Annotated in this window: 57 protein-coding genes and 1 pseudogene (1 of these 58 cut by a window edge); 33 read left to right on the forward strand and 25 right to left on the reverse strand. The window is 63.1% G+C overall.

Translation table 11 applies throughout. The features are described 5' to 3' along the window. The 3 genes from AC2VNO_RS12970 to AC2VNO_RS12980 all read right to left on the reverse strand — a co-directional run. A partial coding sequence (locus AC2VNO_RS12970) for a TRAP transporter large permease subunit (RefSeq protein ID WP_486934502.1) occupies positions 1–797 on the reverse strand: 797 nt, incomplete at its 3' end. Between the two features lie 2 nt (positions 798–799). Then, on the reverse strand, positions 800–1,324 hold the full coding sequence (locus AC2VNO_RS12975) for a TRAP transporter small permease subunit (RefSeq protein WP_486934503.1): 525 nt from the start codon (positions 1,322–1,324) through the stop codon (positions 800–802). Between the two features lie 124 nt (positions 1,325–1,448). Beyond that, positions 1,449–2,558 carry a TRAP transporter substrate-binding protein gene (locus AC2VNO_RS12980; protein ID WP_486934504.1) on the reverse strand — a complete coding sequence of 370 codons (1,110 nt, stop codon included), beginning with the start codon at positions 2,556–2,558 and terminating at the stop codon, positions 1,449–1,451. A gap of 492 nt (positions 2,559–3,050) precedes the next feature. On the opposite strand from AC2VNO_RS12980, the gene AC2VNO_RS12985 reads away from it, so the two are divergent. Continuing rightward, positions 3,051–3,206, forward strand: coding sequence for a hypothetical protein (locus tag AC2VNO_RS12985; protein ID WP_486934505.1), 156 nt, complete (start codon positions 3,051–3,053; stop codon positions 3,204–3,206). Between the two features lie 3 nt (positions 3,207–3,209). Here AC2VNO_RS12985 and AC2VNO_RS12990 read toward each other — a convergent pair whose 3' ends face one another. Together AC2VNO_RS12990 and AC2VNO_RS12995 are read right to left on the reverse strand one after the other, a co-directional pair. After that, positions 3,210–7,547: a DEAD/DEAH box helicase gene (locus tag AC2VNO_RS12990; protein ID WP_486934506.1), complete on the reverse strand. Its 4,338-nt coding sequence runs from the start codon at positions 7,545–7,547 to the stop codon at positions 3,210–3,212. An 80-nt stretch (positions 7,548–7,627) separates the two neighbouring features. Then, entirely contained in the window at positions 7,628–8,536 is a 909-nt protein-coding gene (locus tag AC2VNO_RS12995; RefSeq protein ID WP_486934507.1) for a LysR family transcriptional regulator, read from the reverse strand. Between the two features lie 106 nt (positions 8,537–8,642). Here AC2VNO_RS12995 and trpB point away from each other — a divergent pair, with 106 nt between their 5' ends. Both trpB and trpA read left to right on the forward strand, forming a co-directional pair. Continuing rightward, a complete protein-coding gene (gene trpB, locus AC2VNO_RS13000; protein WP_486934508.1) occupies positions 8,643–9,848 on the forward strand; it encodes a tryptophan synthase subunit beta in 1,206 nt (401 codons plus the stop codon). A 20-nt stretch (positions 9,849–9,868) separates the two neighbouring features. Continuing rightward, entirely contained in the window at positions 9,869–10,690 is an 822-nt protein-coding gene (gene trpA, locus AC2VNO_RS13005; protein ID WP_486934509.1) for a tryptophan synthase subunit alpha, read from the forward strand. A gap of 54 nt (positions 10,691–10,744) precedes the next feature. On the opposite strand, the gene AC2VNO_RS13010 is transcribed toward trpA, so the two are convergent. Together AC2VNO_RS13010 and AC2VNO_RS13015 are read right to left on the reverse strand one after the other, a co-directional pair. Further along, positions 10,745–11,371 carry a LysE family translocator gene (locus tag AC2VNO_RS13010; protein ID WP_486934510.1) on the reverse strand — a complete coding sequence of 209 codons (627 nt, stop codon included), beginning with the start codon at positions 11,369–11,371 and terminating at the stop codon, positions 10,745–10,747. A 130-nt stretch (positions 11,372–11,501) separates the two neighbouring features. Then, positions 11,502–12,398, reverse strand: coding sequence for a LysR substrate-binding domain-containing protein (locus AC2VNO_RS13015; RefSeq protein ID WP_486934511.1), 897 nt, complete (start codon positions 12,396–12,398; stop codon positions 11,502–11,504). A gap of 160 nt (positions 12,399–12,558) precedes the next feature. Between AC2VNO_RS13015 and AC2VNO_RS13020 the strand changes: the two genes are divergently transcribed. From AC2VNO_RS13020 to AC2VNO_RS13040, 5 genes are all read left to right on the forward strand, one after another. Continuing rightward, positions 12,559–13,254, forward strand: a complete 696-nt coding sequence (locus AC2VNO_RS13020) for an FMN-dependent NADH-azoreductase (protein ID WP_486934512.1) — start codon at positions 12,559–12,561, stop codon at positions 13,252–13,254. 135 nt (positions 13,255–13,389) lie between these two features. Continuing rightward, complete coding sequence (locus AC2VNO_RS13025; protein WP_486934513.1) at positions 13,390–14,343, forward strand: OmpA family protein; 954 nt, start codon at positions 13,390–13,392, stop codon at positions 14,341–14,343. 97 nt (positions 14,344–14,440) lie between these two features. Next, positions 14,441–15,385 carry a LysR family transcriptional regulator gene (locus AC2VNO_RS13030; RefSeq protein WP_486934514.1) on the forward strand — a complete coding sequence of 315 codons (945 nt, stop codon included), beginning with the start codon at positions 14,441–14,443 and terminating at the stop codon, positions 15,383–15,385. Positions 15,386–15,608: 223 nt separating this feature from the next. Then, entirely contained in the window at positions 15,609–16,187 is a 579-nt protein-coding gene (locus tag AC2VNO_RS13035) for an NADPH-dependent FMN reductase (RefSeq protein ID WP_486934515.1), read from the forward strand. A gap of 47 nt (positions 16,188–16,234) precedes the next feature. Continuing rightward, positions 16,235–17,482, forward strand: coding sequence for an MFS transporter (locus AC2VNO_RS13040; RefSeq protein WP_486934516.1), 1,248 nt, complete (start codon positions 16,235–16,237; stop codon positions 17,480–17,482). A 125-nt stretch (positions 17,483–17,607) separates the two neighbouring features. On the opposite strand, the gene AC2VNO_RS13045 is transcribed toward AC2VNO_RS13040, so the two are convergent. Further along, positions 17,608–18,675 (reverse strand): threonine aldolase family protein, encoded by a 1,068-nt coding sequence (locus tag AC2VNO_RS13045; protein WP_486934517.1) that lies wholly within the window; start codon positions 18,673–18,675, stop codon positions 17,608–17,610. Positions 18,676–18,789: 114 nt separating this feature from the next. Continuing rightward, a complete protein-coding gene (locus tag AC2VNO_RS13050; protein ID WP_486934518.1) occupies positions 18,790–19,530 on the reverse strand; it encodes an SDR family NAD(P)-dependent oxidoreductase in 741 nt (246 codons plus the stop codon). Between the two features lie 104 nt (positions 19,531–19,634). Here AC2VNO_RS13050 and AC2VNO_RS13055 point away from each other — a divergent pair, with 104 nt between their 5' ends. Next, a complete protein-coding gene (locus tag AC2VNO_RS13055) occupies positions 19,635–20,249 on the forward strand; it encodes a TetR/AcrR family transcriptional regulator (protein ID WP_486934519.1) in 615 nt (204 codons plus the stop codon). On the opposite strand, the gene AC2VNO_RS13060 is transcribed toward AC2VNO_RS13055, so the two are convergent. Then, on the reverse strand, positions 20,242–21,828 hold the full coding sequence (locus AC2VNO_RS13060) for an MFS transporter (RefSeq protein ID WP_486934520.1): 1,587 nt from the start codon (positions 21,826–21,828) through the stop codon (positions 20,242–20,244). The genes AC2VNO_RS13055 and AC2VNO_RS13060 overlap by 8 nt on opposite strands. Before the next feature lie 108 nt (positions 21,829–21,936). Between AC2VNO_RS13060 and AC2VNO_RS13065 the strand changes: the two genes are divergently transcribed. Beyond that, complete coding sequence (locus AC2VNO_RS13065; protein ID WP_486934521.1) at positions 21,937–22,740, forward strand: helix-turn-helix transcriptional regulator; 804 nt, start codon at positions 21,937–21,939, stop codon at positions 22,738–22,740. Here the strand turns inward: AC2VNO_RS13065 and AC2VNO_RS13070 are convergent. Together AC2VNO_RS13070 and AC2VNO_RS13075 are read right to left on the reverse strand one after the other, a co-directional pair. Then, on the reverse strand, positions 22,710–23,114 hold the full coding sequence (locus AC2VNO_RS13070) for a VOC family protein (protein ID WP_486934522.1): 405 nt from the start codon (positions 23,112–23,114) through the stop codon (positions 22,710–22,712). The genes AC2VNO_RS13065 and AC2VNO_RS13070 overlap by 31 nt on opposite strands. A 4-nt stretch (positions 23,115–23,118) precedes the next feature. Further along, the gene (locus AC2VNO_RS13075; RefSeq protein WP_486934523.1) at positions 23,119–24,309 is read right to left on the reverse strand and encodes an MFS transporter; all 1,191 of its coding nucleotides are present in this window, start codon (positions 24,307–24,309) and stop codon (positions 23,119–23,121) included. A gap of 67 nt (positions 24,310–24,376) precedes the next feature. Here AC2VNO_RS13075 and AC2VNO_RS13080 point away from each other — a divergent pair, with 67 nt between their 5' ends. Continuing rightward, positions 24,377–24,919: an Lrp/AsnC family transcriptional regulator gene (locus tag AC2VNO_RS13080; protein WP_486934524.1), complete on the forward strand. Its 543-nt coding sequence runs from the start codon at positions 24,377–24,379 to the stop codon at positions 24,917–24,919. A 7-nt stretch (positions 24,920–24,926) separates the two neighbouring features. On the opposite strand, the gene ada is transcribed toward AC2VNO_RS13080, so the two are convergent. Then, positions 24,927–26,030, reverse strand: a complete 1,104-nt coding sequence (gene ada, locus AC2VNO_RS13085; RefSeq protein ID WP_486934525.1) for a bifunctional DNA-binding transcriptional regulator/O6-methylguanine-DNA methyltransferase Ada — start codon at positions 26,028–26,030, stop codon at positions 24,927–24,929. 261 nt (positions 26,031–26,291) lie between these two features. Between ada and AC2VNO_RS13090 the strand changes: the two genes are divergently transcribed. Next, complete coding sequence (locus AC2VNO_RS13090) at positions 26,292–26,711, forward strand: VOC family protein (protein WP_486934526.1); 420 nt, start codon at positions 26,292–26,294, stop codon at positions 26,709–26,711. On the opposite strand, the gene AC2VNO_RS13095 is transcribed toward AC2VNO_RS13090, so the two are convergent. Then, the gene (locus AC2VNO_RS13095; RefSeq protein ID WP_486934527.1) at positions 26,687–27,406 is read right to left on the reverse strand and encodes an ArsR/SmtB family transcription factor; all 720 of its coding nucleotides are present in this window, start codon (positions 27,404–27,406) and stop codon (positions 26,687–26,689) included. The genes AC2VNO_RS13090 and AC2VNO_RS13095 overlap by 25 nt on opposite strands. A gap of 123 nt (positions 27,407–27,529) precedes the next feature. Between AC2VNO_RS13095 and AC2VNO_RS13100 the strand changes: the two genes are divergently transcribed. Then, complete coding sequence (locus AC2VNO_RS13100) at positions 27,530–27,883, forward strand: antibiotic biosynthesis monooxygenase family protein (RefSeq protein ID WP_486934528.1); 354 nt, start codon at positions 27,530–27,532, stop codon at positions 27,881–27,883. 45 nt (positions 27,884–27,928) lie between these two features. On the opposite strand, the gene AC2VNO_RS13105 is transcribed toward AC2VNO_RS13100, so the two are convergent. Then, a complete protein-coding gene (locus tag AC2VNO_RS13105; RefSeq protein ID WP_486934529.1) occupies positions 27,929–28,636 on the reverse strand; it encodes a glutathione S-transferase family protein in 708 nt (235 codons plus the stop codon). A 125-nt stretch (positions 28,637–28,761) separates the two neighbouring features. Between AC2VNO_RS13105 and AC2VNO_RS13110 the strand changes: the two genes are divergently transcribed. The 4 genes from AC2VNO_RS13110 (at position 28,762) to sigJ (ending at position 31,613) form a co-directional block, all read left to right on the forward strand. Then, a complete protein-coding gene (locus AC2VNO_RS13110) occupies positions 28,762–29,814 on the forward strand; it encodes a helix-turn-helix transcriptional regulator (RefSeq protein ID WP_486934530.1) in 1,053 nt (350 codons plus the stop codon). Then, positions 29,793–30,230, forward strand: coding sequence for a VOC family protein (locus tag AC2VNO_RS13115; protein ID WP_486934531.1), 438 nt, complete (start codon positions 29,793–29,795; stop codon positions 30,228–30,230). The genes AC2VNO_RS13110 and AC2VNO_RS13115 overlap by 22 nt, the downstream gene beginning before the upstream one ends. A gap of 178 nt (positions 30,231–30,408) precedes the next feature. Beyond that, positions 30,409–30,741, forward strand: coding sequence for a putative quinol monooxygenase (locus AC2VNO_RS13120; protein ID WP_486934532.1), 333 nt, complete (start codon positions 30,409–30,411; stop codon positions 30,739–30,741). Next, a complete protein-coding gene (gene sigJ / locus AC2VNO_RS13125; RefSeq protein ID WP_486934533.1) occupies positions 30,741–31,613 on the forward strand; it encodes an RNA polymerase sigma factor SigJ in 873 nt (290 codons plus the stop codon). Before AC2VNO_RS13120 ends, sigJ begins: the two co-directional genes overlap by 1 nt. Here the strand turns inward: sigJ and AC2VNO_RS13130 are convergent. Further along, positions 31,608–32,522, reverse strand: coding sequence for a LysR substrate-binding domain-containing protein (locus AC2VNO_RS13130; protein ID WP_486934534.1), 915 nt, complete (start codon positions 32,520–32,522; stop codon positions 31,608–31,610). The genes sigJ and AC2VNO_RS13130 overlap by 6 nt on opposite strands. A 140-nt stretch (positions 32,523–32,662) precedes the next feature. On the opposite strand from AC2VNO_RS13130, the gene AC2VNO_RS13135 reads away from it, so the two are divergent. The 3 genes from AC2VNO_RS13135 to AC2VNO_RS13145 all read left to right on the forward strand — a co-directional run bounded on the left by AC2VNO_RS13135 (position 32,663) and on the right by AC2VNO_RS13145 (position 34,962). Next, positions 32,663–33,382, forward strand: coding sequence for an FMN-dependent NADH-azoreductase (locus AC2VNO_RS13135; RefSeq protein ID WP_486934535.1), 720 nt, complete (start codon positions 32,663–32,665; stop codon positions 33,380–33,382). Positions 33,383–33,600: 218 nt separating this feature from the next. Then, positions 33,601–34,392 carry a class D beta-lactamase gene (gene blaOXA, locus AC2VNO_RS13140; protein WP_486934536.1) on the forward strand — a complete coding sequence of 264 codons (792 nt, stop codon included), beginning with the start codon at positions 33,601–33,603 and terminating at the stop codon, positions 34,390–34,392. A gap of 96 nt (positions 34,393–34,488) precedes the next feature. Further along, positions 34,489–34,962, forward strand: coding sequence for a RidA family protein (locus AC2VNO_RS13145; protein ID WP_486934537.1), 474 nt, complete (start codon positions 34,489–34,491; stop codon positions 34,960–34,962). Between the two features lie 98 nt (positions 34,963–35,060). Here the strand turns inward: AC2VNO_RS13145 and AC2VNO_RS13150 are convergent, their stop codons facing one another. Genes AC2VNO_RS13150 through AC2VNO_RS13165 form a run of 4 tightly spaced genes read right to left on the reverse strand, consistent with a single transcriptional unit; the run spans position 35,061 to position 38,225 of the window. After that, positions 35,061–35,831: a phosphodiesterase gene (locus tag AC2VNO_RS13150; RefSeq protein WP_486934538.1), complete on the reverse strand. Its 771-nt coding sequence runs from the start codon at positions 35,829–35,831 to the stop codon at positions 35,061–35,063. A 5-nt stretch (positions 35,832–35,836) separates the two neighbouring features. Next, entirely contained in the window at positions 35,837–36,586 is a 750-nt protein-coding gene (arsH, locus tag AC2VNO_RS13155; protein WP_486934539.1) for an arsenical resistance protein ArsH, read from the reverse strand. Then, entirely contained in the window at positions 36,583–37,746 is a 1,164-nt protein-coding gene (locus tag AC2VNO_RS13160) for an MFS transporter (protein WP_486934540.1), read from the reverse strand. Before AC2VNO_RS13160 ends, arsH begins: the two co-directional genes overlap by 4 nt. 56 nt (positions 37,747–37,802) lie before the next feature. Then, positions 37,803–38,225 carry a PadR family transcriptional regulator gene (locus tag AC2VNO_RS13165; protein ID WP_486934541.1) on the reverse strand — a complete coding sequence of 141 codons (423 nt, stop codon included), beginning with the start codon at positions 38,223–38,225 and terminating at the stop codon, positions 37,803–37,805. A gap of 119 nt (positions 38,226–38,344) precedes the next feature. Here AC2VNO_RS13165 and AC2VNO_RS13170 point away from each other — a divergent pair, with 119 nt between their 5' ends. Further along, positions 38,345–39,076 (forward strand): DUF899 domain-containing protein, encoded by a 732-nt coding sequence (locus AC2VNO_RS13170; protein WP_486934542.1) that lies wholly within the window; start codon positions 38,345–38,347, stop codon positions 39,074–39,076. Positions 39,077–39,127: 51 nt separating this feature from the next. Here AC2VNO_RS13170 and AC2VNO_RS13175 read toward each other — a convergent pair whose 3' ends face one another. Beyond that, a complete protein-coding gene (locus tag AC2VNO_RS13175) occupies positions 39,128–40,045 on the reverse strand; it encodes an AraC family transcriptional regulator (RefSeq protein ID WP_486934543.1) in 918 nt (305 codons plus the stop codon). Positions 40,046–40,164: 119 nt separating this feature from the next. Between AC2VNO_RS13175 and AC2VNO_RS13180 the strand changes: the two genes are divergently transcribed. Together AC2VNO_RS13180 and AC2VNO_RS13185 are read left to right on the forward strand one after the other, a co-directional pair. Then, positions 40,165–41,463, forward strand: a complete 1,299-nt coding sequence (locus AC2VNO_RS13180; RefSeq protein WP_486934544.1) for an NAD(P)/FAD-dependent oxidoreductase — start codon at positions 40,165–40,167, stop codon at positions 41,461–41,463. Positions 41,464–41,544: 81 nt separating this feature from the next. Then, entirely contained in the window at positions 41,545–42,012 is a 468-nt protein-coding gene (locus AC2VNO_RS13185) for a carboxymuconolactone decarboxylase family protein (RefSeq protein ID WP_486934545.1), read from the forward strand. Here AC2VNO_RS13185 and AC2VNO_RS13190 read toward each other — a convergent pair. Next, positions 42,009–42,848 (reverse strand): PhzF family phenazine biosynthesis protein, encoded by an 840-nt coding sequence (locus tag AC2VNO_RS13190; RefSeq protein ID WP_486934546.1) that lies wholly within the window; start codon positions 42,846–42,848, stop codon positions 42,009–42,011. The genes AC2VNO_RS13185 and AC2VNO_RS13190 overlap by 4 nt on opposite strands. Positions 42,849–42,955: 107 nt before the next feature. Here AC2VNO_RS13190 and AC2VNO_RS13195 point away from each other — a divergent pair, with 107 nt between their 5' ends. Both AC2VNO_RS13195 and AC2VNO_RS13200 read left to right on the forward strand, forming a co-directional pair. Then, positions 42,956–43,306, forward strand: a complete 351-nt coding sequence (locus AC2VNO_RS13195) for a VOC family protein (protein WP_486934547.1) — start codon at positions 42,956–42,958, stop codon at positions 43,304–43,306. Positions 43,307–43,588: 282 nt separating this feature from the next. Further along, entirely contained in the window at positions 43,589–45,481 is a 1,893-nt protein-coding gene (locus tag AC2VNO_RS13200) for a calcium-binding protein (protein WP_486934548.1), read from the forward strand. A gap of 40 nt (positions 45,482–45,521) precedes the next feature. Here AC2VNO_RS13200 and AC2VNO_RS13205 read toward each other — a convergent pair whose 3' ends face one another. Next, positions 45,522–46,115, reverse strand: a complete 594-nt coding sequence (locus AC2VNO_RS13205; RefSeq protein WP_486934549.1) for a TetR/AcrR family transcriptional regulator — start codon at positions 46,113–46,115, stop codon at positions 45,522–45,524. 168 nt (positions 46,116–46,283) lie between these two features. On the opposite strand from AC2VNO_RS13205, the gene AC2VNO_RS13210 reads away from it, so the two are divergent. The 3 genes and pseudogenes from AC2VNO_RS13210 to AC2VNO_RS13220 form a co-directional block, all read left to right on the forward strand. Further along, positions 46,284–46,685: a RidA family protein gene (locus AC2VNO_RS13210; protein WP_486934550.1), complete on the forward strand. Its 402-nt coding sequence runs from the start codon at positions 46,284–46,286 to the stop codon at positions 46,683–46,685. A gap of 153 nt (positions 46,686–46,838) precedes the next feature. Beyond that, positions 46,839–47,195 carry an iron chaperone gene (locus tag AC2VNO_RS13215; RefSeq protein ID WP_486934551.1) on the forward strand — a complete coding sequence of 119 codons (357 nt, stop codon included), beginning with the start codon at positions 46,839–46,841 and terminating at the stop codon, positions 47,193–47,195. A 148-nt stretch (positions 47,196–47,343) separates the two neighbouring features. Continuing rightward, positions 47,344–47,778, forward strand: a pseudogene (locus AC2VNO_RS13220) (GNAT family N-acetyltransferase); the annotation flags it as partial. A gap of 257 nt (positions 47,779–48,035) precedes the next feature. Here the strand turns inward: AC2VNO_RS13220 and AC2VNO_RS13225 are convergent. Then, positions 48,036–48,776: a dienelactone hydrolase family protein gene (locus tag AC2VNO_RS13225; RefSeq protein WP_486934552.1), complete on the reverse strand. Its 741-nt coding sequence runs from the start codon at positions 48,774–48,776 to the stop codon at positions 48,036–48,038. A gap of 170 nt (positions 48,777–48,946) precedes the next feature. Here AC2VNO_RS13225 and AC2VNO_RS13230 point away from each other — a divergent pair, with 170 nt between their 5' ends. After that, on the forward strand, positions 48,947–49,615 hold the full coding sequence (locus AC2VNO_RS13230; RefSeq protein ID WP_486934553.1) for a dihydrofolate reductase family protein: 669 nt from the start codon (positions 48,947–48,949) through the stop codon (positions 49,613–49,615). 45 nt (positions 49,616–49,660) lie between these two features. Here the strand turns inward: AC2VNO_RS13230 and AC2VNO_RS13235 are convergent, their stop codons facing one another. Further along, positions 49,661–51,028, reverse strand: coding sequence for an aminotransferase-like domain-containing protein (locus AC2VNO_RS13235; protein WP_486934554.1), 1,368 nt, complete (start codon positions 51,026–51,028; stop codon positions 49,661–49,663). 153 nt (positions 51,029–51,181) lie between these two features. On the opposite strand from AC2VNO_RS13235, the gene AC2VNO_RS13240 reads away from it, so the two are divergent. The 4 genes from AC2VNO_RS13240 to AC2VNO_RS13255 form a co-directional block, all read left to right on the forward strand. Further along, positions 51,182–51,415 carry a hypothetical protein gene (locus AC2VNO_RS13240; RefSeq protein WP_486934555.1) on the forward strand — a complete coding sequence of 78 codons (234 nt, stop codon included), beginning with the start codon at positions 51,182–51,184 and terminating at the stop codon, positions 51,413–51,415. 2 nt (positions 51,416–51,417) lie between these two features. Beyond that, a complete protein-coding gene (locus tag AC2VNO_RS13245; RefSeq protein WP_486934556.1) occupies positions 51,418–52,770 on the forward strand; it encodes a tripartite tricarboxylate transporter permease in 1,353 nt (450 codons plus the stop codon). Positions 52,771–52,821: 51 nt separating this feature from the next. Further along, the gene (locus AC2VNO_RS13250; protein ID WP_486934557.1) at positions 52,822–54,081 is read left to right on the forward strand and encodes a hydroxymethylglutaryl-CoA reductase, degradative; all 1,260 of its coding nucleotides are present in this window, start codon (positions 52,822–52,824) and stop codon (positions 54,079–54,081) included. Between the two features lie 167 nt (positions 54,082–54,248). Beyond that, a protein-coding gene (locus AC2VNO_RS13255) for a DMT family transporter (RefSeq protein ID WP_486934558.1) crosses the window boundary here: on the forward strand, positions 54,249–55,162 show its 5' portion. It continues 46 nt past the right edge of the window; 914 of the gene's 960 nt are visible here — the first part of the coding sequence; the start codon lies at positions 54,249–54,251; the stop codon falls past the right edge of the window.

Consider the following 55,162-nt stretch of genomic DNA (forward strand, 5'->3'; position numbering starts at 1 on the left):
ATGGTCAACAACAGGGCCCCAACGGCGCCCACCGATGCCGCCTCCGTCGGCGCGGCCACGCCGCCGATGATCGAACCGAGCACGGCGAAAATCAGCAACAAGGGGGGCACCACCACCTTGACGAAGTCCTTGCACAGCTCCAGCTTGCTGACGGAGGCACGCTCCTGCTCGTCGATGGCCGGCACGTCGGCGGAAAAGAAGAAGGCCAGCACCAGCAGATAGGCCAGGTACATCCCGGCCAGCAGCAGTCCCGGCACCAGGGCCGCGGCGAACAGGCTACCCACCGAGAGATTCATGATATCGGCCAGCACCAGCAGCACCAGACTGGGCGGGATGATCTGGCCCAGGGTGCCGGCCGCGCAGATGGTGCCGCAGGCCACCGTCTTCTTGTAGCCTCGCCGCACCAGGGTAGGCAGAGCCATCAGGGTCAGCGTGACGATGGCTGCACCAACGATCCCCGTTGCCGCTCCCAGCAGCACGCCCACGATGATCACCGCCAGGGCCATGCCGCCCGGTAAGCCGCCACATAGGTGGCCGATCACGTCGAGCATGCGCTCGGCTATCTTCGAGCGTTCCAGCATGACGCCCATGAAGACGAACAGCGGTATGGCGAGCAGGGTGTAGTTGGAGACGACGCCGTAGATCCGCGATGGCAGCAATTCAAACAGCCATCCATCGAAGCCGATGAAGCCGAAGACGAAGCCGACGAAGGCCACCACGAAGCCGACCGGGATGCCGGTCATCACCAGGACGAAGAAAGCCACGATCATGGCCAGTGCGTAATATTCCAGTGCCATGCTCAGGCTCTCCCGGCGTAGTGTTGAACGAGGCGCCGGCCGTTCTCGAGCGCCTGGCGAACCGACTCGGTCGCCACGAAGATGAAGCCGATCACCACCAGTGACTTGGGTATCCAGCGCCAGGGCAAACCGGAAGAGTTCGGCGAACGCTCACCGCGAATGAGGGAGGTCTCGGCGAAGGGAAAGCTGTAATAAATGATCAGCAGCGCACACGGCAGCGCAACGAGCAGCGCAGCGACGAGGTTCAACCACAGCATGCCAACCGGGCTGAAGCGACTCGACAGGATGTCCACACGCACGTGGTCGTCGAATTTCATGGCATAGGCGATGCCCATCATCGCCATGACCGACAGCAGATACCACTCCAGCTCCTGAGCCCACACCGCGCCCAGGCCGAAGGCATAGCGACTCAGCATGTTGCCGAATATCAGCGCAATCATGATGAGCATGGCCGTACAGCCGATGAAACCGGCAATGCCAGTAATGCGCTCGAGCATGCGCTCGAGCCAGGTACAGAAACGCAGCATCTCAACTCCCCCTCTGGGCGGGCACCCAGCGGACGTCAAAGGTGGGGTAAGCGCGACCCGGGTGGGTCTGGAAGGAAAGCGCTCGGCCTTGCTGACTTCGCCTCAGCCGAGCGCCAGACCAACGTCAGATCATGCCCTGACCGTAGCGGCTGATGGTGTTGGCGAAGACGGCCTCGCTGTTGGCATGCCAGCCGTCATGCTTCTTCTTGAATTCCCAGAAGCTGTCATTGATGCGCTTGACCAGCGGGTCCTTGTTGGCCTCGGTCGTGAGTATGTCGCGGGTAGCCTCGAACAGCGCCCGAATGACATCGTCGGGCAGGGTCTCGAACGTCACGCCGTGATTGTTGACCAGATCTTCCAGCGCCTCACCGTTCTGAGCCTCGATCCAGGTATGGGAGGTGATGTTGCAGGCCGCGGCCGCATTGTGAAGCACCGCCTGGAGATCGCTGGGCAAGGACTCGTAGGCGTCCTTGTTGACGATGACCTCGGTGGTGGTGGAGGGCTCGTGCCAACCCGAGGAGTAGTAGTGCTTGGCCGCGTTGTGCAGTCCCAGAGCACGATCGAGATAGGGTCCCACCCACTCCGCCGCATCGATGGCACCGCGCTCGAGCGCGGAGAATATCTCTCCGCCGGGCAGCAGGCGGGCGTTGGCGCCGATGGCGTTGTAGACGTCGCCGGCCAGCCCCGGCATACGGATGTTGAGGCCGCGGAAGTCCGCCACGCTGGTCACCGGCTCACGGAACCAGCCCACCGGCTGCGCGCCGGTACAGCCCACGGCCAGCGGGATCAGGTTGTAGGGTTCGTAGGTTTCCTTCCACAGTTCGTAGCCGCCGCCATGGGCCAGCCAGGCATTGAAGCCCTGGAAGGTCATGCCGAACGGCACGGTGGTGAAGTACTGGGCGGCAAACGACTCCCCGGCCCAGTAATAGGAGCAGGCATGGTTCAATTGAACTTGCTGGCCCCGCGAAACGGCATCGAAACCGTCGAAGGCGGGAATGAGTTCGCCTGCACCGTAGACTCGGATCTTGATACGTCCACCGGACATATCTTCGACCCGCTTGGCGAAATCCGTGGCAGAACCCGGCCCCGACTGGAAGAACGGAAAGCCCGAGGGCCAACTGGTGGTCATGCGCCAGTTGAAAGTTTCCTGGGCCTTGACGATGCTGGGTGCCATTACGGTCCCCACCGCAGCAGCACCGCCGTATTTGAGGAAGTTACGCCTGTTGACGCTCATTCTAATACCTTCTCCCGGCGTGCTCGTCTATATGCAAATATAAAAAAGCAGCGCGCTCGTTTGTTTTAATCATGAGACGTGAGCTGGTCAGAAAACTGACCTTGGGAGAATAAACCGATAAAAGGAGAAATAAATCCGAGAGGTTGCGCAAAGCCTACTACTGTTATTACTTAGTCATAGATACGGATAGGGCATCCGTAGAACTACTTAGGAACTACTTAGCGCATTAGCCGTAAGTATATTCCTGAAAATATATTTCATTAAATCCATGAAAAAAGCAACAGGCAAGGACACGATACGGCTCGACGACCGAGCGCAACGAAGCGCCAAAATCCCCCGGTGCCAGCGAAGCGTTAAAACTTAACCGCTCTTCGTAGGTCAAAGCATTTGTCGGCCAGAGAGAAAGCTGCCACTCTGAATTCGTAGGCACACTCTCGTAGGGACATCGAGCGTCCCGAGGGTCGCCCTATCCACTCATAGGAGGACATGCACATGGGCATCATCGAGTCACTGACCGTGGGCGTGGCCGCAGTGGCATTGCTGGCCTTGACTCACACCATGGCCAAGCAGCGGCGTCCCATCCGCAAGGAAGCGCGTATCGAGGAGCATGAGCGCAAGCCTGACCGGAAACGCACGCGGCGCGACTGATCGTCAGCGCATCGTGAGTGCAGCCCCCGGCACCTCGAGTGTCGGGGGTTTTTCATATCCCGGCCCCCGCCGTAACAGCTGTTGCACCTGCCACTTCTCCTCGGCGGGCAGCGTCTCCAGGAAGTGGACTTCGCCATTTTGCAGCATCGCCTCCGGCACGCCGTCGCGGTAAAGCAGGCGATTGCCTGAAACGGCCGGGAGTCGCTGCCCAGGGGCGATAATGCCCACCAGGTTGAGGGGGTCGGCACCGGCCACCACGACCCGCGTACCGTCCAGCTCGCGTCGCCGCATGGCCTTGAGGGCCCCCACTGCCTCGACCAAGGCAAACTGCTCACCGACAAACTGCTGCACGAAACGTCCGCCGCGAATCTCTCCCCGCGCCTCGAGACGGCGATAGACATACAAGAGTTCGCGCCATGGCGGCAGCGCCGGTTCGCGTTCAATCACCCGGCGAAACACCACGCCATAGCGCTCGAGCAGCACCCAGGCAATGTGCTCCAGGCTTTCCATATCGGTCTTGATGCGCCGCTTTTCGCTGGACGGTTCACGCTCGGGCGCCGGTAACCACGACCAGCGTCCGGCGGCATCCACCCCCGGCGCATGACGCCGCCGCCTTCGTCCACTCACGGCTATCGGCGGACGCTTGTGTGCCGGGACGATTAGCGCACGCAGTCCGATAAAGCTGTCGGATGTGACCAGCCCCCAGGAAGCCAGCTCGCCTAGCGCTTCCTCGACCTGGGTGCGCAGCATGCGCGTGGGACCGAGCAGGTCGGCGAAGAACATCGCCCCACCGCCCTGCAGCGCCTCGAGCACCTGGCGCGCCCCACCGGAGAGCGGCAGCGACTCGACCACCGGTGCCGGCGCGGCCTGGCGCCAGTCGCCCAGCGCCTGGCGGTCAACCAGCGCAACCGGGGTGTTGCGCAGCGGCCCGGGGCGCTGGCGTTCGTCGCCCTCGGCGATTCGAGGCGGCAGCAGGCGCAGCCAGATGAAGCGCCCGCTGGCCAGCAGCTGGTCGAGCATGTGAGGCGAGAAATCCGCTATCCGCGCCGGCAGCACGTCGCTCTCCCACGCTCCCGCGGCAACGGGAAAACCCTCCAGGCGCTCCACCGCTCCAGCCAGCGCCTCCGGGCCCTGGGACCGCTCGGCGAGGCCGTGCCAATCGAGCAGGAAGCGCAGGTAGTGCTGAATGCTCACCGGTTCGATCTCGGCCCGGCGGCGGTCGATGGCATAGCGGTGCATGCGCGCCAGCAGGCGACGCTCGCACCAGGCCACCTCGCTGCCGCCAAGAAAATTTCCTTGCAGCACGAAACCTTCGACCTCCAGGCGAGCCAGCGCCGCCATGCTGCGCTCCAGTGAGACGCCGAGGGGAACGGCCAGAGTTGCCGCGGACACCGGCCCCAGCGTTTCCAGGCGCGAGCGCATCAGTTCTAGCAATGCTTCATCGGGCGTTGCCGGCGCCTCGCCCGCCGCTTCGATGGTCGGCTCGAATGTGGCCTGGGGATGGATGAGGAGCAGCTCGCCCAAGCGCTCCGCCGCCACCCAAAGCGGTTCACCGCCGGGCGGCGTGATGACGGTAGCGCGACGAGTCGCAGCAAGCGTGGCGAACCATGAGCGCCAGCCGTCGTCGGCCTCGGCGTCGGTAACGAAGCCGCTCATGACCATGGCGTCGTGCAGCTCATCGGCATCCCGTGGCGCAGGCCAGGCCTCATCGCGTACGCGTGCCACCACTTCCGGGGCGTAGCGCGCCGAGGCGGCGGCATCGGCGACGTCGAGCATATCCCCGGTGCGCACGCTCATCGTGCGCCGCTCCTCCTGGGCGCCGTCGTCGAGGAAAGCGTAGGGCCGCGCATTGACCACTTCTTCCGAAAGTGGCGAAGGCACCGCCAGGTCGCGACCGCTGATGTCGATCTCGCCGGCTTCGAGGCGAGCCAGCAGCCACTCCAGGCCGTCGATATCCATGGCCTCGGCAAGACAGTCGTGCAGGGTCTGGGCGACCAGCGGATGGTCGGGGATCTCGCGTGCGCCGGCGAGGTTTTCGGCACAGGCGAGCTGGTCGGGAAATACCACCGAGAGCAGGTCCTCGGAATCCTGGCGCTGCAGTTGCGGCGGGCGCCGCTTGCCGTTGCGGGTGCGTGGCACGGCGAGCCCCACCGAGGCGTTCCAACGCCAACGCAGGCCGAACATCGGTGCATCGAGCAACGCCTGGATCAGCACCTCGCGCACCGTCTTGCTGTTCAGATAGGCCCACACCTCGTCGAGCGGAAAGCTGTGGGTCGGGCCCAGCGACAGCACGATGGAGTCCTCGAGTGCCGCCGCCTGCAGTTCGAAGTTGAACTTGCGACAGAAGCGCTTGCGCAGCGCCAGGCCCCAGGCGCGATTGAGCCGCGAACCGAACGGCGAATGCAGCACCAGGTGCATGTCGCCGGCCTCGTCGAAGAAGCGCTCCAGCACCAGGTGGCGCTGGGTGGGAAGCCGGCCCAGCGCCACCCGCGCCACGGCGAGATAACGCACGAGCTGGTCGGCTGCGGCGGGCGTGAGGCCATATTCGGTCTCCAGCCACTGCTGAGCGTCGCTCTCGTCGCCCTGGGCCAACTCCCGGTCGAGCCCCTCGCGCAGTCGCGAGACGGCTTGCGAGAGCTCAGCGGTGCGCGCCGGCGCCTCACCGAACCAGAACGGGATACTCGGCGGCGCGCCGCGGGCATCCTCGACGTAGAGTTTGCCGGTGGCCAGCTTCAGGATACGGTAGGCCTGGTTGCCGAGCTGGAAGATATCGCCGGCCATGCTCTCGAAGGCGAAGTCCTCGTTGACGGTACCGACCCGAATCTCTTCGGGCTGCAGGATGACGTCATAATCGAAGTGATCGGGAATCGCCCCGCCGTTGGTCAGCGCGACGAGCCGAGCATTGCGCCGCGGCCGCAGGCGGCCGTTGACCCGGTCGCGGTGCAGGTAGGCACCGCGCCGCCCACGCCGGGTGGTATAGCCATCGGCGAGCATCTGCACCACCGCCTCAAAGCTCTCCTCGCTCAGCGACCGGTAGGGCCAGGCAGCCCGCACCCGCTCGAACAAGTCGGCCTCCTCGGCCTCCCCTGCCCCGGCAACCTCGGCAACGATCTGCTGCGCCAGCACGTCGAGCGGCCCTTCGGGGATGTGCAGCCGGTCGAGTTCGCCGGCCTGTACCGCGCCCATGAGGGCAGTGCACTCCACCAGATCGTCGCGTGTCAGCGGGAACAGTCGCCCCTTGGGTACGCGCCCCACGCCATGGCCGGAGCGCCCCACTCGCTGCAGGAATGCCGACATCGAGCGCGGCGAACCGAGCTGGCAGGCCAGGTCGACGTCGCCGATATCGATCCCCAACTCCAGTGACGCGGTAGCCACCAGCGCACGCAGCTCGCCCTGCTTCAGGCGCTGCTCAGCCTCCAGGCGATGCTCGCGTGCCAGGCTGCCGTGGTGCGAAGTCACCCACTCCTCGCCCAGGCGGTCGGCCAGATGGCGCGCCACCCGCTCGCAGACGCGCCGCGTGTTGGCGAAGATCAGCGTGGTGCGATGCTCGCGCACCAGCGCCGCCAAACGGTCGTAGACCTCCTCCCATACCTCGTTGGCCATCACCGCGCTAAGCGGCGAGCCGGTCACTTCGATGGCCAGATCACGCTCGCGCACGTGGCCGGTATCGATGACGGTACAGTCGACGCCACTGGCGAGAAACGCCGCCACCGCCTCGACCGGCTTCTGTGTCGCCGACAGGCCGATGCGCTGCGGCGGGCGAGCGGTGAGCCCGGCCAGACGCTCCAGCGACAGCGCCAGGTGCGAGCCACGCTTGGTGCCGGCGACGGCATGAATCTCATCGACGATCACGGTGCGCACCGTCGAGAGCATCTGCCGACCCGACTCGGAGGTGAGCAGCACATAGAGCGATTCCGGCGTGGTCACCACAATGTGCGGTGGGCGCTTGCGCATGCGCTCGCGTTCCGATGACGTGGTATCGCCGGTACGCACCCAGGCACGGAGCTCAGGCGCCTGCTGCCCCGCAGCCGTCAACACCTCGCCGATGCCGGCAATGGGCAACTGCAGGTTGCGCTGGATGTCGTTGGAGAGCGCGCGCAGCGGCGAAACGTAGAGCACCACGGTCTCGTCGGGCAGTTCGCTCTCGAGCCCACGACGCACCAGGCCATTGATGGCGGCAAGGAATGCCGCCAGCGTCTTGCCCGAGCCGGTGGGCGCAGCGATCAGCACATGGCCACCACCGACGATGGCCGGCCAGGCGCGCGCCTGGACCTCGGTGGGCGCACCGAGATCGCGTTCGAACCATTGGCTGACGGCGGTGTGGAAGACATCGAGCGGCATGGGCGCTCCGGGATATCGCTTTCCTACAACGTAATCGAGGGTTGGGCGAAACGCGATGCCCTTCCCCGGGAAGAAGGCAATTACTGCGGCAAGAGCATGGCGTTCAATTCACGCTTGAGCCACTCGATGAGCCGAATGCTGCTCCGCTGATTGCCACTGGGTGAAAGCCACAGACATAGCCGAGCGGGTGTCTCGACGAATCCCCACGGTGCCACGAGGCGTCCCTTACACAGGTCACCCTCGACCAACAGCCGGGGCGCTATCGCCACGCCCAATCCCGCCACCGCCGCCTCCATCAGATAATAGAGATGATCGAAGCCCTGCCCCTCGGCCAGCGCCTGGTCGAGGCGTGCCGGGTCGAGCGCCTGTGCGTTTGCCCACTGCAGCCAGGCCTGTGGCCGCGAGGCGGTATGCAGCAGCTTGGCGTTGAACAGCGTTGCCGGCTGCGCCGGATCGAATTGAGTGGCCAACTGCGGGCTCGCTACCGCGCAGATATGTTCTTCGGCAAGCTCATGCACCTCTACCTCAGTGGGCCACGGCGGTGCGGAAAAAGTCAGCGTCGCGCTAATCTCATCCTGCCCAGGCGTGAACTCACCCTCCCCCGATACGACATGCAGCTTGAGTTCGGGCAGCTCACCATGAAGATGATCGAGCCGGGGAATGAGCCAGCGCGCCAGGAGGCTGCCCGAACAGGCGAGGATGAACGGCGCCCCCTCGACGTCACGCTTCAACTGCGCACAGCTCTCGCGCAAGCGGACGAATGCCTCGCCAACGCCGCGCTGTAGCCGCTCCCCGTGACTCGTGAGCTCCAGGCCTCGACCCGCCTTTGCAAACAGCGCTACGCCGAAGTGTTCTTCCAGGCTACGCAGCTGACGGCTGACCGCCCCGTGAGTCACGCTGAGCTCATGGGCAGCAGCCGTGACGCTACCCAGCCGTGCGGTGGCCTCGAAAGCGCGCAGAGCGCTGAGGGACGGCATCGAATTAAGCATTGATCTGTGACCCAGGCTCACATGTAGCGCCCATCTTATCGATTTTTCGCCACCCCTGTCTGCGCTAGCTTCGTTGAATGTTCTCCCATGACCTTCGAGGTAGCCCATGATCGAATACTCGATGCAGCCTGATGCCGATGGCTTGTTCGGCCGCTTCGGCGGTCGCTTTGTGCCCGAGACGTTGATGCCGCTGATTGCCGAGCTTCAGGCCGAATACGATGCGGCCCGGCGGGATACCGAGTTCCAGCGTCAGCTCGCCTACTTCCAGCGCGACTACGTTGGCCGACCCAGCCCGCTCTACTTTGCCGAGCGTCTTACCGAGCACTTCGGCGGGGCAAAGATCTACCTCAAGCGCGAAGAGCTCAACCATACCGGTGCGCACAAGATCAACAATTGCATCGGCCAGATCCTGCTCGCCAAACGCATGGGCAAGACACGCATCATTGCCGAAACGGGCGCCGGCATGCATGGCGTCGCCACCGCCACCGTAGCGGCACGTTTCGGCATGCCCTGTGTCGTCTACATGGGCTCGACCGATATCGAACGCCAGCAACCCAATGTGTTTCGCATGAAGCTGCTCGGCGCCGAGGTCATTCCGGTGACGACGGGCACGGGCACGCTCAAGGACGCGATGAACGAGGCACTGCGCGACTGGGTCACCAACGTCGATGACACCTTCTACATCATCGGCACCGTGGCCGGGCCGCACCCCTACCCCGCCATGGTGCGTGACTTCCAGGCGGTGATCGGGCGCGAGACCCGCGCGCAGATTCTCGAGAAGGAAGGTCGTCTACCCAACTCCCTCATCGCCTGCATCGGTGGCGGCTCGAACGCCATGGGATTGTTCCACCCCTTTCTCGACGACGAGACGGTCAAGATGATCGGCGTCGAGGCCGGCGGCAAGGGCGTCGAGACCGGCATGCACGCGGCGAGTCTCATCGGCGGTACGCCCGGCGTACTGCACGGCAATCGCACCTACCTGCTGCAGGATGGGGACGGCCAGATCATCGATGCCCACTCCATCTCTGCCGGGCTCGACTACCCCGGTATCGGCCCGGAGCATGCCTGGCTGCATGAGCAGGGGCGCATCGACTACGTCTCGATCACCGACGACGAAGCGCTCGAGGCGTTCCAGAGTTGCTGCCGTCAGGAGGGAATAATTCCGGCGCTCGAATCGGCCCACGCCCTGGCGGAGGTCGCCAAGCGAGCACCGACACTGCCCCACGACCACATCATGGTGGTCAACCTGAGTGGGCGTGGCGACAAGGACATGATGAGCGTAGCCCACCATCTCGGCGAGAAATTCCAATGAGCGCCGCCAAGGAGAGCCCCATGAACGATGCCACTCGCTTCGACCAGTGCTTTGCCGCGCTAAAGGCGGAGGAAAGGCCGGCCCTGGTGACCTACGTCACCGCCGGTGACCCCGACTTCGAGACCTCACTGGAAATAATGAAGGGGCTACCGGCGGCTGGCGCCGACGTGATCGAGCTCGGCATGCCATTCAGCGATCCCATGGCCGACGGACCCACGATCCAGAAGGCAGCGCTACGCGCCCTCGCGGGCGGGCAGAACATGACCCGGACGCTCGAGATGGTGCACGCCTTCCGCCTGCAGGATACGCAAACGCCGCTGGTGCTGATGGGCTATTACAACCCCATACACCGCTACGGTGCGGCGCGATTCCTGGAGGATGCCGCCCGTGCCGGTGTCGATGGCTTGATCGTGGTCGACCTGCCGCCCGAGCATGACGACGAGCTGTGCCTGCCCGCCAGGGAGTACGGCATTGCCTTCATTCGCCTCGCCACCCCGACCACCGACGCCAAGCGGCTCCCCCGGGTGCTGGACAATGCCTCGGGCTTCCTCTATTGCGTCTCGGTGAACGGCATTACGGGTGGTAGCGCCCCGGCGCTACAGGATGTCGAGCGCATGGTGGGTCGGCTGCGCGAGCATAGCCACCTGCCGATTGCGGTCGGCTTCGGTATACGCACTGCCGCACAGGCGCAAGCGATTGGCCGATTCAGCGATGCCGTGGTGGTCGGCTCGGCGCTGGTAGAGCGCATTGAAAGTGCCGAGACACGCCACGGCGCCGTCGAGGCGGTTCATGGCCTGGTACGTGAACTGGCCGCTGGCGTACACCGGGCTGCCAACACGTAGAGCGATTTTGGAAGCCTAGGCTTTGTTGGCATTCAGCACCGGAGATTCCTCAGGTCAGGCCGGCCGTCTGGCCAGTAGCGCCCATACCCCCGCGCCCGAAAGCAACGAGCCACCCACCAGATGGAAGCCGCGCTGGGCACGAGGCGTGGAGAGCAAACGGCGGGCAGTAGCGGCAAAGAGGGCGTAGCAGGTAGCGTTCAGCGTGGCCAGCGTGACGAAGGTGGCGGCCAGCACCCACAGCTGCGGCGTCACCGGCATCTGCGGATCGAGGAACTGCGGCAGGAAGGCCACGAAGAACACGATGCCCTTCGGATTGAGCGCCGTGACCAGGTAGGTATTGCCGAAGAGCTTCCAGCGCGACACGGGTTCCGCCGAGGCGAGCTCGACGCTGGTGCTCGCCCCGGCACGCAGCAGCTTGATACCCAGGTAGAGCAGATAGAGCCCGCCGATCCATTTGACCGCGGTGAACCAGAACGCCGAGGTGGCCAGCAAGGCACCGAGGCCCAGCAGCGACATCGCCAAGGCCGTGGAATCCCCCAGGGCGACGGCGGCCACCAGCGGCAAGTTGGCACGTCGCCGCGAGGCCAGCGAGTAGCTCATCACGGTGAGGATCGTCGGCCCAGGAATTGCCAGCATCACAGCGGAAGCGGCAACGAAGGCCAGCCAGAGCTCGATATTCATCTGCGTTGTCTCTCCATTGGCGGGGCCGGATCGACGTCACGCGAGCTGTCATGCCGGCACATTCCACAAGATGACCGGTCCTGCCCTTCCCGACAAGTACGACAATGCGATCCGGCTCCACGGAGAGCATTCAGCCCATAACGCCCTGATGGGCAAAGGCTCCCCGCAGCCACTCGGCCACCCGCTCCAAGGCAACGTGGCCGGCGAAGCGCCCATGCCGGACCAGTTGATAGCGAAGCCCTGGCAGCCGCGGGCCGAAGGGTACCTGAAGCACGCCGCGCTCGAGTTCATCCCTTACCAGGGTCTGGCTCAGCAGCGCCACGCCCTGCCCGCCAATGGCAGCCTGGATAGCGTGGCTCTCGTCGGAGAAGGTAAGGCTCGCGCCCAAATCGGCAGTGGTGCCGCCCACGGCCTGGCACCAGTGCTGCCACGAGGGTAACCCCAGCGACGGGCTGTACCAGTCGAAGACGATATGCCGAACGCACTTCAGGTCCTCATACACGGCCAGCCCCAGCCGCGGGCTGGCGACCAGGACAAAGGTGTCGCTGGCCAGCACCTCGGCCTCGTGCTCCGGGTAAGGCCCCATGCCGTAACGAATCGCCAGCGACGCACTGCGCGACAGGTCCAGCGGCGCTTCGCTGGCATGAATGCGCAAGTCGATATCGGGGTGTCGGGCATTGAAGTCGGCCAGCCGCGGCAACAGCCACTGGCTGGCAAAGGCCGCCGTGCAGGAGAGCGTGACGCTGCCGCCGCTGCCCTGCTCACGCAGCGCTTCCAAGGCTTCCGCAAAGGAGTCGAAACCACGACGCAGTACCGGGAACAGCTGCTCCGCGGCCGCCGTCGGTACCACCTGGCGGGTGCGTCGCTCGAATAGCGCCACGCCCAGCAGCGCCTCCAGCTCACGCACCTGATGGCTGATGGCCGCCGGCGTCACGGCCAGCTCCTCGGCGGCCCGTTTGAAGCTGCGGTGGCGCGCCGCCGCCTCGAAGGCGCGCAGTTGCGATAGTGGCAGCGTGCGTCGCTTCACTGACGTCTCCTCGTGAGAACTCAGCCATGCCCAAACTCTTCATAGAAAAATACAGCTAATCCATTTCACAAGAAATGCTCGTTTGTCAGCGATGCACCACGGACCGATGCTGTCTCTCACGCACCAACCCAAGATGAATTCTACTTGCCAGGAGAGACTCATGACCACGCTACTTCACATCGATGCCAGCGCCCGCCCCGGTCGTTCCGGAATCGATCCCCACGGCTCCCATTCCCGCCGCCTCAGCGCACGCTTCGTCGAACAATGGAAACGAGCCCGACCTGACGACCGCATTCTCTATCGTGACGTGGGACAGCACCCGCCTCAGCCGGTCAGCGGAGAGTGGATTCATGCCGCCTTCACCAAGCCGGAGACGCGCGAACCCTGGATGCATGACGTCCTGGCCGAGAGCGATGCGCTGGTCGACGAACTGCTGGAAGCCGACGTGATCGTTGCCGGCGTGCCGATGTACAACTTCGGCGTGCCAGCAGGCTTCAAGGCCTATATCGACAATATCGTCCGGGTCGGGCGTACCTTCGGCTTCGACCGCTCACGCCAGGGGCTACCCTACTGGCCGATGCTGACCGAGATGCACAAGCGGCTGGTGGTGTTGAGCGCCCGAGGCGACTACGGCTATGCACCGGGCGAGCGCATGGCCCACACCAACCATGTCGAGCCGCACATCCGCACTGTGTTCGGCTACCTGGGCCTCGATGACGTGCACGGCATCGCGGTAGAGTACGACGAGTTTGGCGACGAGCGCCTGCAGGCCTCTCTGGCCCAGGCCGAGCAGAACATCGACGCGCTGGTCATGGCATGGGCGAAGAATCTCGAGGAGGATCTGGTCGACGCCTGATAGCGGACAGGCCACGCTCGGCGTGGCCTGTAACTCACACAGATGCACCAGGCACTGGACAGGAGCAGCGGATACGGCGATAAAAATGCACCCTAGGCTAGGTACGCAACAATAACGACAATCAGGAATCCTCAGATGGAACTGAAGCGACTGACCAATCTCACCGCACTGCTGCTTGCCTGCTCGATGCCCGCCATGGCCGATATCGAAGGCTCCGCCGACCATCCGCTACTCGGCCGCTTCGGCGATGCCACCATCAGCGCCTACCAAACCTCCAACTACGATGCCGCGACGCTGCCCAGTGGACCGATCGCGGATGCCAGAGCAGTCGACAACCAAATCGAGCTCGAAGGCCGCGTGACCCGCATCGGCTATCGACTTCCAGTCGAGCATACCGCGTTCGAAGTCGGCAGAAACTATGAAGCCACCCTGGCCGAGAAAGATTTCGATATCCTCTTCAGCTGTGCCGGGCCCACCCAATGCGGGCGGGGGTTCAGCCGCTACGTGCTCAACGAAGGGGTGGTCTTCCCGCCGGCCTTCGACCGCGCCGCTTTCAATGACGATTCCCGTGCGCTGCTGGCCATGCGTGCCGACGAGCAAGGTACGGCCCACGTCTTCCTCTACATCATGGAAGACCGATCGAATGACCGCACGCTGGTCCGCCAGTTAGTGGTCGAGAGCGAGCCGCTGCAGCTCGGCCAGATTAGCGTCAAGGATGCCGGCGCCCTGCAGGCTGCCCTCGATACAGACGGCAGCGTAATCGTCGATGGCATCTTCTTCGCCACCGACAGCGCCACCATCGAGGCAGAGTCGGCCGAAGCCCTCGACCAGATGGCCGAGCTGCTGCGCAGTGCACCGGAACTCGCCGTTCATATCGTCGGGCATACCGACAATCAGGGCAGCCTCGACTACAACCTCGAACTCTCACAGCGGCGCGCCAATGCCGTCGTCGAAGCCCTGAGCGCTCTCGACGGCATCGACGCCGCCCGGCTGGACGCCCGCGGCGTGGCCTCGCTCGCTCCCATCGCCAGCAACGCCAATGAAGCCGGCCGCGCCCAAAACCGCCGGGTCGAATTGGTATTGCAGTAAGGAGACAACTTAGCTCGCTTCGGGTGCTGCCGATCGGTCGTTGAGCCTATACAGGGGAGTGCTATACGTTCGCAGAGAATGATCGGAGGAATCGAACATGTTGGACGGCCTGACGCTCGATCAGATGCGCGTCTTCGTCACCGTCGCCGAGACCGGCAGCTTCCGCGCGGCGGCGATGCGGCTGTCGCGGGTGCAGTCGGCGATTAGCCATGCCATTGGCAATCTCGAAGCGCAGCTTGAGGTGGAGCTCTTCGACCGTTCCGGTCACAGGCCAAGGCTCACCCCCTCCGGAGCGTCACTTCTGGCAGATGTCAGGGCGCTGCTGATCAAGGTCGACGCGGTGCGCGCGCGGGCGCGGGGGCTGGGCCAGGGCGTGGAACTGGAGATCACCGTGGCACTCGACCCACAGTTCCCGTTACCGGTCCTGGGGCGCGCCCTCAACGCGCTTTGCGAAACCTATCCCACGGTCACCTTCCGTATTCTCTCGACGCCGCTTGGGGCATCGTTTGAAGCGTTGCTGGAAGGTGAATGCGATCTGGCGATCAGCGGAATCGACTTGATCAATCCGGCGATCGAATTGGAAGCGCTGACGACAGTCAGACGTGCCGCCGTTGTCGCGCGAGGCCATCCGCTCGCGCAGACGGTCGGCGCACCACTCAGCACGACTACGCTCGCCGATCACATCCAGGTGGTTGGCGAAGATCCGTCTGCGCTCACAGGCAAGCGCGACTATGGCGTGGTATCCCCGTCGCGCTGGCGGGTGGCGGACAACCTTACGAAGAAGACGCTGATCCTGTCGGGAGTCGGCTGGGGCAGCCTCCCGCTCTGGATGATCGAACGCGAGCTGCACGAGGGTGATCTCGTTCGGCTTCCGGTCGCAGCCTTCTCCGAGGGCGGCGAATCAATGACGCAGACCTACCTTGCCCGCCGCATCGACCGGCCTCTCGGTCCGGCGGGCGCCGCCTTCCGCAAGGCGCTGCTGGACGCCCTATCGGCCTGCTCGTTGGAGATCGATGCAATAGCTGCGGCCAGGATCAGTTGATCGACTGACCGCAATAGTCCAATCCGATAGATCAAGATGATCCATCTTTTGTCAGTCCCGTGAATCACCAAGCTGTGGCATAAAACTCCTACGGAAGCACCGCGCACCTGAGCGCACAGACTCCTTCATCCCGACATCGACCACACGTTCCCCGCCAGAGCTTCGTTCCGGCGGGAACGACACGCCATTGCCCAGCGGCAGGACCAACAAAGGAGAGAAGACCATGAATGACACGCCCATCCGCCTCGCGATCATCGTCGGCAGCAATCGTGAAGGCCGCTTCGCACCAACGATCGGCAAGTGGTTCCTGAACCATGTGAAGGACAGCCAGGAGTTCGAGGTCGATTACATCGACCTGGCCGACCTCAACCTCCCCGCGATCCTTCCCGCAGAGCTGGATAACGACCTCAATGCATACACCGCACGGCTCGACGCGGCCGACGCCTTCGTGATGGTCGTGCCGGAATACAACCACAGCTATCCGGCTTCGCTGAAGCAGGCGATCGACCTCGGCTACGAAGAGTGGCGAGCCAAGCCGGTCGGCTTCGTAGCCTATGGCGGTTTCGCGGCCGGCGTGCGCGCGGTCGAGCACTTGCGCGGCGTCATGCCCGAGCTTCATGCCGTTACCCTGCGCGACACGGTCAGCTTTCAGAACCCGCGGGACCAGTTCGACGAGAACGGCCAGCCACGCAATCCGACCGGCTGTGCCGCAGCGGCGAACACGATGCTGCATCAACTCAAATGGTGGGCCAAGGCGCTGCGCACCGCACGCCACTCCGTACCCTACACGGTCTCGGCATAGGCACGGTGGGGAGAAAGTCACAGCACGAACAGACGGAGCGCACGACAATGCCCGCAACGCAATACTCCCAATCGAACCCGCCGCGGCAGGCGGGATGGAGCACGGTCTTCATCATCGCTGGCACAGGCGTGGTCTCCGCCTTTCAGGTTGGCAAGGCGCCGATGGCGCTCGGCACCGTCCAGCTCGATCTCGGCCTCAGTCTCGTCGTCGTCTCGTGGCTCATATCGGCCTTCGCGATCGTCGGGGCCATCGTCGGGGCGCCTGTGGGATTGGCGGCCGACCGGATCGACACCAAGCGCATGGTGGTGGGCGGGCTGGCGCTTCAGGCGCTCGGCGCAGGGCTCGGTGGCGTTTCGACCGGCGTCGAACTGCTGATGCTCTCTCGTGTCATCGAGGGGCTGGGCTTCATGTCGGTTTTCGTGGCCGGACCCACGATGATCTTCGCCATCGTTGCCAGGGGGATACAGGATCGCGCTATCGCGGTCTGGGCTACGGTCATGCCGGTAGGGATGACCGTGGTGATGCTCGCCGCGCCACTCCTGACCCTGCTCGAATGGCGTGGCTTCTGGCTGCTCAACTCGGCGATCCTGCTCGCCTATGCTGTCTTCTTCGTCTTCGCCATCCCATCGCAGAAGGTGGCGACTGCTCACGTCCAACGTATCGGCTCGCAACTGAAGCAGGCGCTCGTCGCACCCGGGCCATGGGCGCTCGCCACTATCTTCGCCGCCTTCTCGGCTGCCTTCTTCGTGGTGTTCGGCTTCCTGCCCTCACTGCTCACGGAACGGTTCGAGCTCGGCCCGGAACTGGCCAGCACGGTCTCAGCCATCGCCATCGCAGCAAGTGGTATTGGCAATCTCGCCGCCGGCTTCCTGCTCGCTTCGGGCCGCCAACCACTTCATGTGCTGGCGGCGGGCTTTCTCGTGATGACGCTGTTCGGTTTCGGCGTGCTGGCTGCCGATCTTTCCTGGATCGCGATCGCCATCTTCGCGGTGCTGTTCGCTTTCATGGCCGGCCTGATCCCAGTCGTGCTGATGGATAGCGTGCCCCGCTTCGCGCCGCGCCCCGAGCTTGTGGGAGCGACACTGGGCCTCGCCATGCAGGGCAACAATGTCGGAATGCTGGTCGGCCCGGCCGCCGGGGGCGCGCTGGCCGCAAGTCTCGGCTGGACGAGCGTGGCGGTCGCCATGGCGCTCGTCTCGGTCGCCGCCGTCCTGCTGGCGCGCTCGGCCTTCACGAACGCTGACTACGCCGACTCCCGTGCCCGGTCATGCGGCTCGACTCCCGGCAACCGATAGGGGCCCTCTGCGAGGCGGTGCTGGCACGCCTAGCCTCTTCCGCTGGCCCCTATCGCCGGCAACACCAATGAAGCCGGCCGCGCCCGAAACCGACGGGTCGAGCTGGTCTTGCAGTGAACGCCTGGTTAGCGCTTGAGCTCCATAGAGAACTGCCATATGGCATCGATGATATCGTCGGGAAGCATTCCCAGTGCCGAGGTACCAATGTGCACCTCGAACATGGCTAGCCCTTGATACGGAGAAGGCCAGGCCGCGTCAAATAGCCAGATTCCTTTGTTGGCGGCTACTCTATCGCGCGCCTTGTGCATCTCTTCGACAGAGGCCTCGAAGATAACCTGGAAGCTAGGCGTGCATGGTTTCTGTGGATTCACCCTGATCACGCCTTCCACTTCGGCGATACGCTCGGCCAGAAGGCTTGCTCGTTCAAACAGAGCTGGCACGCGGGGTAGCATCACCTCAAGTCCTTGCAAGGCAGCAAGTGCATATGGAAATTGCCGATACAGATTCTGTCCCAAGCGGTGTTGCCAGATACGTGCTTCTGCGATGAAGTCCGCGGGGCCAAGTAGTGCCCCACCCGCAAAGCCTCTCAGTACTTTATATAGCGACACGTACAGCGTATCGAAAGGCGCAGCTATCTCGGCCAGCGTGCAGCCATAACCCGGCTGCGCCTCCCAAATACGCGCGGCATCGGCATGCAGCGGAATACCTTGCGATCGTGCATGATCAGCCATGTCCCTCAGCTCATCCAAAGGAATGGTCACACACCCGAGCGGCCGTAAAGCAAGCTCTATCACCGCGGCACCGAGCGGCTCCTGAATCGCCTTGAAGTCCTCAACGGTGGTCTGGCAATCATAAGCGCCTAGCTTCGTGCTCTGTAAGCCGAATAGTTCGCTATATGCCTTCGCCTCCCACTCTTCAATGTGCGAGCGGGGGTGAATGGCGATACGGTTGCACTGGCGGCGTTGGGACCAGATCTTCAGGGCAATATTTTGGGCCGCTTTGCCTGAGGGCATGAAGACGGCCGCCTCATGGCCCAATAGTTCGCATAGGCGTGCCTCAAGCTTCTCGGTTACTCCAATGCCATGACGGTCCATGGGCATATCTGCCGCGTACTCAGCCAAATTCAGCAGAGCATCACGGCAAGTCGAAGGGACATCGTAAGAGAGCGGACGCGGCAAGGAAGCTTCAACCATATTGGTCCTATCATTCTTGTGGTTACAAATTACAAGAATTCAGTGTAGCCGGACACACGCAATGCCGTGGGTCAAACTGTCACAGTAATAAAGCACACGCCCGAGCCCGCTTCGCTAGATATTGGCACCGCCGTCGATGGTGAACTCGGCGCCTGTCACCGAACGCCCTTCCGGGCCCGCCAGCCAGGCTACCAGGCCGGCCACGTCGTCGGCCTCGTTGTAGCGGGGGATGGCCATCAAGCTGCGCTGGGGGTCGGAGAGCTCGCCGTCGGCGGGGTTCATATCGGTATCGGTAGAGCCCGGATGCACGATATTGACGTTGATGCCGCGCGGCCCGAGATCTCGTGCCAACCCCTTGGTCAGCCCCACCAACCCCGCCTTGCTCATGGCATACAGGCTGATGCCGGGCCAGGGAACACGCTGGGCCAGATTGCTGCCGATGGTGATGATGCGACCGCCCTCCGGCATATGTCCTACCGCCGCCATGGCAGCCACCACCGGCGCACGCAGATTGATCGCAATGGTGCGATCCAACTCTTCCAGAGTCACTTCCTCTATCGTTCCGGTCGGGAAGATGCCCGCGTTGTTGATCAGGATATCGAGGCTGCCGAATTCGGCCACCGTACGCCCGACTGTAGCTTCGAGCGCTGCGTCGTCACGGTTGTCGGCACGAATCGCCATAGCAAGGCCGCCCGCCGAGACGATCTCGTCCACCACCGACTGCGCCAGGGCTTCGCCGCTGACGTAGGTCACGCAAACCTTCGCTCCATCCTCTGCCAGACGCCGGGCAATGGCGGCACCGATACCCCGACTGCCACCGGTAACCATCGCTACCTTTCCGCTGAGTCGCTGCATGTCTCGCTCCAATTATATAGTGATCGATACAAAAAACAAGATGGCTGGACGCGCAAGCATCTGTCAAGATATTTTGTAGCTATCGATACAAAAAGGAGTGGAGCATGCCCCCACGTGGCAGACCCCGCGGCTTCGACAGGGAAGAGGTCCTACGCCGTGCCATGGAAGTGTTCTGGGCCCAGGGCTACGACAGCGCCTCGCTTGCCGATCTGACCGGGGCCATGGGCATCAACGCACCCAGCCTCTACGCCACCTTCGGCAGCAAGGAGGCACTGTTCCAGGAAGCGGTGGCACTCTACGTACGCTCGGAAGGCAGCGGTATCTGGGAGCAGGTGGAGACGGCGCCGACGGCACGTAGCGCCATCGAGCAAGTGCTGCACGCCACGGCCGAGGCCTTCACGCGTGGCCCTGCTCCACGAGGCTGCATGATCGTGCTTGCCGCCCCGCAGATGCAGGGTGCCAACCCTCAGGTCTGCGATGCCTTGAAGTCGCACCGACAGGCCAATGGCTGCCTGTTGGAGCGCCGCCTGAAGCGTGCCGTCGAGGAAGGCGAGTTGCCCGCGTCTACCAACTGCCGGGCAATCGCCAATTATTACGTCACGCTGCAGCACGGCATGTCGATCCAGGCTCGCGACGGCGCCTCACGAGAAACGCTGCAGGCCATTGCCGACTGCGCCATGGCGGGATGGAATGCGCTGACGACCGACGGAACTAGCTGAGCGTACATGGCTCGCCCTTCTCGGCTGGATGTTCCTGAACTTCCTCTCCTATCGCCCCGACATGGCGCAGGCTGACGATGGAGACCACCGCCAGCGCCAGGATGGCGATACCACCCACCGTGGCGGTCACGTTCAACCCCGCGGTGAAGGCCTGCTGGGCTTCCAGCAATACGCCTGCAGGCAGGCTCTCGCCGGCCGAAACGGTGGCCCAAAGGCTCTCCTCCACGATGTCCGCCGCCTCGGCAATTTCACCCTCGGCCATCATCGCGCTGACCTGAGCGCGATAGACGAAAGTGGCCAGGCTGCCCAGCAAGGCCACACCCAGCGCAACGCCTAGCTCCTGCACCATCTCCGACATGGCCGAGGCCGAACCGGCCTTCTCCGACGGCGCCGCGCCTACCACCAAGTCCGTTCCCAACGCAGCGATGGTCCCCAGGCCGAGATAGACCAGCGAGAACCCAGCTATCGCCAGGCCCACCCCACTGGCGTTGACTTCGACGGTGGCCAGCAGCCAATAACCCAGCGTAGAGAGCGTCAGCGCGGCTCCCACCACATATCCCGGGCGTATACGGCGGGCGAGCAACGGCGCAACGATGCCCGCCAGCACCATCATCAACGCCGGCGGCCCCATCCAGAGCCCCGCCGCCAACGGCGTGAGCCCTGCCACCAGCTGCAGGTATTGGGTTACCAGCAGCATCACACCGGAAACGCCCACTAGGCCAACCAACAATACGATCAGAGCGGCACTGAACGTGCGGCTACCGAACAGACGCATGTCGAGCAATGGATCGGCCAAGCGCTTTTGACGACGCACGAAGGCAAGCGCCATTACGCCTCCCAGCAGCAGTGCCAGAAGCGAAACGGGTTCGAGCCCCGCCTTGGCGATCTCCTTTACGCCATACACAGCTGGCAGAATCGCCGCCAGCGAGAGCAGCACGCTAGTGAAATCCAGCGGTCCACTGCGCTTCGCACGATACTCCGGCAGCAAAATCGGTGCCGCAATCAGCAGTACGACCACCACGGGCACCGCCACCAGAAAGGCGGAGCCCCACCAGAAGCGCTCCAATAACACGCCGCCGACTACCGGTCCCAGCGCCATGCCCAGAGCGAACATGGTGGCCCACACGCCGATGGCCAAGGCGCGCTGACGCACATCGCCGAACATGTTGCTGATCAGCGCCAGGGTCGACGGCATCAGCGTCGCACCGGCAACGCCAAGCAGCGCACGTGCGGCAATCAGCATCGCCGCGTTAGTGGAATAGGCCGCGATCACCGAGGTAATGCCGAAGGCCACGGCACCGATCATTAGCAGCCGGCGTCGGCCGATACGGTCGCCCAAGGTACCCATGGTGATCAAAAAGCCGGCGATCATGAAACCGTAGGCATCCATGATCCACAGCGCCTGGGTGCTGCTCGGCTGCAGATCCGCCGCCAGGGCGGGCAAGGCCAGATAGAGAATCGTGACGTCGAGGCCGAGCAGTACCGTGGGCAGCGCCAGCACCGCCAGGCCGGCCCACTCCTTGATACCCGCCCGCTGCCGGGCGAGACGCGAGCCTGATACTTCATTGAGGGAAACCATGCCGTGCCTCCTTTCCATAGGGTTGGCATGGTAGTCTTGGCCTATCTTAATAGGGGTACAATATAGCCACTTATCCTATTACCAGAAGTAATTGCATAGGTTAATAACATGGGCGGACGCAGCCTCGACCGAACCCGCAGCGAACTCACCGACTTCCTGGTTCATCATCGCAACAAGCTGACGCCGGCCGACGTCGGCCTGCCCAGCACCGGACGACGGCGCACCCCGGGGCTGCGCCGCGAGGAAGTGGCCACCCTCGCCGGCGTGGGACTGACTTGGTACACCTGGTTCGAGCAGGGGCGCGACATCAACGTTTCGGAGAGCTTCCTGCTCAGCGTTTCAAAAGCCCTCAAGCTCGACGATGCTGAGTGCTGTCATCTGTTCCTGCTCGCCCACCGCCGCCCGCCACCGGTGGAGGCCTACCAGTGGCAGGAAATTCCGCCCCTGGTGCAGACGCTGATGGACGACATGCCAAGGCCTGCCTATGTGATGAACATGCGCTGGGACATCATCGCCTGGAATGCCGCCGCCGATGCCCTGCTCGGCCTCGGCGACAAGGAGCCCGGCGAGCGCAACATGATGCGCCTGCTGTTCGCCGACCCCGCACTACGTAGGCGCCTTCCCGACTGGCATCGGGATGCCTCCCGCCTGCTGGCCCAGTTTCGCTGCGACCTGGCCGCCGCACCCGAGGACCCCGCCATGCAGGAGCTGACAGAAGCGCTCTCCAAGCTGTCGCCGGACTTTCGCCGCTGGTGGGGACAGCCCAACCATGAAGCCTACCGCTACGGCATCGGCACGCTCGTCGACGCCGACTCAACCCCGAGGGAGTACGAACACGCCATGCTGCTGGTGGACGAGCATCGGCATCTCAGGATGGTGGTTTACTTCTCATCCTCTGACTCATCCGGATAAACGACAAACGCCAACTTGTTGCCATCGCAGTCGCGAACATAGGCTGCATAGAAGCCTTCGCCGTATTGAGGCCGGTATCCCGGTGCCCCTTCGTCACTGCCACCGTTGCTGATGGCAATTTCATACAGCCTGTCGACCTGTGCCGGTGCGGCGAACTGAAAGGCCGTCATGGTGCCATTCCCCACACTGGCTTCCTGACCATCGAAGGGATAGCCGACAAAGAAGCGAGGGAAGTCGAGAGCGGCCTCTTTGCCGTAGGAAACGCAGGAATCGTCTTTCCAGCAGACGTCCCAGCCCATTTCAGCGAATAGTGGATCGTAGAATTTCAGCGCTTTCTCCAGGTCCCGGGTTCCGACCATGGTGTAGGCGATCATGCCGTTATACCTCCTTTGCCGACGTATCATGCTCCGAAAGGCAGCGTAGCTCAGCCTGCTTTTTACGCCACTGCCCCAGCGCCCAGCCCAGGGCAGGCAGCACCAGCATTGCCGAGGCCCAGGCGCAGGCGGCAAAGCCGAAGTGGGTGAAGATCGGCCGGTAGAGCAGCGCACCGACGAAGACGCACAGATAGGTGATGGCGCTATACAGCCCCATGATGGCCCCACGCTGCGTCGGGTCGATCTCGGCAAGTTGGCGCATGAGCAGGTTCAAGCCGAGATGATTGGCCACGCCCCAGGCAAGACAGAGCGCCAGCATCACCAGCGGAAGAGCAGCGGCCGCCATCAACCCCAGGTAGACCAGCATCAGGCCGGCAAAGGTGGTACCGGCGGCGGCGGTCGCACCGTAGCGGTCGACCAACCGCCCCAACGGTGCGGCGGCGCCGAAGCCCAGGCCATAGATGGCAATGGCCAGCCCGGCGAAGGACGTGGGAAGCTGCAGAACCTCGCCCAGGTACGGGCCGAGAAAAGTGTACAGGCCGTAAAACGCCGTCATGTAAGCCGCAACGTTCAGCAGTACCGGGTGAATGCCGGGGATTCGCAGTGCCTTGAAGGCGGAACTCGGCGTTTCACCGCCCGCTCTTGCCCCCCAGTTGCGGCAACGCGAGATCCCCAGCCCCAATCCTACGGCGGCCAGCGCCAAGAGGGAGAAGACGGCACGCCAATGCAGCAGATCGGCCAGCAGCGCCGCCAGGCCGACCCCGACCACCAGGCTCAGCGTCCATCCCGTGAGCACGAAGCTCAGCGTCTGGCTCTCGCGCCCCTTCTCGGCCACCTGCGCGGTGAGGGTGTAGATCGCCGGCAGCGCCACGCCCGCCGCCAGGCCGGCCAGCGCCTGGGCGGCAATCAGCGTCCACAGCGCCGGCGAAAGCGCAGCAGCGCCCAGGGAAGCCGACAGCACCAGCAGCGCCCGCATCAGGGCACGCTCGGCGCCGATGCGATCGCTCAGCGAAGCCAGCAGCAGCGCGCTGCACGCAGTGGCCAGACCATAGAGCGCCGCGGCCGTCACCACATCGGCAGCGCTGCGGCCCGGAAATGACGCCGCCACCGTGGCGGCGATGGGGCTCAGCGCCAGCGAATTGGCACCGATCACGGCAATGGCGGCGGTCAGCAAGAGAACGCGACGAGAGAACACGGCTCGCTCCATATGAGGTTCGACATTACCATTGAAGAAAGGAATGACATTCGGAGCAACGTCGAAAATGCCTAACCATGAAAATACAGAAATCGTTCGGGACAAGGAACGGGAAGCCCGGCCCCTGGACACTTTCGACCGAAAGATATTAGGCGAACTGGCCGTGGACGCCGGGCTCAGCTATGCCCAACTTGGGAGCCGCGTCGGCCTTTCGGCTCCAGCCGTACACGAACGGGTGAAGCGTCTGCGAGCCTCGGGACGCATCCGCAGCACGGTGGCGGTGCTGGACGGCCCCGCCACCGGGAAGCCTTTTCTGGCCTTCGTGCATGTCGATACCACCGGCGGCAGCAAGAGCCGTACCTTCAGATCACTGGCCGAATTACCCGAATTGGAGGAGATCCACTCGGTGGCCGGCGACACCTGCACCCTGCTCAAGGTGCGCTGCGCCAGCAGCCGGGCGCTGGAGGGCCTGCTCGCTCGGCTCTACGCCATGCCGGGCATCAAGGCCACACGCAGCTATGTGGTGCTCTCCACCTATCTGGAACGCACGCCCCAGGCGGGCATCACCGAGGCGCTGGAAGAACCGCCCATGGACGAAGTTCAGCGATGAAACCCGTTCATTCATGCTGCAGCATGGCAGCATCCGCCAGTGGCGCCTCACGTTCGAGCAGCGTGCGCTTGCGCTCCACGCCCCAGCGGTAGCCCGAGAGCGCCCCATCGCTACGCACGACCCGGTGGCAGGGGATGGCAAGCGCAATGGTATTGGAGGCGCAGGCCCTGGCCACGGCGCGCACCGATTTGGCAGAGCCGATTCGCTCCGCCAATTCCGCATAGCTGATGGTAGTGCCGACGGGAATTTCGGTCAGCGCTTGCCATACCCGCTGTTGAAAGGCGGTTCCTCGAATATCCAAAGGCAGTGACAGCCCGACACCCGGCGCCTCGACGAAGCCAACCACCTTGGCAACCCAGGTGTCGAACTCCTTACCCCCGGGGATGAGTTTGGCATTGGAGAAGCGGTCCTGGAATTCCAGCAATAGTTGCTCCGGATCGCTGCCCAGGGAAATGGCGCAAATGCCCTTTTCGCTGGTCGCCACCAGTATCGTACCCAGTGAACATTCGCCCAGGGCGAAGCGAATCTCCATACCCTTGCCTCCCGTACGGTAACGTTGCGGCGTCATACCGAGCATATGAGTCGATTCTGCATAGAAGCGCCCACTGGAATTGAAGCCCGCTTCGTACATCGCCTCGGTGATCGTCTCATGCTGTGTCATGGCCTGGCGCACACGATCCGCGCGACAGGCGACGGCATAGGCCTTGGGTGTGAGCCCGGTGATCGACTTGAACACCCGGTGGAAGTGAAAGCGGCTCAAACCGACGGCTTGCGCCAGCTCATCGAGAGAAGGCAGGTCATCGGCGGCTTCGATGAGCCGACAGGCGCGGGCAACGCGCTCGGCATGACGCTGCGCCAGCGAGACCTCTTGAGGTTGGCAGCGCCGGCACGGCCGATAGCCGGCCTGCTCGGCTGCCGACGCGTCGGCATGGAACTCCACGTTCTCGCGGCGTGGCCGACGGGATGGACAGGTAGGGCGACAATAGATCCCGGTGGTGCGCACCGCGTAGACGAAGGCTTCGTCCGCCTCGGCATCGCGGGTCAGGACCGCCGACCATTTCGCCTCATCGGAATCGAAGGTGGCAAGTGACTCAGTGGATGTCTCGCTCATGACGGGCTCCCGCTGTGGCTTCGGCGTCTCCATGAGTTCAGGGTGAACCCTGTGCCCGCCCGGCACACTCCGTCTCTTGCTTTCAAAGTGAACTGATCATGCCCTGACAAACGCAGCATAGCATCGCACACCAACCGCAGCGGCTATCCCACAAAGCCTGCTACCCTTCCCAAACTCCCCCGGCAAGTACTTACTTACCGGACAGGACCTATCTCTACAACACTTGCCAGCATTGGCTTTGATTCATTGGCAGGAGGCAGCATGAATTTTCTCATCAACCTGGACGTGGACGATCTGGAACGTGGCATCGAGTTCTACGTACAGGCCTTCGACCTCGAAGTCGGGCGGCGCTTCGGCGATGACGGTGTCGAACTGATCGGCGGTCCGGCGCCAATCTACCTGCTGGCCAAGGCCACCGGATCGCCGGCTTATGCTGCAGCAGGCGCCACACCCGGCGCTCAACGCCAATACACTCGCCACTGGACGCCGGTGCACTTGGACGTGGTGGTAGAAGATATCGATACCGCGATGGAGCGCGCCATCGCAGCCGGCGCCACCCAGGAACAGCCCACCGCCACCGATGTCTGGGGCAAGCTCGCGCTGATGGCCGATCCCTTCGGTCATGGCTTCTGCTTCGTGCAGTTCCTGAACCGCGGCTACGACGAGATCGCGACCGGCTGATCACTCGGCGACGCCTCGATCACGAACCCGAACTCGCGCGCTAGCCCCTGATGGCCCTGATTGCTGATGCACACCACCCGCGAGTGCTTGTGCCGTTCGATCCAGCCGAGTTCCAGCAGGCGCTCGGCCATGGCGGCGCCCAGCGCACCGCCGAGATGATCGCGCCGCTCGCTCCAGTCGAGGCAGGGGTAGGCAAAACGCCGGCGGCGCTTGCGCAGGGAAGTGACATCAATGCCGAAGTTGGCAAACCAGGCCTTGCCTCGCTCCGTCACGTCCATGGCCTCGCCATTTTTGACCAAGTACTCCCTTTCGAGCAGTACTGCCGTCAGCCGTGTGCCCAACTCCCCGGCCAGGTGGTCGTAGCAGAATCGCGCAGCTCCCAGGGCACCCGAAGGACGCCTGCATGGCGAGGCCACCTGCACCGGCTGAGCCACCACCATCAACGCCTCGACGGCATGCGCCACTTCGGCTGTCGCTAGCCGGTAGTACTTGTGCCGCCCCTGTGCGGTCGAGGTAATAAACCCGTCGCGCTGCAAGCGCTTAAGATGCTCCGTCGCCGTGCCCGGCTGCACGCCGCAACCGTAGGCAAGCTCCTTGGCGGTCAATGCCCGCCCTTCCATCAGCAGCGCCAGCATACCCATTCGGGTCGGCTCGCCGATGGTGCGAGCAAGGCGTGGCAGGTCCGGCTCATCCATAGTTAGTTCCGTGCCTAACGGTTTATGTCTGACAAGCATAGATCAAGGAGACACAATGGAACGGCATAACAGAAGAAGCCGGAGCGTCGCTCTGCCACCTACAAGTCAAAACTGGAGTGCCTCATGATCGCCGTTATCTTCGAAGTCATTCCCAAGTCCGGCCACCGCGAGCAATACCTCGATATCGCTGCCAGCCTACGCCCATTGCTCGATGAGATAGATGGCTTCGTCTCCATCGAACGCTTCGAAAGCCTGACCCAGCCGGGCAAGATCCTCTCCCTTTCCTTCTGGCGCGACGAGCAGGCCGTCGCCCAATGGCGCCAGCTCGAACGCCATCGCAGCGCCCAGGCTCAGGGTCGTGAAGTAGTGTTCGACGACTACCGCCTGCGCGTCGCCACGGTGATGCGCGACTATGGCATGCATGAACGCGAACAGGCGCCTGCGGACAGCCGCAAGCGCCATGACCAAACCTCATAGATTGATATGCTTGCGCCCCGGTAAGTCCTTACTTACCCGGAAGCCCTAGGCGGCCAGACGAGGCTCCAATTCCCGCAGGCTCACATGGCCCTTGAAGTGCCCCTTCCCCATCGGCTGCTCGCCGCGCTCGATGGCATCGGCGAAGCGCACGGCCGGGTCGTCCCTGAGCTTCGCCAGGTGCCGCGCCAGATGAGGATACTCGCTGCCAATATCGAACAACCGATGGTACTCGGCCCAGCGGGCGATGCCGACGAAGTAGGCATCCGCCATGCTGCGCTCATCGCCAAGCAACCATTCGCGCTTTGCCAACAAGCCATCGAGGTAGGCGCAGCCCTCGGCAACCTTCTCACGCCCCAGCCGGCGCAGCACTTCCTGCTCCACACCGTTCAACCCTTGGGTTTCGTACAGCCACCACAGCGGATTGAAGGCCGAGAAGAAATCGGTATTGAGGTAGGCCAGCATCTGGTTGAGGCGATCGAACTCACGACTGCCCTGTGCGAAGCCCAGCCGAGTTTCGAGGTCGCGGGCAGCCAGATGCTGCAGAATCGCCAGGCTCTCGGTGAGAGGCTCGCCGTCCTCCAGCAGTAGCGCCGGGGTCTGGAACAGCGGATTGACCTTGGCGTAGAGCGGGTCCCAGGGCTGCTCCATCATCTCGATGCGGCACAGCCGGTAGGGCTGGCCCTGCCACTCGAGAGCCACGATAGAGCCGAACGAACAGCCTTGCGGTACGCCATAGAAGAGAACGGGTTCCATTGCCTTGCTCCGTGTTAAGTGAAAAAAGTGAGTGAGAAAAGCCAGCGCCCTCTGCGCCTGGCCTTGTCAGCAAGGTAATGGCTAAATAGGACATATCATGCCCTATTAAAAACGGAATAATCAGCGTGGCCAATCCCACCGTTCGCGTACTGACGCTGCTGGAACTGCTGCAGACCCACCGCCACATGAGCGGCCGGGAGCTGGCCGAGCGGCTGGACGTCGACCGCCGTACGCTGCGGCGTTACATTCAGGCCCTTGAGGATTTGGGCATTCCCGTCACCACCGAGCGGGGGCGACATGGCGGCTATCGCCTGATGCCAGGCTTCAAGCTGCCACCACTGATGTTCAACAGCGAAGAGGCACTGGCCGTCTCGCTGGGGCTGCTCGCCGCCCAGGGACTGGGCATCGCCGAGGCCGCCCCGGCGCTGGAAACCGCGCGGGCCAAGCTGGAGCGGGTCATGCCCGCCAAGTTGAAGCAGCAGGCACAGGCGCTGAGCGAAAGCGCACGGCTGGAATTGCCTGCGGCACGCGCCCCGGGCGACGAACGCCTGCTGGTATTGTTCGCCACTGCCACCCAGACGCGCCAACGTGTGCTTCTCGACTATCAAGATGACCGAGAGCAACTGACGCAGCGCGTACTCAACCCCTATGGGCTGATCTTTCGCGGTGGGCGCTGGTATGTGAGTGGCTGGTGCCACTTGCGCCGCGACCTGCGCAGCTTTCGCCTCGACCGCATCATTGAGGCCACGCCTCTCGAAGCCAGCTTCGAGCGCCCCGGCGATTTCGATCCCGCCGAACACCTGACGAAGAGCATGGCCAGCCTCCCCCGTGCCACCGCCGTCAGCGTGCGCCTGCACACCGACCTTGCCCATGCCGTCGCGGAGCTGGGGCGCAACATCGGCGTCTTCACGCCAGACGAAAATGCCGTATTGCTTCACGCCCGCACCGATAGCCTGACCTGGTTCGCCCGACAGCTGGCACACCAGCCCTTTGACTTCGACATCATCGAACCTCCCGCTCTGCGCGACGCGCTCTCACAGCAAGCCGCAAGGCTAAATCGGTTAGCGACAAAAAATGACCGGACGAGTGTCGAAAACGACTACGCTGGATCGACGAAGGGAAGTAACACCAACAACAAATCCCCTGGAGACCCACCATGCAGCTTTCCACCTACCTGATCTTCGACGGCAACTGCCGTGAAGCCTTCGAACTTTATCAGCGCTGCTTCGATGCCAAGCTCGAGGCGATGATCACCTACGCCGAGATGCCCGACAGCGAAGGCATGGAGATACCCGACGAAGCACGCAACCTGGTCATGCATGCCCGGCTGCGCATCGGCGACCAGATGCTGATGGCCTCGGACAACGCCCCTTTCTGCCCAGCCCCCTATGAAGGCATCAAGGGAGCAAGCATTTCGGTCGGGGTCGAGTCCGCGGAGCAGGCCGAACGACTCTTCAATGCCCTGGCCGATAACGGCAGCGTGCAGATGCCGCTCGAGGAGACCTTCTGGGCGCATCGCTTCGGCATGCTCACGGATCGATACGGCGTGGCCTGGATGATCAACTACGACAAGGAAGAGCAGGCCGCCGCCTAGCGCAGACAGCGCTGAGCCACCCGGCCTGTAGAACGATGAAGGCTCGTACCTTCGCCGCCGGGCAGTGCCTCTCGTGATGCAGCAGAAAAGCTGCCCTGCGATGTCACGCAGCCCCCTCCTGAATCGTCATGTCAGTGACGGCCTCTTGGCCTTCACCTCAACGATTCAGGAGCCACACATGAGCCAGAGCACGCTTTTCATCACCCATAAGGCACTGCCCGGTAAGCGCGATGAAGTACGGCGCGCCTGGGAGACCCACCTGATGCCCAGCATCGAGGCGCGCCAGGTCCATGATGCGTATTTCTACTGCTACGATGACAGCGACCCCGATACGATCCGCGTCTTCCAGCGCTATGCCAACGGTGCGGATCCGCAGACCTTCATGCAGGGGCCGGCCTACGATGCCTATATTGCCGCGGTGTCGCCCCTGCTTGCCCATCCGCCCGTGATCCATGCCGCCTCGGTGGCCTGGGCCAAGGACAGCTCAGCGCCGATAGCCGAGACAGCCTGATGCCTTCTGCCGATTTTCTGCGCTTCGAAGAGGCCCGCCCCATGCTGCTGGGGCTGGCCTATCGCATCCTCGGCTCGCGCGCCGACGCCGAGGATGCGGTGCAGGACACCTTTCTCAAATGGCAGGCAGCGGATCGTGAGGCCATCGATACGCCCCATGCCTGGCTGACCACCGCCTGCACGCGACGCTGCCTCGACCTGCTGGGCAATGCCCACCGGGCCAGGGTCGAGTATGTCGGCGCCTGGCTGCCCGAGCCCATCCCGACCGCTGCCGTATCCGATGCGGAACGCAGCATGCAGCTGGCCGACTCGCTCTCCACCGCCTTCATGCTGCTATTGGAACGGCTGTCGCCCAAGGAGCGTGCTGCCTACTTGCTGCATGAGATCTTCGACACCTCGTATGCCGAGATCGCCGCCATGCTCGAACTCAAGGAGCCGGCCTGCCGCAAGCTGGTGTCACGGGCGCGGGCCAATCTGCAAGCAGCCGAGCAGAGACATGCCCCACCGCGTGAGCGCCAGCAAGCGCTGCTGGAAGCGTTCCGGCTCGCCATCACAGAGGGTGCCACGGTGCGGCTTGCGAACCTGCTTTCGGCCGAGGTGCGCCTCAGCGCCGACGGCGGCGGCAAGGTGCCCACCCTGCTCGAGCCATTGCATGGCCTGGAGGAAGTGCTGGCGTTCCTGGTGAGTCGGCTGCGCGGCTACTGGTCCGACTACCGATGGCGCGAAGCCGACATCAACGGTGGCCTGGCCTTCGTGATGCATCGAGAGGGAAACGTCGTCGCCACGGTTACCTTCGGCTACGACCGCTCAGGCCAGGCCACGGATATCTTCATCGTGCGCAATCCCGACAAGCTGACACGACTGACGTCATGACTGGCGCTCGACTATCGCACGGCAGCCGCTCTCTCTGGCTTGGGGATCCAGCAGCCCGACGATCCACTCGCGCACGGCGGCGATGGCCGGCTCCTCGAGCCGCTCGGGCGGGTAGACGAGCTGGAAGGGCGCGGCCTTCACCTCGGGGCCGAATGGCTGAACCAGGCGCCCCTGACGCAGCTCCTCCTCGACCAGATACCGGCTCATCAGGGCTATGCCCTGGCCGTCCAGGGCAGCGGCGATGCCATGGGTTTCGTCGGAGAACATCAGCCCGGCGCTGACGTCGAGCCCTGGCACCTGGACCTGGCGCTGCCAGGCCGCCCAATCCAACGGCGCGGGCGACGAGAAGTGGAGCAGCGTATGGCGCACCAGCTCGGCCGGCTCACGCAGCTTCAGCATGGGGCTGCAGACGGGCACGAAGACATTGTCGAACAGCTTCTCCGCGACCAGCCCGGGGCCGACGCCATAGCGAATCGCCATGTCGGCGACGATGCCGTCCAGAGCGACCGCCTCGTGGGAGACCTGGATGCTCAGGTCGATCTGCGGGTGGGCGTCGCGCAGCAGACACACCCAGGGCAGCAGCCAGCGCGCGGCCACGGCTGGCGTAGTCGAGAGCTTCACGCCATGGCGCGAGGGCGGCCGGCGCAGCTTAGTCACCGTTTCGGCGATGGCATCGAAGGAGTCGCTAAGCACCGCCAGCAACGTCTGCCCCTGGGCCGTCAGTACCAGCTGCCGCGGCCGGCGCACGAACAGTGCCACACCGAGGCTCTCTTCGAGCTGGCGGATCTGATGGCTGATCGCCGTCGGCGTCACCGATAGCTCCTCGGCGGCGCGCTTGGCACTGAGGTGTCGCGCCGCCGCTTCGAAGGCACGCAGGGAAGAAAGTGAAGGCAGTCGTCGCGACATCATGGCTGAGTTTTATTTTCCGATATCGAAAAAGAATCGTCGTTTGTCGCCTTACCTGGCTTGAGGCTTATATGAAACAAGCCACAAGCAAGGCTGAGAACAATTCATTCAATAGATGCTACACCCAGTGACGGAGAAAACCCATGACACGTTTACTTCACCTCGATGCCAGCCCACGCCCCGGCCGTGCCGGCAGCCACGACCACGGCTCTCATACCCGCCGGCTGACCCACCACTTCGTTTCCCGCTGGCGCACTCTGGAGCCGGATGCCGAGATCGTCTATCGGGATATCGGCGTCAATCCGCCCCCGCTTACCAGCGTGGAGTGGATAGAAGCCGAATTCACGCCCGCAGAGCAAAAGACGGAATCGATGCAAGCCGTGCTTGCCGAAAGCAATGCACTGGTCGATGAAGTCGTACGGGCCGATATCCTGGTGCTCGGCGTACCCATGTACAACTTCGGCCCACCGGCCGCGTTCAAGGCCTGGATCGACAACATCGTCCGCATCGGGCGTACGGTCGACTTCGACCTGCAAAACGGTGCCCATCCTTACGTTCCGCTGGAGCATTACGTGCCGCTACTTGCCGACAGGCCGCGCCACGCCGTGCTGCTCTCCTCACGCGGGGGTTTCGGCTTCGATCAGCAGGGCCCGTTGGCCGCATTCAACCACCTGGAGCCTAGCGTTCGCACCGCCCTGCAGTTCATCGGCTTCGGCGGCTTCCACGACATCGCCATCGAACACCAGGAAGTAGGCGGCGAGGCGCTGGTGGCCTCGACCGAAAGCGCCCTGGCGCGTATCGACCGGTTGGTGGAGCACTTGCACAGCAATTCACTGACACAGGTTCCGTATAGCGTTGCGTGAATAAGGGGCGCTTGGAACCGACTGCATCGAAACAATATATCGAGCTGAGAAATCCCACTTATATAACAATATATGGCGATCACTCATCATGGAATATCATAGGATTTTTCGAAACATTAGCAGCAATAAACCATCAAAGTCTCTGTCGATTTCTTGCATATCGACAGACAACAATTTATTCCTTAACCAAGAAAGACTGAAATGTAGGCCAGTTACCAATGAAAAAAATATTGGCGCCCACCCTCTTGTTACTCGGCATGAATGCTTACGCACAAGAGTGGCAGGAAAGTCCCGAGATAGCCCAGCTTTTCCAAGATGCAGGCCTAAGTGGCACCTTCGTGCTCTATGATCCCATCAACCAGCGACTCATCGGCCATGATCACGAACGCGCCTCTACGTCCTTCGTACCAGCCTCGACCTTCAAGATTCCGCACACCCTCATTGGCCTGACCGTCGAGGCAGTCGATAGCGTCCACGAAGTTCTGCCCTATGGTGGAGAGCCCCAACCTTTCGACGTATGGGAGCGGGATATGGGGCTGCTCGAGGCCATCGAGCTTTCCAATGTTCCTATCTATCAGGCTTTGGCTCGGCGAATCGGCAAGGAACCGATGCTGGCCGCTTTACGTGAACTCGACTACGGCAACGCCGAGCTGGGTGAGCACGTCGACGACTTCTGGCTAGTGGGTCCCCTCGAGATAAGCGCTATCGAGCAGGTGTACTTCCTGCATGAGTTAGCCCAGGGTGAGCTACCCGCCCCCGCCTGGGCCCAACAAGCTACCCGCGACATCATCCTGCTGGAGCAGGACGAGAACTGGGCCCTTTATGGCAAAACCGGCTGGGAGAACGCGCCTGATCCTGGCATAGGCTGGTGGGTAGGCTGGGTTCAAGAAGGGGAAATACTATATCCCTTCGCCTTGAACCTGGACATCGAGAAGGCCGGCGATGCCGCAAAACGCGTTGAATTAGGCAAGGCTAGCCTGGAGATATTGGGGGTACCTGAGAACCTGTAAACGTTCGCATCGCCCTGCAGCTCATCCGCTCGATGGCTTTCGCAACATTGCCATCGAGCGGGTCAAAACAACACCAAGAAATGACTGGAGAACACCGTGTCTGAAACCATAGAATCCAGAATGAAAGCCCTGGGCATTGAGCTGCCGGCACCGAGCATGCCGGGAGCCAGCTATGTGCCCTACCACCTGACTGGAAACTTGCTCTTCGTGACGGGTCAGCTATGCCAGTGGAATGGTGAGCGGCGCTTTCCCGGCAAGCTCGGCGATGCCTACGGTCTCGAACAGGGTCAGCAAGCCGCCCGCTTATGCGGCCTGAACCTGATCGCCCAGCTCAACAACGCACTCAATGGCGAACTGGAGCGCCTGGTCAGCACAGTCCGGCTGGCGGGGTATGTCAATTCAACGCCCGATTTTCACGAACAGTCTCAGGTCATGAACGGGGCATCCGATCTTTTCCTCAAGGCATTCGGCGACAAGGGGCGCCATACGCGCCTGGCGGTGGGCGTCAGCGCATTGCCGTATGACCTGGCCGTCGAGGTGGAAGGAGTCTTCGAGGTTCGCCCCGAGTAAGCTCAGCATCCTCTACTGGAAATAACACTAATGGTGGCCGCCCGTGTGCGGCCGAACCAGGGCGCGAATCGTTCCGTTCCTGCAGCGTTTATTCAACATCAGCGGTCGATGGAGATATCCACGTAATTGACGACCACCTTGTCATCGTCGAACAGCAGCACCCCATACCCTGGGGCTTCCTCGCTGCGTATCAGGCGATCCGACTGCATATCGAAAGCAAACTGCGTATTGGTGCCCTTCAGCATCGCAAAGAGTTGGCCGCTCCATCGTCCCGATACGTTCCGGTGAACATGCCCACATAGGAGGTGCGTCGGGGCACACCGTGACTGCAACAAGTCACGCAGTCCTTCGCTCTCCAACAGCCTGAGCCTGTCGAGCGCGGGCACGCCGATTTCCATCGGTGGGTGGTGCAGGAAGATCAACACAGGACGCTCCGATGCTTGCTCCAACTGCGCTGCCAGCCAGTCGAGCCGAGAGGGGCAAAGCTCGCCATGGTGCCCCTCGCCTGCCTGAGTATCGAGGTAGATCAGCCGCGCCCCACCGATATCGTCGCTACTCTGAAGAAAGCCTTCGACCCTGGGTACCTCGGGAAACGTCTCATACAGAGCTTCCCGATCGTCATGGTTGCCCGCCACCAGCCGGTAAGGCATGGGCAGCCGTTCCAACTCTTCGCGTAGCTGTGCATAGGCGCCTGGGTTGTTCAGGTGAACGAGATCGCCAGTGATCACCAAGAGCTTCGCATCGGAGTGTTCGCGACGTATTTCGTCCAGGCATACCCTGAATCGTTGCCAAGTATCGACAGGTGCATGGGATGCAGCTGTATCGGGCTCTACGAGGTGTGGGTCCGTCAACCAAAGGACTTTGTGCATATCGACTACTCCGTCGCTTGTGCAACCACCGCCTTGTCCGTCAGCGGATCGGCCTTGGCGCCGGCTGCTTCGCGGCGCTCCGAGTAGCGGTCCACCAGCGTCTCATTGTGGGGCCGCAGCAACAGGGTGAAACGCACCAGCTCCTCCATCACATCGACGATGCGGTCGTAGAGCGGCGAGGGGCGCATGCGGCCGGCCTCGTCGAACTCCTGATACGCCTTGGGCACACTGGACTGGTTGGGGATGGTGATCATGCGCATCCAACGCCCCAGCAAGCGCAGAGTATTCACCGCGTTGAACGACTGCGAACCGCCGCTGACCTGCATGACCGCCAGAGTGCGCCCTTGAGTCGGTCGCACCGCCCCCATGCTCAGCGGCAGATGATCGATCTGAGTTTTCATCACGCCGGTGATCTGTCCGTGGCGCTCGGGACTGCACCACACCTGCCCTTCGGACCACAGCGCCAGCTCGCGCAACTCGCGCACTGCGGGGTGGTCATCGCCCGGCACTTGATCCGGCAACGGCAGGTCGGAAGGGTCGAAGATCCGCGTTTCGGCGCCGAAGTGGCGCAACAGCCGTGCCGCCTCTTCCACTGCCAGGCGAGAGTAAGAGTGTTCACGCAGCGAGCCGTAGAGCAGCAGAATACGCGGCGGATGGCCCAGCGGATCGGGCAAGCCCTGGCCGGGCTGCCGAAGAGCGAAGCGCTCGTCGAGAGCCGGCAGGGAGTCGGGGTCGTTGAGTGTGCGAAGTCTCATGTCGCCTCCTTCAGGGCGTGGGTTTGCAGAACCAGCAGCGCCACCAGGGCAGCGAGCCCCAGGGCTGAGGAGAACAGCAGCGCCTGGGTGCCGAAGCGCTCGATCAACAGGGCGAAGGCCAGCGGCGCCAGCGCCTGCCCGAAGCGAGCCGGTACCATCAGCACGCCTTGGCGCAGGCCGTAGCCGTGAGGGCCGAAGATCGCCAGCGGCAGCGTGCCCTTGGCGATGGTTAGAATGCCGTTGCCGGCGCCGTGCAGCAGCACGAAGAGCGTGGCCAGCGGTGCTCCCAGCGTCATCAAACCAAGCGCCCCGATGGGGTGTGCGATCACGGCCAGCTTGGCCGAGAGCAGCGGATGAAAGCGTTGCAGCAGCGAGAACTCGAGCAGGCGCGCCGCGACCTGAGCCGGCCCCACCAGCGCCGCGGCGGCAATGGCAGCGGCGGGCGACAGGCCTGCGATCTGCAACAGCCACGGCAGGTGCGCCGCCATGGCGGTGCTGACAAACCAGGTAACGGCGAAGACGAAGGCCAGCAGTGCCATGGGCAGCCAGGTCGACTCCGGTTCAGCCGTTGTTAACTCGGCGCGGGGAACGGGCGGCTGAATACCGAAGGGAATCAGCAGGCGGTTGAGCGGCAAACCCAGCAGCAGATGCACCGCCGCCCAGGTGAAGCAGGCGTTCTGCCAGCCGAACTCGGCGTTGAGCCAGCCGGTGATTGGCCAGCATACGGTACTGGCGAAGCCCGCCAGCAGGGTGATACCGGTAATGGGCCCTCGCGCTTCGCGACCGTAGAGCCCGGCCAGGGTAGAAAAGGCCGACTCGTACAGCCCCATGCCCATGCCGATACCGATGACCAGCCACCCTACCCACAGCAGCAAGGGCCCCGAAGCCATGCCGAGCAGCACCAGGCCCAAGGCGAACACCAGGCTGGAAACCGTCAGTACGTCGCGCCCGCCGAAGCGGTCGATGCGCCGCCCCACCGCCGGGCCCAGCACCGCCGAGACCACCAGCGCCGAGGAGAACGCCGCGAATACCGTACCGGTCGTCAGGCCGAGGTCCCGCGCCATGGGCACGGCGAGGATCGCCGGCAGGTAGTAGGTCGAGCCCCAGGCCAGGGTCTGGGAAACGCCAAGAGCGATAACCACTCGGGTACGGGCATTCATCACATACCTCGACCAACGAGGTATTCAGACCTGAGGAAACGCCTTGCGATCACTTCTCACTCCTCCCGATTCGCTGCCCCGCCAGCCATGCGGCGGCTCTCGAGGATGCAGTCCGTAGCTTCCAGCCAGGCATCCACCGCCACCTGGAAGGTTTCTCGCCCTTTTTCCGTCAGCGCATAGACCTTGCGCGAGCGCCCCTGCACCACCTCGGCGGTAGAGCTCAGGTAACCACCCGCCTCGAACTCGTTGAGCATCGGATAGACCGTTCCCTCCGACGGGCTACAGCAGCCCTTGGTGCTCTTCTCCACCGCCTGCACCACCTCGTAGCCGTGCATCGGCTTGCGGTGCAGTACGCTGAGCACGAAGAACTTCGACAGCGACATCTTGATCGTGCCGCGCCAGTACGAAGGGTCGCTGTAATCGGGAATTCGGCGGCCTGAAGCCGGTTCGTTCTTGCTCTGAGGCTTGGTCTCGGTCATGACTGAAAATTATACCTCGATGATCGAGGTGTCAACATGATCTCATTTCTCCAGGCACCCGTTGTCGATTCTGTCCCCACCCGAGCGACTCACTCATGCAAGCCACAGGAGGATATGTCATGTCACCAAATGATCTCACGCCCTCAGGCATCGTCTCTCGCGACGAATGGCTCGCCGCCCGCAAGGCGCTGCTGGCCAGGGAGAAGGAGCTCACCCGTCTGCGCGACGACCTGAACGCCAAGCGCCGCGCCCTGCCGTGGGTGAAAGTCGAAAAGGAATACGTTTTCGATACGACCGATGGCCGCAAGTCGCTCACTGAGCTGTTCGACGGGCGCAGCCAGCTCATTATCCATCATTTCATGTTCGGCCCCGGCTGGGGAGCGGGGTGCATCGGCTGCTCCTTCACTGCCGACCACATCGAAGGTACACAGGTGCACCTCGAGCACCACGACGTCAGCCTGGTTCGGGTCTCGCGAGCTCCGCTTAGCGAAATCGAAGCCTACCGCAAGCGCATGGGCTGGCAGGTGGCGTGGGTCTCCTCGCATGACAGCGACTTCAACTACGACTACCAGGTCTCGTTCACCCCTGAAATGATCGCCAAAGGAACGGTCACTTACAACTACACAACGGCCAATGTCTCGATCGAGGACCTGTCCGGCCTCAGTGTGTTCTACAAAAACGGCAAGGGAGAGGTGTTCCACACCTATTCGACCTATGGGCGCGGCGACGAACTCGTCGACAGCACCTACATGCTGCTCGACATGACGCCCCGCGGCCGCAACGAGACGGGGCCTCACCGCAACCTGACGGACTGGGTGAGACGCCACGACGAGTACGATTCGGCAAGATAACCTACTCCACCTGCAGCAGCGGCTGGAAGTGCCTCACCGATACCGACCGGCTTACGGGTAAGCTGCCCATCCGTACCGCCGCCGTACATGGTCGCGGTAACCGCCCGGCGTCAGGCCGGTCACGGTCTTGAAGTCATGGATGAAGTGGGCTTGATCGAAATAACCGGCAGCAAAGGCGGTATCGGTCAACGAGGTGGCGGCCCCGCCTTGCTTGATCAGCTCGCGGCTGCGGGCGACCCGCAGCAACCGGGCATAGCGTTTGGGCGAGAGCCCCACATGGCGCTGAAACAGCCGCTCCAGGTGACGCTGGCCGAACGGCAGCTCATCCACCAGCGTGGCGATGCTGGCCTGGCCTTGGCAGCGCTTCAGCCAGCCGATGGATGCCGTCAAAGCCGGCACCTGTGGCACGGCGTGCCGCCGCAGCCGCTCAAGTAGATAGCCTTCCAGCAGCACGATACGCCCCGCTAGATCGGGAGCTTCATGCAGCCGCTCGTAAAGCGCGTCGAGTTCGAGCCGGCGCATGGCATCGCCCGGTGTCAGCTCCCCGCCGGCCAAGGCCGCCAGAGATTCGCCAAGGAACGGCGATGCCATGCCCGGCAGAAAGCGTACCCCCAACAGATCGAGCTCGCTCCCTACCGTCAGGCGCGCCGTGCGTCGCTTGGGGCCGTCGACCCAGCAGGCGCCAGACAACCGCTCGTCATCGCGCTCCAGCGCGCCACCGAAGTTGAACAGCAGCCCTGCGCCGCCATCAGGGTGCAGCAGCTCCCTGCCTGCCGGTTCGCTGCCCCCTTGCCCCTGCCAGTAGCACTGCACGTAGGGGCGCAGTGCCATGCTGGGTGCGAAGCGCCGGAGCATGAAGCGATTAGAGGCGGTCGGCGGTGCAGGCCCAAAAGGGCCGCTACTGTCAGCCAGGTGAGACTGGGGAACTTCGCTCATGTTGAAAACCTTTCGGCGACAAGGAAGTGCCATTCAAGCAAGCCAACGCCACGAATCCGGCCCCGAAAAAGTGCAACGACTCTCATATTCCAGGGCTAAAGTAGGGGCACCCATTTCTCAATCACACATTTCTCATCTTAACGGAGCAACACATGGACGGAACACGCATCGTGGTGGTCGGCGGCGGTGCCGGCGGGCTGGAACTGGTCACCCGCCTTGGCCGCCGCCTGGGGCGACGCGGCAAGGCGGAGATCACGCTGATCGACCGCAACTCTACCCACATCTGGAAGCCGCTGCTGCACGAGGTCGCCACCGGAGCGCTCGACTCCAGCATCGACGAGATCTCCTATCAGAGCCATGCCCAGCTCAACGGCTATCGCTTCCAGCGCGGAACGCTCGAAGGGCTCGACCGCGAAGCGCGCCAGCTGCGCATGGCTCCGGTGCTCGACGACCACGGCGAAGAGGTACTGCCGGCCCGCAGCCTAGACTATGACTTGCTGGTGCTGGCGCTGGGCAGCGTGAGCAACGACTTCGGTACCCCCGGTGTCGCCGAGCACTGCCACTTCCTCGACAGCCCGGCCCAGGCCGAAGCCTTCCGCCACGACATGCTCAATACCTTCCTGCGCTACAGCGACCCCGAACGGCGTCTGCACCCAAGGCTCACCGTGGGCATCGTCGGCGCCGGCGCCACCGGTGTGGAGCTGGCGGCTGAACTCTATGACGCTTCTCGCATGCTGCACAGCTACGGCTTCACCGAGATGAAGAGCAGCTCCCTGGAGGTTCACCTGATCGAGGCGGCACCGGACGTACTGCCGGCCCTGCCCGAGCGTATCCGCGGCGCCGTGCGCACCGAGCTGGAACGCCTGGGCGTGCAGGTGCACACCGCTACCCGAGTGGTAAGTGTGGAGGAGGATGCCATCGTCACCGCAGACGGTGTACGCATCGAAACGGACCTCAACGTCTGGGCAGCAGGAATCAAGGCGCCCAACGTACTGTGCGATCTGGGGCTTACCCTGGACCGCAACCAGCGCATCCAGGTGGAGCCGACCCTGCAGAGTATCGACGATCCCAATATCTTCGTGCTCGGCGACTGTGCCAGCTGTCCACAGCCGGATGGCAGCCTGGTACCGCCGCGAGCCCAGGCCGCGCATCAGCAGGCGCAGCGGCTCTACAAGAATCTGCTCGCCCGGCTCGACAACGGCACGCTCAAGCCATTCCGCTATCGCGACCGGGGTTCGCTCATCTCGCTGGCCCACTTCGAAGCCATCGGCAGCCTGATGCGCGGCGCCTCGGCGCGCAGCCTGTTCATCGAAGGGCGCCTGGCCAAATTCTTCTACGCCTCGCTCTACCGCATGCATCAGCGCGCCATCCACGGCACGGCCAAGACGGCGCTGATTCTGCTCTCGGACGGGCTCAATCGCTTCATTCGACCGCGTATGAAGCTGCACTGATCCAGCAGGTCGAAAAACTACAATTCTGCCGCTAGCGGCCGGGCTAGGGTGGGGACTCCATGCATTTCTGGAGCCCCACCCATGCGCATGAATTATTTCTCCGCCAGCCCCGCCGGTCTCAAGGCCATGCTCGACCTGCAGAACCATGTTCACAAGGCAGCGGAAGATGGCGAACTCAGCGATGGCCTGCTCGCGCTGGTCTATGCCCGCGTTTCGCAGATCAACGGCTGCGCCTACTGCATCGACATGCATACCAAGGATGCACGCAAGGCCGGTGAAACCGAGCAGCGCCTGTACGCTCTCAACGCCTGGCGCGAGACGCCCTTTTATACGCCGCGCGAACGCGCCGCTCTGGCCTGGGCCGAGGCCACTACTCTGATCGCCGGAAACGGCATCGACGAGGCCCTGTACGAGGCTACCCGCGAGCACTTCTCCGAGCGGGGGTTGACCGACCTTACCTTGGCGGTCTGTACCATCAACGCCTGGAACCGCCTGGCGATCAGCTTTGCCACGGAGCCCGGCAGCTATCAGCCCCGCGAGCGCGACTAGGCCTCGAGCGATACCGCCTGCCCGGTCACCACGATGCCGCCGGAAACCGGAATATCCACCTGCAGGCGGCTGGGCCGACCCATCGCTTCGCCCTGCAGGATGGTCAGCTGGGCAGGCGCCTGGAGCAGACCGGCATCGCGCAGGTAGCCACCCAATGCCGCGGCCGCAGCGCCGGTGGCGGGGTCTTCCACCACGCCGCCCACCGGGAACGGGTCGCGGGCATGGAAGCGCTCTGCGCTCTCGCGCCATACCAGCTGCAGCGTGGTGAGACCCTCGCGCAGCATCAGTACCTTGAGCCCTTCGAAGTCGTACTCGAGTCGTTCGAGGCGCGCCTTCTCTTTGCACGCCAGCACTAAATGCCAGGCCCCGGCGTAGGCCCGTGCAGGAGGTATCTCGAGATCGAGTTCCTCGGCCTGCCAGCCAAGCAGCTCGCACACTTCCTCGACCAGATCGGGCTCGGCAGGGTGAAACTCAGGCGTGACCGACACCAGCGACGCCCGCCATTCCCCTTCCACCTGGTTGACGGTGACCATCACCTCGCCCACCGCCGTATCCAGCATGTAGCTACCCGCACCGCTCAGCCGACCCATCTGCACGCCACCGGCCACCGTGGCATGACCGCAGAAGCTCACTTCCGCCTCGGGGCTGTAGTAGCGCACCGTGCGCCGCTCACCCTCGGCCGGAGCAATGAAGGCGGTTTCGGAATAGCCCACCTCGGCGGCGATACGCTGCATCTCCGCGGTTTCGGGCAGCGTCTCGCCCAACCATACTCCGGCGGGGTTGCCACCGTTCGGGTCATCGGTAAAGGCCGCCAGGCGATAGAGAGTGCCGCTCATGGGAAGTCCTCGATTGAGATGAGCTGATTAAGGAAAATTTGGCCACGTATCACACACCTGAATCTATGATTTGCCAGGAAGCCAACAAAAACAAATCGAGGTGGGCAGTGAAAATAAAACGCATCATGGCCAACACGGCAACGGCGGAACTCGACAAAGCAACAGCGTTTTACGGAGACATCCTGGGCCTCGACCTGCTCATGGACCACGGCTGGTTTCGCACCTACGGCTCGGACGCGAAGATGACCGTTCAGGTGAGCTTCGGTGCCGAAGGCGGCTCCGGCACGCCCGTGCCCGACCTCTCCATCGAAGTCGACGATATCGAAGCGGCGCTGGCCCGCTTCGAGAAAGCGAGCGTGCCCATCGAGTACGGCCCCGTCAGCGAGCCCTGGGGCGTGCGACGATTCTACGTTCGCGATCCCTTCGGGAAGCTCGTCAACGTACTGCAGCATGAGTGACTCAACAAAACGATCATCGATGCCCGTGCGGCTATATCTATAACAATCCACAACGAGACGTGACAAAACAACACGAAACTTAGAACCAATGTCTAGTTGAGCCGAATGTGCCATTTCGATCATATGTCCCGACAACTATAACGGTTGTTTGAATTGATCGTTTTACGCAGACCGAGGTCCTCGTGACGATTTTCGGCGCTCATGCAAATGGCGACGGATGAGTGTTGAAGCGGCAGGGAGCCTTGAGCGTATCACTCCGATACGAGACACGGAGGTTGTCGCATGGCCATGTTCGACTACAAGAACTACAGCACTGAAAAGTCCACCGAGCTGATGCTCACCAGCCACAAGCTAGCTGCCTACTCCAACATGTCGGGATTTCTCGGCATCCACTCCAGCCGGGAGCTCGTCCAGGGATTTGTCGATCTCTTCCCCCAGGGCGCCTACGCCAACACCATCGATACCGAGCTGCCAAGAGGCTGGCGGGAGCTCACGCCGAAGGAACTGGGCCTGCCTGATAGCGCCGTCGACTCCTCGGGTCACTACATCATTGAGAGCCCCATTACCGGCTCCTTGATCAGCGGTCCTCAGGCGAAGCTACTGGGTGAGTTCGATGACAAGGGCAACCTGTCGCGGGTGGCGCTCTCTTTCACCGGAACCAACTCACCGGTGGATATCGTCGATTACCTGCAGATCAATGCCGGCACCATCGCCCCCAACATGGAGACACTGCTCTTCGCGCTCAAGGAGTATGCCGAAGGCAATGGCCTGTCCGGTGAGGATGCCTTGATTACCGGCTACAGCCTGGGCGGCGGCATGGTCAATATCATGGCGCGCTTTCGCGAGGAACTCGCCGAGGGCTTCTTCGCCGACGCGAATTACATCGGCCATGCATCGCCATTGATCTACGACGATCCCGAGGTAGTCTTCAATTACGGTTACGAGAACGACGCGGTGCACCGAGTGGCAGGGGATGCGGATTCCTTTCTGGAAGCACTGAAGAACCAAGGCCCGCTGCTGACGCATCCCAACACCTCCTACCAAGCCAGCACCAACAACATCGTGCTGTTCGGCGACATGTACGGATCGCCACTGTGGCCGCTGCCGGCCTTCTCGCTGCTCAACGTTCCGGTGGGTTGGTATGCCCACGTGGACGGTCTCTTCACAGATGCCATTGAGCGTATCGCCGACTCGCCCTTCTACGAGTACACCCACACCGACAGCGTGGTGATCGTCTCCAATCTCTCCGGGGTATCGAGATCGACGGTCTGGGTGGAGGACAAGGACACGCCGAGTTCGAACCACTTCGGCCAGCCCGCCTTCCTGATCGGCACCGAACATGATGACAAGATTCGTGGCGGCGAGGGCAGCGACTTCATCTATGCTGGCGATGGCGACGACCTGATCCGGCTATCAGGCGGAGCAGACCGCGTCGACGGCGGCTCCGGCACCAATACCTTGCGCTTGAAAGGTCAAGCCGGTGACTGGGAGGTCTACCGGCTTTCGGACGACACCCTGTTCTTCAACTCCAAGCAGGATCTCGGCTTGAAGCAGGTAGAGAACGTCAGCTACGTGGAGTTCGAGGGTGGGAATCTGGTCGGCGACGTTTCCCTGATCAATCAGCGCTACTCGGTGGGCGACGAGGGGCTGGTCAAGGGCCGCTTCGAGCCACTCTGGCTGTTGCCACGCGAGCTGAAGTACGGCGAGCACATAGAGGGTGGGGCCGGCGACGATGAACTCACCGGCGCCGTGGTGTTCGGTGGCGCAGGAGACGACACCCTGATCGCCCTCGACAGCGGCAGCCTGCTGCACGGCGGCGAAGGCAACGACACTCTGGTAGGCGGTATGGGTGACGACCAGCTCTATGGTGGCGAGGGGAACGACGCCCTGCTCGTCCGCGGTGGTAAGGACGTATTGTATGGCGGTGTCGGCGACGACCTGTTCATTTTCGAGGCAGGCTATCAGGGCAATGCCGTGATCAAGGACTTCAACCACCACGCCGGCGACAACGATTGGCTGGTATTCGTCAACGGCCTCTTCGCCGACGAGGAAGAACTCTTCGCCAGCGCCAGCCAACACGGCAACGACGTGGTCATCGCAGGTGACGCCTTCCATATCACCTTGGAGCGCACCGACCTCAATACGCTAGGTGAGCAGAGCCAGTTCTGGGTTTGACGGCAAACTTCCTAAAACCTGCCTGGCTTTACCGCCGGGCTCACCTTTCGGTTTGCAGCAAGCCCGTCGCGAGCTGCCGGAACGCCTCCACGGCTTTCGGCAGCACGGCGCGCGGCTCATCGGCGGCGGCGATCCACAGAGCGGCGTTGAGTGCCGCGCCGTTGATCAAGCGCGCGGCGGCTTCCGCATCCACCGGTTTGACAGTGCCTTCATCGATCAGGGCCTGGATCGTCTGCGCCGTGCGGAGCAGGCAGGCATTCTGATTGGGCCATTGCGAAGGATCCCCGAGCACCGCCGGGCCATCCAGCAGCATGATGCGCTGGACTTCCGGCTCCAGCGCCATCTCGATATAGGCCACGCCCTCTTCGAGCAAACCGTCCCAACGGCTAGCCGCGCGGGCCTGAGCGACCAGCATGCGCTCTACCATCTCCTGATCGATCTGGTCGACCACCGCCTGCATCAGCCCCTGCTTGCCACCGAAGTTGTGATAGAGCGCTCCCCGCGTGAGACCGGCTTCGGCGGTGAGCTCATCCATCGAGGCCGCGGCATAGCCCTTGGTCGCGAAGGCCTCTCGGGCGGCCCGAATAAGCTTCGCCCGGGTTTCCTCCATCTTCTGCGCACGCTTCGTCGCCACGTTCTCTCCTCACGCTCACTCAAAAAAATTCGCATACGCGACGTATGCGTATTGACATACGCTGCGTATGCGACCAGCATAATCCACATACGGCCCGTATATCAATGCAGCCCGGGTTATGGAAAACACGGCTGCTCTCGTCACCGGATCAAGAACCGGAGTAACACGATGTCCAAACGCGATGCAGTCTTCCCTGCGGGAAGGCAGGCACTCTATGAGATCAACCGTTATTCGGCGGCAATCCGCTCGGGCGACTTCCTGTTCGTCTCGGGTCAGGTCGGCAGTCGTGAGGATGGGTCAGCCGAACCGGATTTCGAAAACCAGGTTCAGCTCGCCTTCGACAACCTCTCGGCCGTTCTCGATGCCGCCGGCTGCACCTTCGACGATATCGTCGACGTTACTACCTTCCACACCGATCCCGCTGCCCAGTGGGAAGCGATCGACAGGGTTCGCACCAAGGCAATCGGCGAACCGCCCTACCCCAACTGGACTGCCGTCGGCGTCAACTGGCTGGCAGGCTTCGACTTCGAAATCAAGGTGATCGCCCGACTTCCACAGCCGGCCACATAACCACGGCACCACCCGGCAGCCCACCGCCCTGGAAACGGTGGTGGGCTGCCAACGAGAGCCTGCAAATTGCGCACCTCAGCCCGCTAACCAATACTGCAGCGTGCACCCAAACCTGAGTAAGACCCGAAGCCGTCATGCAAGGAGCCGGTCACCATGCCCGCCGCAAAATTCAGCTCGGTTGAGGAGTACATCGCCTCGCTGGACCCGACTAAGGCCACCACCCTCGAGGCCGTCATCGTCTTCATTCTCGACCAGTTCCCTGAACTGGAAGCGAAGATTGCCTGGAACGTGCCGACCATTCATCGCGATGGCAAATACGTCGCCGGCATCGACGCCCACAAGAACCATCTCACCTTCTCGGCGTGGAGCCCACATATCATCGAAGCGTTCAAGCCGCGGCTGGAGGGCTACGTCGTCTTCAAGAACTGCTTTCAGATACCTGTCGATTGGGAAGTCGACGAAGCGCTGCTGAAGGACCTGGTACGGGCCAGGCTCGCCGAGCTGGAGTGATGATCGCCAGGACCCAACGGAGGCACCCATGGATGTAGAAGGCCACACCACGCTTCCCACACGTCTCGAAACGGAGCGGCTTGTCCTGCGGGAACCCCACCCTACCGATGGTCCGCTCCTCTACCATGCGTAAACGACGGACCCGGAAGTCACCCGCTACCTGATCTGGCGCCCACACCAGGCCCCCGCCGAAACGCAGCAATTCATAGATACCTGCATAAAAGGCTGGCAAGCGCGCACTCATTTTCCCTACGTCATGACCTTGCAGCGTGAAGAGCACGAACCTATCGGCATGCTGGATGCCCGGCCACGGGGCCCTATTGTCGATGTGGGCTATGTGCTGGCACGGCGCTATTGGCAGCGTGGCCTCATGTCAGAAGCACTCACGGCACTCACCAAGCTCTGCCTGGCCCTGCCCGAGACATATCGCGTTCAGGCCACTTGCGATATGGATAATCTGGCTTCTGCCCGTCTGCTGGAAAAGTGCGGCTTTCGGCAAGAGGGCCGTCTCGAGCGTTACGTGGTACATCCCAACCTGGGCGCTGAACCTCGGGCCTGCTTTATCTACGCGCGCTGGCGCTAACAGGTGCCACACCCCATTCCCCTGGCATGCTACGCTTCCAGTGTGCTCGCGGTAGCGGAGGAGACGATGGCCTTTCACAATCCGGACCCTAAAATGCAGGCAATTGAACGGCGCAATGCCCGGGTGAAGGCGGAGCTGTTTGCCAGGCTGTTGGGGGGTGCGTGGCGTCGACTTCGCAAAGGCGCCCTGAGGCTGTCGAGGAGGCGTTAAGCGCCGCGGCCCCACACCCGAGGCCGCTGAAACCAGTTGCCCTCTTATTACAACGTCTCTTCCCACAACATGGCCAGCCGCTTGTGATGCAGAGCATCAGCGGTCGCGTCGTAGCTGGGGGCGTCCTTGGCGGTGAAGCCGTGGGCGGCACCCTTGTAGAGCTCCGTCGTGAAATGCACGCCTGACTTGGCCAGGGCTTCGTCCATGCGGGCGATCTGGTCGGGGGGCAGTAGCTCATCCTTGTCGGCGTGGCCCAGATAGACGCGCCCTTCGATGGTGCCGACCACGTGAACGGGGCTATTCGGATCACCGGTCGTGGCCAGGTTGGCCGAGTGGAAGCCCGCGGCGGCGGCAACGCGGCCGGGGTGTTCGGCTGCCATGCGTAGTGCGAAGGCGCCTGTCATGCAGTAGCCGACCACGCCTATCTTGCCATTTGCGAACTCGGGCTCGTCATCGATGCATTTCAGCAGCGCGGCGAAGTCGCGGGACTGCGCCTCGGGCGTCAGGTGGCCGGCATATTCGAACAGCGTCGGCCGCACGGCCGGGTCGCGGAAGGACTTGCCTTCCGGCACGACGAGGCCTCGTGCATCGCGGTAGTAAACGTTTGGCATCAATACGGCGTAGCCGGTGTCCGCCACCTGCTGGGCCTTCTCGTGATAGCACGGGCGCAGGCCGCCGATATCGGTGAGCAGCAACACGGCCGGCAGTGGGCCTTCAGCGTTCCCGGGTGTGAAGACGTGAGCGTCGATGGTGCCGTCGGGTGCAGGTATGTCGATAGCGCGAGACATGGCGGGCTCCGGGTATCGAATCGATAAGATGAATGGCGTCAGGGCGAAAGACACCAAAGAGGCATCTAACCAGAGACAGGCTCTGTTGACGAGGCGTTGCTCTGCTGCCCTGTCGATTCCGCCGCATCCCGTTCGATTACCGGGTACGGAGCAACCTGGAGGATGGGCAGATGCGTAAAGTGATCGTTGGTGCGATGGTTTCCCTGGACGGCGTCATGCAGGCCCCCGGCGGACCGCAGGAGGACCCGACCGGTGGTTTTCGCTACGGCGGCTGGGTCGCACCACTGGTGGATGAAGTATTCGGCGAGGAGATCGACAAGCTGTTCGGCCAGCCCTTCGATCTGCTGCTCGGGCGCAAGACGTACGACATCTTTGCCGCCCACTGGCCCTATGCCGAGGAAGGGCCTGACGACTCCATCGCCAAGACCTTCAACTCGATCAAGAAGTACGTGGCGACCCGGAAAGGCCTGGAGCTGACCTGGAAAGGCTCGGTGGCGCTGCGCGATGCAGCCACGGATATTTCCAAGCTTAGGCAGGAGGACGGACCGGCGCTGATCACCCAGGGCAGCACCGAGCTGGTCCACACGCTGCTTGCCAGCGATCTCGTCGATGAACTCAAGCTGTTCATCTGCCCCGTGGTGCTGGGTAAAGGCAAGAAGCTGTTCGACGATGGCACAGCGCCAGCGGCATTCAAGCTGGCCGCCCAGCGGGTTTCGCCCAACGGCATCGTGATTGCCCATTATGAGCGCGAAGGCGCGGTGCAGACCGGCGACTTCGCCATGGACCCACCCACGGAGGCGGAAGTGGCGCGTCGCGAGAAGATGCGTAGGGAAGGCTAGACCCGAGCATGGGCTGTCGCGTAGACGCATCGTCCTGAGAGGAATCTAGGCCAGCGCCTTGCGCAAGAATTCCAGGAACCGGTAGTCGTTGGCGTAGGCGACGTTGATGCGCATGGCGGTGCCATCGGTGCCATCCGGGCGCAGCGAGAAGAGAGCACCGGGGGCGATGAAGATGCCCGCCTCCGTGGCGCGCTTCGCCAGCTCCAGGGTGTTGATGCCGGTGGGTAGCCGTGCCCATAGGTAATAGCCACCGCCGGGGCCGCTGATGTCTTCGATGCCTGCCTCACGCAGCGCACGCCGGGCGCTGGCGCTTGCCTTGGCAACCCGTTCGCGAAGCTGTACCAGGTGGCGACGGTAGCGCCCCTTCACGATCAGTTCATGGATCACCGATTCGATGAAGGTGGAGGAGTTGACCACGGTGAGCATCTTGATGTCGGTGAGGGAGCGGATCAAGGGAAGGCTACCGGCGATATAGCCCGAGCGCAGCCCGGTGGAAAGCGTCTTGGAGAAGGTGCCCACGTAGATGACGTTCTCCAGCCCATCCAGCGCCGCCAGGTGCGCACTCCCCTGGGGCAGCAGGTCGGCGAACGCGTCGTCCTCCACCAGCACCACGCCGTACTGTTCGGCGATCTTCAGCAACTGGTGCATGTTGCTCAACGACATGCTGGTGCCGGTGGGGTTGTGGGCGTTGGGCTGCAGAAAGAACAGCCGTGGCCGGTACTGGCGGACCTTGCGTTCGAATTCCTCCAGGTCGGGCCCTTCCGGCGTACGCGAGACACCCACCAGCTTGACCCGCGCCAGGCGCAACTTGCCGAACAGGGGATAGTAGCCCGGCGTTTCCACCATCACGCTGTCGCCGGCTTCGACGAAGTGCCGCACGATCAGGTCGAAGGCGTGATTGGCACCGAAGGTGAGCAGCACCTGTTCCTGGGCGGCGTGGATTGAGCGGCCGCCCAGCACCCGGGCGATGGCATCGCGCAGCGGCTCGAAGCCTTGCGGCATGCCGTATTCGAAGTGTGCCTCGTCCTGCTCCGGCCCGCGCCGCTTCAGCGCACGAGTGAGATCGAGCCCACCCATCCACGCTGCAGGGGCACGGCCGTCGCCGGCGCGCACGGCAAAGCTGCCCACCAGCTGCTCGCGCAGCAGCGAGACGCTGTCGATCGCTTCGCTCAGGCTCTCGCGCTCCTCTACCGTGGCCTGTGGCCGCGCCTGGGAAACGAAGAAGCCGGAGCCGTGGCGAGCCTGCAAACGCCCCATGGCGACGAGCTGGTCGTAGGCGTCGATGATGGTGTTCTTGGCCACGCCGAACTGCCGGGCCGCTTCGCGAATGGAAGCGACCTTGGCGCCCGGTGCCAGCCGCCCCTCGTCCATGGCCTTGAGCAGGGTGTCGGCGATCTGGCCGGACTTGGTCATTCCTACCTCACAGCAAACTGTACCCTTCACGATGACGGTACAGTACTTGGGACAATTCCACCAACTGTACCTTATGCTGCCCTTCCGTTTTCCCGAAGCTGGCAACGCCGGCAACGGCTTATAACACCAATAACGACTCATCTGGAGTTACGCATGCCAGTCAAAGACAGGACCTACCTGAATGTCTGGGACGATACGGTTTCGGGCAGGGATCTGCTCATCTCGCTTTCGCTCGCCACACTGCTGAGCCTGGGCGGTTTTGTGCTTGCGCCATGGCCGGCACCCGGCCCGCTGGTGCTGGGCCTTGCCGGCGCCATTCTCGGCTTCTTCATCAGCGCGCTGCTGTTTCGGCCCAAGCGCCGCCTCGACGTCGAAGGGGAGGCGTGAGCATGGATCCGATGCTGCTGTTACAGATGTTGATCGCCGCCCTCATCGCGGTGGTGGTCTATACCGCCATCGGCGTGGCCCCTGGCACGGATGAAACCGCCGTGCTGGCCCCCGTCACGCTGGCGCTGGTGGTGGCGGGCATCCCGCTGCCCGTGGTTCTATCCTTCTTCATGGCGGCCATCGTGGCCAAGAAACTCACCGACTCCATTCCGGTATCGGTGGCGGGCATTCCCGGCGGCGTGATGTCGGCGCCCATGGTGGAACACGCCATGACGCTGAAGCGCGAAGGCCAGTCCACCCTGGCCATTCGCAAGATGGCCTCCGGCTCGGTGATCGGCACCCTGGTCGCGGTGCCGATCAGCCTGTTTCTCGCCTTCCTGCTAACGCCGCTGGCCGATGTGCTGGGCCAGTACGCCAGCCAGATCTTTTTCGGCGGTGCGGTGTTCCTGGCGCTGATGAGCCGCGAGAAGGTCATCAGCCTGGTCAGCATCCTGGTGCTGGCGGCGCTGATCCAGGCGCTGCGCCACTTCTACTGGGGCATGGGTGTGATTCCCGAGGGTCGGGTGGTGTTCATCTCGTTCTTCCTGGGTATCACCATCGGTCCGATGATGTTCAACCTGGCGCAGCTGCTGGTGAACCGCGAGCGCAAGGCCATGGCAGTGGCCGAGCCCAAGACCATCCAGATCTACAAGACCGAGGACGACCACAAGCTGCCCAACCCCTTCCGCATCCTCACGCGGCAGGAGACGACCTCGGCCGCTGCCAGCTCGGTGCTAGGCACGTTCACCTTCTTCATGAGCCCGGTGGGTATCACCATCTTCCTCGGCGAGGTGATGTCGAGCTGGGTCAAGGGCACCGTCGAGAAGGCCAGCCGGGCGCTCTCTTCCATGGATGCCGTCACCAACGCCGCTTACATTGCCGGCATCCTGATCCCGCTGGCGGCGCTGGGCATTCCCATGAGCCCCATGGCCATCGGTCCCGGCAATGCCTTCTTCAATGCCCCACCGGTGCTGACTCTGGAGCAGAACGCTCACCACCTGATGAGCTTCTCGGAGATCGCCATCGCCAGCATTCTCGGCTCTGCCGTCGCGCTGCTGATCACCTACCCCATCGCGGTGCGCTACGCGCGCCAGATCTGCGTCTTCGTTTTCCGCCACATCCCCCACGAGGCCTTCCTCGCCATGTTCTTCGCCCTGGTGATGCTGCTGGCGTACATGGATGCCGGGGTGATGGGCATTCTCGGCGTAATGGTACTGGCCCTGGTGGCGGGCCTGCTGAACCGCTGGGGGGTGAACTACGGCGTGCAGTTCATGACGCTCTATGCCTCGCCCTGGCTCATGGGGCTGCTGGCCTGAGGCTCACGGCTTCTGACAAGTCGTCTTTCATTGCTTTAGATAGGTATCGACATGGCTCATAGCACTTCCCGTATCGCTGGCTTCTATCAGCTTTCGCCTCAGGAGCGACTCGCCAAGGTGGCCGAGATCGCCGGCCTGGATGACGCAGGCGTGACGCATCTCGGCAACATGGGAAACCTCGCGCCGGAAACCGCCGACTCGATGATCGAGAACGTGATCGGCACCCTGAACATACCCCTGGGTATCGCCACCAATCTGATCATCGACGGCGAGGAGCAGCTGGTGCCGATGGCCACGGAGGAGTCCTCGGTGGTGGCGGCGGTGTGCAACGCGGCGCGCCAGTGCCGCGATTCCGGCGGCTTTACCACCGATGCCGCCGCGCCGGTGATGATCGCCCAGGTGCAGCTCGTCGAGGTGCCCAACCCGGAGTTCGCCCGCCTCAAGTTGCTGGAGGCGCGCGAGCAGATCCGCCAGATCTGCGATGCCACAGACCCCGTACTGGTCAAGCACGGCGGTGGCTTCCGCGATCTCGAGGTCCGCGTGCTGGAAGACATGCTGATCGTGCACCTGCTCGTGGACGTGCGCGACGCCATGGGGGCCAACGCGGTGAATTCCATGGCCGAGGCGGTGGCACCCTCGCTGGCGGAATGGAGCGGCGGCAAGAGCCGGCTGCGCATTCTCTCCAACCTGGCGGACCGGCGCCTGGTGCGGGCCCGAGCCACCTGGCGACTGGACCAGATAGGTGGCGAGGAGGTGCGCGACGGTATGCTCTCCGCCTACCGCTTCGCCGACCAGGACCCTTACCGGGCGGCCACTCACAACAAGGGCATCATGAATGGGGTGAGCGCCGTGGTGCTGGCCACCGGCAATGACACCCGCGCTGTGGAAGCCGGCGCTCACGCCTATGCGGCGCGCACCGGCCGCTACCGCTCGCTGACTCATTGGGAGCAAGACGCCGAAGGCAATCTCACCGGTACGCTGGAGATGCCGATGCCGGTCGGCCTGATCGGCGGCGCCACCCGCGCTCATCCCACCGCACGCTACTGCCTGGAGATCCTCGGCGTGACCCGGGCCGAACGCCTCGGTCGCATCATCGTGGCGGTGGGCCTGGCACAGAACTTTGCCGCCATGAAGGCCCTGGCCACCACCGGTATCCAGAAGGGCCACATGGCGCTGCACGCCAAGAACATCGCCCTGATGGCCGGTGCCCAGGGGGATGAAGTGGCCGTCATCGCCGACCTGCTGGTACAGAAAGGCACCGTGAGAGTCGACGTTGCCGAGAGCGAACTGGCCAAGCTACGTAAGCGCTGAGCTGTCCCTGAGAGAACCGAAACGCCTGGCTGGGGCCACCCTCGCCAGGCTTTATTGGGGTTGCGGCATCCACTGCTTGCCCTTCCCACTTCCAGCGCAAGAAGCGGAGTTCCCTCATCACCCTGCTGCCCTAGGTTGGCATCAACTACCAACCGGAGTGGCAGTCGATGAACAAGATCAATCGCACCATGGGCCCGCTTGAGTGGGCGCTCCTGGTGACCTTGTCGGTATTGTGGGGCGGCTCCTTCTTCTTCGTGGGGGTGGCGGTCGAGGAGCTGGGGCCGCTCACCATCGTGGCGCTGCGTGTGGGGCTGGCGGCGCTGGCGCTGCACGCGCTGATTCTGCTGCTGGGCCAGCGTATGCCGTGGGACCCGAAGCTATGGACGGCCTTCTTCGCCATGGGCCTGCTCAACAACATGATTCCCTTTACTCTCATCGCCTGGGGGCAGGGGCATATCGCCAGCGGCTTGGCCTCGATTCTCAATGCCAGCACCCCCTTTTTCACCATCGTGGTGGCGCACTTCCTGACCCGCGACGAGCCCTTCACCCTGGGCCGCTTAACGGGAGTGGTGATCGGCTTCCTCGGTGTTGCCTACATGCTCGGTCTGGAAGTACATGAAGGTTCAGCCAACCGCTCGTGGGCCCAGGCCGCCGTGCTGGCTGGCGCCCTCTCCTATGCTTTTGCCGGGGTTTTCGGGCGCCGCTTTCGCTCTCTTGGCTGCTCGCCGTTGGTTACCGCGTGCGGCCAGGTCACGGCCTCGGCGATGGTGCTCTTGCCCTCGGCCTTGATAGTGGAGCGCTTCTGGCAACAGCCCTGGCCGGGCCTGGAGATCTGGTCGGCCGTCTTCGGCCTAGCGCTGTTCTCCACCACGCTGGCATACCTGATTTACTTCCGCCTGTTGGCCACTGCGGGGGCAACCAACCTGCTGTTGGTCACCTTCCTGATCCCGGCCAGCGCCATTCTGCTGGGTTTTCTCTTCCTGGACGAACGGCTCGAGCCAAGGCACCTTGTCGGGATGGGCTTGATCGGCTTGGGGCTTGCCGCTATCGATGGCCGGCCGCTGGGGTGGATTCGAAAAAT

This window comes from Halomonas sp. TH-94, from assembly GCF_057473365.1.

Coding starts and splice junctions, on each gene's coding strand:
- AC2VNO_RS12975 (WP_486934503.1), bottom strand. CDS start 1,324: ATGCTGCGTTTCTGTACCTGGCTCGAGCGCATGCTCGAGCGCATTACT.
- AC2VNO_RS12980 (WP_486934504.1), bottom strand. CDS start 2,558: ATGAGCGTCAACAGGCGTAACTTCCTCAAATACGGCGGTGCTGCTGCG.
- AC2VNO_RS12985 (WP_486934505.1), top strand. CDS start 3,051: ATGGGCATCATCGAGTCACTGACCGTGGGCGTGGCCGCAGTGGCATTG.
- AC2VNO_RS12990 (WP_486934506.1), bottom strand. CDS start 7,547: ATGCCGCTCGATGTCTTCCACACCGCCGTCAGCCAATGGTTCGAACGC.
- AC2VNO_RS12995 (WP_486934507.1), bottom strand. CDS start 8,536: ATGCTTAATTCGATGCCGTCCCTCAGCGCTCTGCGCGCTTTCGAGGCC.
- trpB (WP_486934508.1), top strand. CDS start 8,643: ATGATCGAATACTCGATGCAGCCTGATGCCGATGGCTTGTTCGGCCGC.
- trpA (WP_486934509.1), top strand. CDS start 9,869: ATGAACGATGCCACTCGCTTCGACCAGTGCTTTGCCGCGCTAAAGGCG.
- AC2VNO_RS13010 (WP_486934510.1), bottom strand. CDS start 11,371: ATGAATATCGAGCTCTGGCTGGCCTTCGTTGCCGCTTCCGCTGTGATG.
- AC2VNO_RS13020 (WP_486934512.1), top strand. CDS start 12,559: ATGACCACGCTACTTCACATCGATGCCAGCGCCCGCCCCGGTCGTTCC.
- AC2VNO_RS13025 (WP_486934513.1), top strand. CDS start 13,390: ATGGAACTGAAGCGACTGACCAATCTCACCGCACTGCTGCTTGCCTGC.
- AC2VNO_RS13030 (WP_486934514.1), top strand. CDS start 14,441: ATGTTGGACGGCCTGACGCTCGATCAGATGCGCGTCTTCGTCACCGTC.
- AC2VNO_RS13035 (WP_486934515.1), top strand. CDS start 15,609: ATGAATGACACGCCCATCCGCCTCGCGATCATCGTCGGCAGCAATCGT.
- AC2VNO_RS13040 (WP_486934516.1), top strand. CDS start 16,235: ATGCCCGCAACGCAATACTCCCAATCGAACCCGCCGCGGCAGGCGGGA.
- AC2VNO_RS13045 (WP_486934517.1), bottom strand. CDS start 18,675: ATGGTTGAAGCTTCCTTGCCGCGTCCGCTCTCTTACGATGTCCCTTCG.
- AC2VNO_RS13050 (WP_486934518.1), bottom strand. CDS start 19,530: ATGCAGCGACTCAGCGGAAAGGTAGCGATGGTTACCGGTGGCAGTCGG.
- AC2VNO_RS13055 (WP_486934519.1), top strand. CDS start 19,635: ATGCCCCCACGTGGCAGACCCCGCGGCTTCGACAGGGAAGAGGTCCTA.
- AC2VNO_RS13060 (WP_486934520.1), bottom strand. CDS start 21,828: ATGGTTTCCCTCAATGAAGTATCAGGCTCGCGTCTCGCCCGGCAGCGG.
- AC2VNO_RS13065 (WP_486934521.1), top strand. CDS start 21,937: ATGGGCGGACGCAGCCTCGACCGAACCCGCAGCGAACTCACCGACTTC.
- AC2VNO_RS13070 (WP_486934522.1), bottom strand. CDS start 23,114: ATGATCGCCTACACCATGGTCGGAACCCGGGACCTGGAGAAAGCGCTG.
- AC2VNO_RS13080 (WP_486934524.1), top strand. CDS start 24,377: ATGCCTAACCATGAAAATACAGAAATCGTTCGGGACAAGGAACGGGAA.
- ada (WP_486934525.1), bottom strand. CDS start 26,030: ATGAGCGAGACATCCACTGAGTCACTTGCCACCTTCGATTCCGATGAG.
- AC2VNO_RS13090 (WP_486934526.1), top strand. CDS start 26,292: ATGAATTTTCTCATCAACCTGGACGTGGACGATCTGGAACGTGGCATC.
- AC2VNO_RS13095 (WP_486934527.1), bottom strand. CDS start 27,406: ATGGATGAGCCGGACCTGCCACGCCTTGCTCGCACCATCGGCGAGCCG.
- AC2VNO_RS13100 (WP_486934528.1), top strand. CDS start 27,530: ATGATCGCCGTTATCTTCGAAGTCATTCCCAAGTCCGGCCACCGCGAG.
- AC2VNO_RS13105 (WP_486934529.1), bottom strand. CDS start 28,636: ATGGAACCCGTTCTCTTCTATGGCGTACCGCAAGGCTGTTCGTTCGGC.
- AC2VNO_RS13115 (WP_486934531.1), top strand. CDS start 29,793: ATGCAGCTTTCCACCTACCTGATCTTCGACGGCAACTGCCGTGAAGCC.
- AC2VNO_RS13120 (WP_486934532.1), top strand. CDS start 30,409: ATGAGCCAGAGCACGCTTTTCATCACCCATAAGGCACTGCCCGGTAAG.
- sigJ (WP_486934533.1), top strand. CDS start 30,741: ATGCCTTCTGCCGATTTTCTGCGCTTCGAAGAGGCCCGCCCCATGCTG.
- AC2VNO_RS13130 (WP_486934534.1), bottom strand. CDS start 32,522: ATGATGTCGCGACGACTGCCTTCACTTTCTTCCCTGCGTGCCTTCGAA.
- AC2VNO_RS13135 (WP_486934535.1), top strand. CDS start 32,663: ATGACACGTTTACTTCACCTCGATGCCAGCCCACGCCCCGGCCGTGCC.
- blaOXA (WP_486934536.1), top strand. CDS start 33,601: ATGAAAAAAATATTGGCGCCCACCCTCTTGTTACTCGGCATGAATGCT.
- AC2VNO_RS13150 (WP_486934538.1), bottom strand. CDS start 35,831: ATGCACAAAGTCCTTTGGTTGACGGACCCACACCTCGTAGAGCCCGAT.
- arsH (WP_486934539.1), bottom strand. CDS start 36,586: ATGAGACTTCGCACACTCAACGACCCCGACTCCCTGCCGGCTCTCGAC.
- AC2VNO_RS13160 (WP_486934540.1), bottom strand. CDS start 37,746: ATGAATGCCCGTACCCGAGTGGTTATCGCTCTTGGCGTTTCCCAGACC.
- AC2VNO_RS13165 (WP_486934541.1), bottom strand. CDS start 38,225: ATGACCGAGACCAAGCCTCAGAGCAAGAACGAACCGGCTTCAGGCCGC.
- AC2VNO_RS13170 (WP_486934542.1), top strand. CDS start 38,345: ATGTCACCAAATGATCTCACGCCCTCAGGCATCGTCTCTCGCGACGAA.
- AC2VNO_RS13175 (WP_486934543.1), bottom strand. CDS start 40,045: ATGGCACTTCCTTGTCGCCGAAAGGTTTTCAACATGAGCGAAGTTCCC.
- AC2VNO_RS13180 (WP_486934544.1), top strand. CDS start 40,165: ATGGACGGAACACGCATCGTGGTGGTCGGCGGCGGTGCCGGCGGGCTG.
- AC2VNO_RS13185 (WP_486934545.1), top strand. CDS start 41,545: ATGCGCATGAATTATTTCTCCGCCAGCCCCGCCGGTCTCAAGGCCATG.
- AC2VNO_RS13190 (WP_486934546.1), bottom strand. CDS start 42,848: ATGAGCGGCACTCTCTATCGCCTGGCGGCCTTTACCGATGACCCGAAC.
- AC2VNO_RS13200 (WP_486934548.1), top strand. CDS start 43,589: ATGGCCATGTTCGACTACAAGAACTACAGCACTGAAAAGTCCACCGAG.
- AC2VNO_RS13210 (WP_486934550.1), top strand. CDS start 46,284: ATGTCCAAACGCGATGCAGTCTTCCCTGCGGGAAGGCAGGCACTCTAT.
- AC2VNO_RS13215 (WP_486934551.1), top strand. CDS start 46,839: ATGCCCGCCGCAAAATTCAGCTCGGTTGAGGAGTACATCGCCTCGCTG.
- AC2VNO_RS13225 (WP_486934552.1), bottom strand. CDS start 48,776: ATGTCTCGCGCTATCGACATACCTGCACCCGACGGCACCATCGACGCT.
- AC2VNO_RS13230 (WP_486934553.1), top strand. CDS start 48,947: ATGCGTAAAGTGATCGTTGGTGCGATGGTTTCCCTGGACGGCGTCATG.
- AC2VNO_RS13235 (WP_486934554.1), bottom strand. CDS start 51,028: ATGACCAAGTCCGGCCAGATCGCCGACACCCTGCTCAAGGCCATGGAC.
- AC2VNO_RS13240 (WP_486934555.1), top strand. CDS start 51,182: ATGCCAGTCAAAGACAGGACCTACCTGAATGTCTGGGACGATACGGTT.
- AC2VNO_RS13245 (WP_486934556.1), top strand. CDS start 51,418: ATGGATCCGATGCTGCTGTTACAGATGTTGATCGCCGCCCTCATCGCG.
- AC2VNO_RS13250 (WP_486934557.1), top strand. CDS start 52,822: ATGGCTCATAGCACTTCCCGTATCGCTGGCTTCTATCAGCTTTCGCCT.